45 protein-coding genes (1 of these 45 running past the window's edge) are annotated in these 57671 nt (G+C 45.3%); 14 read left to right on the top strand and 31 right to left on the bottom strand.

What is annotated here, in order from left to right; all coding sequences use genetic code 11:
- Window positions 1-751 carry the 5' portion of a hypothetical protein gene (locus QUA77_RS09995; protein WP_333038128.1) on the bottom strand. The gene continues 275 nt to the left of window position 1, outside the view, so only the first 751 of its 1026 coding nucleotides appear in the window; it begins with the start codon at window positions 749-751; the stop codon falls past the left edge of the window.
- 77 nt (window positions 752-828) lie between these two features.
- Here QUA77_RS09995 and QUA77_RS09990 point away from each other — a divergent pair, with 77 nt between their 5' ends.
- Window positions 829-2241, top strand: coding sequence for a hypothetical protein (locus QUA77_RS09990; RefSeq protein ID WP_333450019.1), 1413 nt, complete (start codon window positions 829-831; stop codon window positions 2239-2241).
- A gap of 101 nt (window positions 2242-2342) precedes the next feature.
- Here QUA77_RS09990 and QUA77_RS09985 read toward each other — a convergent pair whose 3' ends face one another.
- Together QUA77_RS09985 and QUA77_RS09980 are read right to left on the bottom strand one after the other, a co-directional pair.
- Window positions 2343-4844 (bottom strand): protein kinase domain-containing protein, encoded by a 2502-nt coding sequence (locus QUA77_RS09985; RefSeq protein ID WP_333450018.1) that lies wholly within the window; start codon window positions 4842-4844, stop codon window positions 2343-2345.
- A complete protein-coding gene (locus tag QUA77_RS09980) occupies window positions 4838-5230 on the bottom strand; it encodes a hypothetical protein (RefSeq protein ID WP_333038124.1) in 393 nt (130 codons plus the stop codon). The genes QUA77_RS09985 and QUA77_RS09980 overlap by 7 nt, the downstream gene beginning before the upstream one ends.
- 410 nt (window positions 5231-5640) lie before the next feature.
- Here QUA77_RS09980 and QUA77_RS09975 point away from each other — a divergent pair, with 410 nt between their 5' ends.
- Window positions 5641-5940, top strand: a complete 300-nt coding sequence (locus tag QUA77_RS09975; protein ID WP_333038121.1) for a glycosyltransferase — start codon at window positions 5641-5643, stop codon at window positions 5938-5940.
- A gap of 369 nt (window positions 5941-6309) precedes the next feature.
- Here the strand turns inward: QUA77_RS09975 and QUA77_RS09970 are convergent, their stop codons facing one another.
- Both QUA77_RS09970 and QUA77_RS09965 read right to left on the bottom strand, forming a co-directional pair.
- Complete coding sequence (locus QUA77_RS09970) at window positions 6310-8595, bottom strand: FdhF/YdeP family oxidoreductase (protein WP_333450017.1); 2286 nt, start codon at window positions 8593-8595, stop codon at window positions 6310-6312.
- 215 nt (window positions 8596-8810) lie between these two features.
- Window positions 8811-14018, bottom strand: a complete 5208-nt coding sequence (locus QUA77_RS09965; RefSeq protein WP_333450016.1) for a WD40 domain-containing protein — start codon at window positions 14016-14018, stop codon at window positions 8811-8813.
- Window positions 14019-14104: 86 nt separating this feature from the next.
- Here QUA77_RS09965 and QUA77_RS09960 point away from each other — a divergent pair, with 86 nt between their 5' ends.
- A complete protein-coding gene (locus QUA77_RS09960; protein ID WP_333450015.1) occupies window positions 14105-14284 on the top strand; it encodes a hypothetical protein in 180 nt (59 codons plus the stop codon).
- A 352-nt stretch (window positions 14285-14636) separates the two neighbouring features.
- Here QUA77_RS09960 and QUA77_RS09955 read toward each other — a convergent pair whose 3' ends face one another.
- The 9 genes from QUA77_RS09955 to QUA77_RS09915 all read right to left on the bottom strand — a co-directional run bounded on the left by QUA77_RS09955 (window position 14637) and on the right by QUA77_RS09915 (window position 29197).
- Window positions 14637-14996 carry a hypothetical protein gene (locus QUA77_RS09955; RefSeq protein WP_333450014.1) on the bottom strand — a complete coding sequence of 120 codons (360 nt, stop codon included), beginning with the start codon at window positions 14994-14996 and terminating at the stop codon, window positions 14637-14639.
- A gap of 373 nt (window positions 14997-15369) precedes the next feature.
- On the bottom strand, window positions 15370-15513 hold the full coding sequence (locus tag QUA77_RS09950; protein WP_333038113.1) for a hypothetical protein: 144 nt from the start codon (window positions 15511-15513) through the stop codon (window positions 15370-15372).
- Between the two features lie 106 nt (window positions 15514-15619).
- On the bottom strand, window positions 15620-16312 hold the full coding sequence (locus tag QUA77_RS09945) for a response regulator transcription factor (RefSeq protein WP_333038110.1): 693 nt from the start codon (window positions 16310-16312) through the stop codon (window positions 15620-15622).
- Between the two features lie 205 nt (window positions 16313-16517).
- Window positions 16518-17345, bottom strand: coding sequence for a type I methionyl aminopeptidase (map, locus tag QUA77_RS09940; RefSeq protein WP_333450013.1), 828 nt, complete (start codon window positions 17343-17345; stop codon window positions 16518-16520).
- 142 nt (window positions 17346-17487) lie between these two features.
- Window positions 17488-19554: a response regulator gene (locus QUA77_RS09935; RefSeq protein WP_333450012.1), complete on the bottom strand. Its 2067-nt coding sequence runs from the start codon at window positions 19552-19554 to the stop codon at window positions 17488-17490.
- A 7-nt stretch (window positions 19555-19561) separates the two neighbouring features.
- Window positions 19562-20269, bottom strand: a complete 708-nt coding sequence (locus tag QUA77_RS09930; protein ID WP_333450011.1) for a chemotaxis protein CheB — start codon at window positions 20267-20269, stop codon at window positions 19562-19564.
- Entirely contained in the window at window positions 20241-21068 is an 828-nt protein-coding gene (locus tag QUA77_RS09925) for a protein-glutamate O-methyltransferase CheR (RefSeq protein WP_333038100.1), read from the bottom strand. The genes QUA77_RS09930 and QUA77_RS09925 overlap by 29 nt, the downstream gene beginning before the upstream one ends.
- 187 nt (window positions 21069-21255) lie before the next feature.
- The gene (locus tag QUA77_RS09920; protein ID WP_333450010.1) at window positions 21256-26799 is read right to left on the bottom strand and encodes a HAMP domain-containing protein; all 5544 of its coding nucleotides are present in this window, start codon (window positions 26797-26799) and stop codon (window positions 21256-21258) included.
- Window positions 26800-27091: 292 nt separating this feature from the next.
- On the bottom strand, window positions 27092-29197 hold the full coding sequence (locus QUA77_RS09915; RefSeq protein ID WP_333450009.1) for an FAD-dependent oxidoreductase: 2106 nt from the start codon (window positions 29195-29197) through the stop codon (window positions 27092-27094).
- Window positions 29198-29358: 161 nt separating this feature from the next.
- Between QUA77_RS09915 and QUA77_RS09910 the strand changes: the two genes are divergently transcribed.
- The 3 genes from QUA77_RS09910 (at window position 29359) to QUA77_RS09900 (ending at window position 31581) form a co-directional block, all read left to right on the top strand.
- Window positions 29359-29871, top strand: coding sequence for a hypothetical protein (locus tag QUA77_RS09910; RefSeq protein WP_333038093.1), 513 nt, complete (start codon window positions 29359-29361; stop codon window positions 29869-29871).
- Between the two features lie 88 nt (window positions 29872-29959).
- Window positions 29960-30724: an aldolase/citrate lyase family protein gene (locus tag QUA77_RS09905; protein WP_333038089.1), complete on the top strand. Its 765-nt coding sequence runs from the start codon at window positions 29960-29962 to the stop codon at window positions 30722-30724.
- Between the two features lie 188 nt (window positions 30725-30912).
- Window positions 30913-31581: a 2OG-Fe dioxygenase family protein gene (locus QUA77_RS09900; RefSeq protein ID WP_333038085.1), complete on the top strand. Its 669-nt coding sequence runs from the start codon at window positions 30913-30915 to the stop codon at window positions 31579-31581.
- Between the two features lie 123 nt (window positions 31582-31704).
- Here the strand turns inward: QUA77_RS09900 and QUA77_RS09895 are convergent, their stop codons facing one another.
- The 10 genes from QUA77_RS09895 to patD all read right to left on the bottom strand — a co-directional run bounded on the left by QUA77_RS09895 (window position 31705) and on the right by patD (window position 40753).
- Window positions 31705-32193 carry a hypothetical protein gene (locus QUA77_RS09895; protein WP_333038082.1) on the bottom strand — a complete coding sequence of 163 codons (489 nt, stop codon included), beginning with the start codon at window positions 32191-32193 and terminating at the stop codon, window positions 31705-31707.
- Window positions 32194-32555: 362 nt separating this feature from the next.
- On the bottom strand, window positions 32556-32969 hold the full coding sequence (locus tag QUA77_RS09890) for a nuclear transport factor 2 family protein (protein WP_190657739.1): 414 nt from the start codon (window positions 32967-32969) through the stop codon (window positions 32556-32558).
- A gap of 76 nt (window positions 32970-33045) precedes the next feature.
- A complete protein-coding gene (locus QUA77_RS09885) occupies window positions 33046-33864 on the bottom strand; it encodes a Uma2 family endonuclease (RefSeq protein WP_333038080.1) in 819 nt (272 codons plus the stop codon).
- Window positions 33865-33938: 74 nt separating this feature from the next.
- A complete protein-coding gene (locus QUA77_RS09880) occupies window positions 33939-34934 on the bottom strand; it encodes an AEC family transporter (RefSeq protein WP_333038078.1) in 996 nt (331 codons plus the stop codon).
- A 374-nt stretch (window positions 34935-35308) separates the two neighbouring features.
- Complete coding sequence (locus QUA77_RS09875; protein ID WP_333038077.1) at window positions 35309-35515, bottom strand: glycogen debranching protein; 207 nt, start codon at window positions 35513-35515, stop codon at window positions 35309-35311.
- Between the two features lie 242 nt (window positions 35516-35757).
- Entirely contained in the window at window positions 35758-36249 is a 492-nt protein-coding gene (locus tag QUA77_RS09870) for a GNAT family N-acetyltransferase (protein ID WP_333038076.1), read from the bottom strand.
- A gap of 175 nt (window positions 36250-36424) precedes the next feature.
- A complete protein-coding gene (locus tag QUA77_RS09865) occupies window positions 36425-37498 on the bottom strand; it encodes an RNA polymerase sigma factor, RpoD/SigA family (protein WP_333038075.1) in 1074 nt (357 codons plus the stop codon).
- Window positions 37499-37624: 126 nt separating this feature from the next.
- Window positions 37625-39298, bottom strand: coding sequence for an ABC transporter ATP-binding protein (locus QUA77_RS09860; RefSeq protein WP_333038073.1), 1674 nt, complete (start codon window positions 39296-39298; stop codon window positions 37625-37627).
- A 426-nt stretch (window positions 39299-39724) separates the two neighbouring features.
- Window positions 39725-40309, bottom strand: a complete 585-nt coding sequence (locus tag QUA77_RS09855; RefSeq protein WP_333038070.1) for a zf-TFIIB domain-containing protein — start codon at window positions 40307-40309, stop codon at window positions 39725-39727.
- A gap of 45 nt (window positions 40310-40354) precedes the next feature.
- Window positions 40355-40753 carry a heterocyst frequency control protein PatD gene (gene patD / locus QUA77_RS09850; protein ID WP_333038068.1) on the bottom strand — a complete coding sequence of 133 codons (399 nt, stop codon included), beginning with the start codon at window positions 40751-40753 and terminating at the stop codon, window positions 40355-40357.
- 463 nt (window positions 40754-41216) lie between these two features.
- On the opposite strand from patD, the gene QUA77_RS09845 reads away from it, so the two are divergent.
- Complete coding sequence (locus tag QUA77_RS09845) at window positions 41217-43490, top strand: bifunctional (p)ppGpp synthetase/guanosine-3',5'-bis(diphosphate) 3'-pyrophosphohydrolase (protein WP_333038066.1); 2274 nt, start codon at window positions 41217-41219, stop codon at window positions 43488-43490.
- A gap of 256 nt (window positions 43491-43746) precedes the next feature.
- On the opposite strand, the gene QUA77_RS09840 is transcribed toward QUA77_RS09845, so the two are convergent.
- From QUA77_RS09840 to QUA77_RS09830, 3 genes are all read right to left on the bottom strand, one after another.
- Window positions 43747-44702 (bottom strand): IS630 family transposase gene (locus tag QUA77_RS09840; RefSeq protein WP_333450008.1). Its coding sequence is split into 2 segments (ribosomal slippage): window positions 43747-44360 and window positions 44360-44702, totalling 957 coding nucleotides; the frame shifts between segments, so codons are not numbered across the junction.
- 249 nt (window positions 44703-44951) lie between these two features.
- Entirely contained in the window at window positions 44952-45542 is a 591-nt protein-coding gene (locus QUA77_RS09835; protein WP_333038063.1) for a hypothetical protein, read from the bottom strand.
- Window positions 45543-45779: 237 nt separating this feature from the next.
- Window positions 45780-46169 (bottom strand): DUF1830 domain-containing protein, encoded by a 390-nt coding sequence (locus QUA77_RS09830; protein ID WP_333038060.1) that lies wholly within the window; start codon window positions 46167-46169, stop codon window positions 45780-45782.
- A 374-nt stretch (window positions 46170-46543) separates the two neighbouring features.
- On the opposite strand from QUA77_RS09830, the gene QUA77_RS09825 reads away from it, so the two are divergent.
- From QUA77_RS09825 to QUA77_RS09815, 3 genes are all read left to right on the top strand, one after another.
- Window positions 46544-48124 (top strand): photosystem II high light acclimation radical SAM protein, encoded by a 1581-nt coding sequence (locus QUA77_RS09825; RefSeq protein WP_333450007.1) that lies wholly within the window; start codon window positions 46544-46546, stop codon window positions 48122-48124.
- A 275-nt stretch (window positions 48125-48399) separates the two neighbouring features.
- Window positions 48400-49539 carry a transposase gene (locus QUA77_RS09820; RefSeq protein ID WP_333450006.1) on the top strand — a complete coding sequence of 380 codons (1140 nt, stop codon included), beginning with the start codon at window positions 48400-48402 and terminating at the stop codon, window positions 49537-49539.
- A 360-nt stretch (window positions 49540-49899) separates the two neighbouring features.
- Window positions 49900-50370, top strand: a complete 471-nt coding sequence (locus tag QUA77_RS09815) for a hypothetical protein (protein WP_333450005.1) — start codon at window positions 49900-49902, stop codon at window positions 50368-50370.
- A 133-nt stretch (window positions 50371-50503) separates the two neighbouring features.
- Here QUA77_RS09815 and QUA77_RS09810 read toward each other — a convergent pair whose 3' ends face one another.
- Window positions 50504-50899, bottom strand: coding sequence for a pre-16S rRNA-processing nuclease YqgF (locus QUA77_RS09810; RefSeq protein WP_333450004.1), 396 nt, complete (start codon window positions 50897-50899; stop codon window positions 50504-50506).
- Between the two features lie 203 nt (window positions 50900-51102).
- Between QUA77_RS09810 and QUA77_RS09805 the strand changes: the two genes are divergently transcribed.
- Both QUA77_RS09805 and QUA77_RS09800 read left to right on the top strand, forming a co-directional pair.
- Window positions 51103-52296, top strand: a complete 1194-nt coding sequence (locus QUA77_RS09805) for a hypothetical protein (protein ID WP_333450003.1) — start codon at window positions 51103-51105, stop codon at window positions 52294-52296.
- A gap of 102 nt (window positions 52297-52398) precedes the next feature.
- Complete coding sequence (locus QUA77_RS09800; protein ID WP_333450002.1) at window positions 52399-52524, top strand: hypothetical protein; 126 nt, start codon at window positions 52399-52401, stop codon at window positions 52522-52524.
- Window positions 52525-52645: 121 nt separating this feature from the next.
- On the opposite strand, the gene QUA77_RS09795 is transcribed toward QUA77_RS09800, so the two are convergent.
- Together QUA77_RS09795 and ntcA are read right to left on the bottom strand one after the other, a co-directional pair.
- Window positions 52646-54325: a DUF3084 domain-containing protein gene (locus tag QUA77_RS09795; protein ID WP_333450001.1), complete on the bottom strand. Its 1680-nt coding sequence runs from the start codon at window positions 54323-54325 to the stop codon at window positions 52646-52648.
- Window positions 54326-54402: 77 nt separating this feature from the next.
- A complete protein-coding gene (ntcA, locus tag QUA77_RS09790; RefSeq protein ID WP_006634020.1) occupies window positions 54403-55068 on the bottom strand; it encodes a global nitrogen regulator NtcA in 666 nt (221 codons plus the stop codon).
- A gap of 330 nt (window positions 55069-55398) precedes the next feature.
- Here ntcA and fabI point away from each other — a divergent pair, with 330 nt between their 5' ends.
- Complete coding sequence (gene fabI / locus QUA77_RS09785) at window positions 55399-56175, top strand: enoyl-ACP reductase FabI (protein WP_333038047.1); 777 nt, start codon at window positions 55399-55401, stop codon at window positions 56173-56175.
- Window positions 56176-56484: 309 nt separating this feature from the next.
- Window positions 56485-57123, top strand: coding sequence for an imidazoleglycerol-phosphate dehydratase HisB (gene hisB, locus QUA77_RS09780; RefSeq protein WP_333175893.1), 639 nt, complete (start codon window positions 56485-56487; stop codon window positions 57121-57123).
- Window positions 57124-57168: 45 nt separating this feature from the next.
- Here the strand turns inward: hisB and QUA77_RS09775 are convergent, their stop codons facing one another.
- Window positions 57169-57549, bottom strand: coding sequence for a hypothetical protein (locus QUA77_RS09775; protein ID WP_333450000.1), 381 nt, complete (start codon window positions 57547-57549; stop codon window positions 57169-57171).
- Window positions 57550-57671: the final 122 nt, after the last annotated feature.

The following is a 57671-nucleotide window of genomic DNA, read 5'->3' as shown; positions in this document are numbered from 1 at the left end:
TGCTTTTATGAACCAGATTTTCTACAGGTTCTTTCAGCGTTTCTTTAAAAGTCTTCATATAAGGCTCCGGCAAATATTTTAGTGGCTCCGTAAACTTCGATACAATCTCCCCGCCTATTGATTGTAGTCGCTCTCTAAATTTAGACTGATTTTTTAGGTCGAAGCATTCAATACAAAGTTCAATTTTTTCTATATCAATAGATTGTAATTCTTTAAAAATTAAACTAAGTTCATTCTCCATAATTAAAATCACTCGCTCGGCTTGGACATCAACTTCATTCCGCAACTCTTTGTGCAAAGTATCTTTTTCAAAAGAACCAATAGTATCTCTTTGAAAGACTGGAGGGTTTTTATCCCACAAAAACCACTGATTTTTTAACTTGGTCGCCTTGTCGCTCCAAGATTGGCGAACTTTAACAACAGCATCATATTTGCCCTGTTTTCCTAAACTGCGAATTCTCACATCGCATCCGCTTAGTTCGCCAATTTGCTCCCAGACATCAACAGGCGATGCTCCAGCAATTCTCGGCTTGCTATTCCAGACATCCTCAGCTTGAGATACATCTTTGAAACATACCTGAAGTAGCCCCTTGAGTCTGATGGCAGATTGCTTAATTTCGTCAATACAAGGTTCCACATCTAAACTGAGTTGGGTAGCTGACTGTTTAATCTCCACGGATTGATATTCGTCTGCCAACAATCGATCGCTAAACAGGGTAATAGCCTGGAATGCCTTGAGATACTCATTCATCTGTCTTCATCTCTCGTTTCCCTAAACAGCATACAATACACAACATCTGCCTTTTTGAATGGAAACTGAGCCAGAACATGGATTATATATTCACCCCTGCAACTCAGGCGCGACTCAATAGTGGCAACCTTGTACAGCCTGCTGCCAAAACAGGAAAATTGCTCCCGGCAGCTAGAGATCCGTTGACAGGGGAGTTTGTGGAGCTTGCAAAAATCTTTTATCAATCAAGAAGTGAAACTCTATCCTCGCGCGGAGTTATAGGATTGCTCGCACAGTTAGCCGGAGGTGGCCCCATACAGCCGCTGGTAGCTCCCGTGTACGTGACACTGGCGCCGTTGCAGGTGGCTCAAACTCATCAGGGGTTTCAAAAAACATACAGAATGCTTAACTGTCTGAAAATTAATTTGGCAGTGATGCAAGCGACTGCTGCTGTCATTGGTATTGGCACTGTATCGAGCACAGTTTTGTCAGCAGTAAACCTCAACCAAGTATTAAAAATCCGAGAAGAGGCAAAGCACCAGAAGCTAAAAATTAAAGACGGATTTATCGATCTCAGACACATCCTCAAAGATAGGGGAGTAGAGGTGATCCAGCAGATTTTTAAGGTAGCTCACGACTCTAGTTTTGAAATGCACCGCCAGAAACTGGTTAACGGTTACGAGATTTTTTCTAAAGCTATCAAACGCTGTCAGTCAGCCCTGACGGTGCCCGATCTTAAACTTCGGAATTCCGAAATTAATAGCGGGCGGGATATGCTGTTTGAGGCTTTAAAAATTTATGATAATCCTAGTTTGTTGGAGGGGCTGTCTTCTGCTGGACAGCTCAGGCAAATGGAATGTGTTTGGGCGATCGAGCAGGCGATCGGGGTCACGTTTCACTTGCAGCGGGCCTACGATATGGTGAGCGATCGCCTGCGGGAACTCCAATCAAAAATTTGTCAAAATCTTCTAACTGTTGTTAAAGGATGTCAATCCGAACCAGAACTAGATTTTTTATTTCCCGAAGTTACTAGAATTCTGGGTCATGATTTAAGTGTAATAGAATTTTGGCAAAATGAGGTTGATTGGATGCAAACTTTGTCTCCAAAAGAGCAGCACCAGTTAGCTAGTTTAGATAAACTCACCGGCGAAAGTTTAAAAAGCAGCGTGTATACTACATTCGCGGTATTAGCGACGGAACCTTCACTTTATGAAAGTTTAAAGCAAAAGTCTCACTTTCTATCCTTGCGCGACCAGCTAACCTTCGCTGTGTCGCCGGAAATCCGCCGGAGATATGAACTTTATGTCAACCAGCAGGCGATCGCTACTGGCTATCAAGGTTTAGCTGCCTCGAATTGGCAAGAAATATCCGATTTAACTGTGGCTAACCTCTACTACTTTTTTCAAATCCGAGAGAACTCAACTGAAAATTATCCAACTAAGGAGGAATTAGAAACGCCTTATTGGCACTTTCCTCCTACCTTAAAAAACGAGCTGAATTATAGCAATTAAATGACCAATGACTAATGATATCAGTTCCTCAAAAAAATGCAACTGTAGGCAAGTCCCCCACCATTATGCAGTAAGTCATTCATCTAAAATCTAAAATCGTATCACCTCAGCCACAACTTAATAGTATTGTCTTTAGAACCGCTAGCAATAGTTTTGCCGTCGGGACTAAAAGTTACCACATAAACTTCATCGGAATGTCCTGTCAAAGTATTCAGCAATTCTCCGGTAGCAAAATCCCAAATTTTAATAGTTTTATCCTTGCTCCCGCTCGCAATAAACTTCCCGTCCGGACTGATAGCAACCGAGACAATATCGTCAGAATGTCCCTGGATAGAGCGAATTAAATCTCCGGTTTCGATATTCCAGATTTTAATACTTTCATCGTAGGAACCGCTAACTATTGTCTGGCCGTCTGGGCTAACAGCAACCGACCTCACCGGGTCGCCGTGTCCCTCAATAGTTTTGAGCAACGCCCCTGTTGCGACATCCACAACTGTAATTTTTTTATCCTTAGAAGCGCTAACCAAACTTTTTCCATCTGGAGTGAAAGCAACAGAATAAACAAAATCTGTATGGTCTGGAAAACTCTGAATCAAACGACCAGTTGCTGCATCCGAAATCTTTGTGGTTTTGTCTCCGCTACCGCTAGCGACAAGCTGTCCGTCCGGGCTGAGAGCGACAGACCAAACAGAAGCAGTGTGGTCGAGACTGCGAATCACTTGCCCTGTTTTTAAATCCCACAGCATGACTCGCCAAAAACCGGTTCCAGTCGCCAGTTTCGTACCGTTTGAGTCAAAAGCAACCGACCAAATAGTGGAGGAATCTCCTGGAAAAGTGCGGATCGACTTGCCTGTAGCTAAATCCCAAATTTGGATGGTTTTGTCTTTAGAACCGCTGGCTAACATTAAGCCGTCTGGACTGAAAGCAACAGACCCAACGGCATCTGAATGCTGAGCGAAATTTTTGACTTTGGCGTTCTTCCACTGGAGAGCTGATTGGCACTGTTCCTGTAACTTCTGAGCGGACGAATAGCTGCTGGAAGTGTTGGCAATTGTTGGTATTTGGCTGATGCAGTCTTCATAATTGCTGGCTTTATAAAGAGCTTCAATTTGATTGAGCTCTTGGGATTCTTTCTGGACTCGCTGCTGCCATTCTTGCCATTTGATATATCCGTAAATTCCGCCGATCGCAGCTAAGATAGCCGCAATTGTTGCCCCTGCAAGATAAGGATTGAATTTGCGAGTTTCTTTGGGGACAAGTGCTGCTGGGCTGGCGATAAAGAAATCGGTTTTTCCGTTCAGATTTACCTGCGAGGATACCGCCGGACTTGCCGGCAATTCGAGTTGAGGGGCGCTACTCGCTGGGGGCAGATTGGGGTTACGGTGCCCCTCCAAAACTGTGGATATCGCCTTGTACAATTTAGCAAATAAAGATTTAGGAATGACTAATTCTTCGATTTTTGCGGCATCTTCGTCGGTAAGCCCTAAAACTTGCTGCAAGCGTTTTAATTCGTCGCGAGTTTCCAGAGAAAAGGGATATTCTTGCTGCATTGCTTCTTGCAGTGATTGTTCGTAGCGTTCACCTTTTTCTCTGTATTTGCGGTAAGGGTTTAATACCTCATCTTCGATCGCCTCTGCTTCTTCTGGCAGCAATTCCAAACTGACGCGCAGTTCATCTAATATCCTCCTACCGACGACTGTAATATCACCCCGGCTGCTGCTGCGCCGATCGACTTCTTCGCGATATATTGTTAGCTTGGGAATCCGCGCCCGCGAGCGATCGCCAATTTTTCTCAAATCGGCTAAAGCTTCCGCCGCCGACTGGTATCTCTCCCGAAAATCGTAGCGCACCATATTGTCTAAAACATCGGCCAGCGCTTGGGAACACGTGGCTAAATGCCGCCAAACAATTTCGCCTTTATTAGAATTTTTCAAATCCCGCAGTTTCGGCAAATCGTAAGCCGGCAAACCCGTCATTGCTTGGATGCCAATCATTCCCAAAGCGTAGATATCGCTGTTGAGTTGCGGGTTGTATTGAAATTGTTCGATCGGCATATATTCCAGAGTGCCAATCCGCACCGTTACCGGCGCTTGTCTTTGAGCGATGTGAATTTCTTTCACCGAGCCAAAGTCAATCAAAACTAACTTGTTGTCGGAATAGCGGCGGATTAAATTTGCCGGTTTAATATCTCGGTGAATTACTCCCTGGCCGTGTACAAACACTAAAATTTCTAACAGTTCCTTCAGCAAAGAAATCATTTTTTCTTCAGTTAAAGGCTTGCCCGGTACAATCTCGGTTGATAGCGAGTGACCTGCAACAAAGGATTCAACTAAGAAAAATTCTTCATTTTCTTCAAAATAAGCGAATAGCTGAGGGATTTGGTCGTGTTGACCGAGCTTTTCTAGAACTTCTGCTTCTTTTTGAAAAAGACGGCGCGTAGTATTAATTAATTTCGGTTCGGTAGTACCGGGACGCAGGTGCTTGACAAAGCACTGCGGTTCTCCGGGACGGCGAATATCTTTGGCCAGATAGGTTTGTCCAAATTCTCCTGTTTCTATGACTTCAATGATTTGATAGCGTCCATCTAAAAGTTGGCTCACCATGATAATAACGCAGCCTTTTTTTGGTTGATTTTCGCAAGAAACAGTTGCAATGTTGAGTCAGTTGTATAGCCTTTTTCAGGTAAATTCGGTGTTCCTGGGCATTGGCAAAACAGGGCATTGGGCATTGGCAAAACAGGGCATTGGGTATTCGTAATAGTTTTTTCTTTCTTTCTTCTTTCTTTCCTTATTCCGACTTCCATCGGACTTCTTCCCTCTGACTTCTTTCCTTCTGACTTCTGACTTCTGACTTCTAAGTGAGATATTGCACCCTTCTCAAATACTTGTTTAGGAACAGGCAAGATGACTGTTCCACAAGAAAAATCATTCTTTGTGGAACGGGCATCTTGCCCGTTCTTGACAATGGTGCAACATCTCATTTCTGACATACTTTATTTTTTCAACATCTGCAAAGCTTGATATCCCAAAAAGAAAAAACCCAAAGCGCCGAGTACCGCTATCGTGTTCGCAAACACATCGACTGTAAAAAATTCGCCCATTGCAATATCCTCTGAAAACTGATATCTATCCTCGGCTTTTCGGTCGCTGTATGGGTGAGGGGTCTTGCCCCTCGCTGCGGGCGAGCCGAAAGATGCTCACAAATTATAGCAAAAGAGGCGGTCAAAATAACTTTTCGGGCGATCGACTAGCTTTTTGTTTTAATATTTTTTAATATTTAGGGAGACAAATCGTGTACCGAAATTTTGAGGTCAGTTCGCTTTGATATTGTTAACCCTGCTAATTTTTTCTCTCATTGTAAGTAGAGCTTACACTAAGAATTTGCGCCGATCGGTCAAAAATGCGCCTCACTCAAACCGACATAAGTTCCGCGAAGCCCTCACCGCAACCCGCCGCGCAGTTCCCTAAAGTTTCGGTAATCGTACCAGCATACAACGAGGCAGAGAATATTCGGGATTGCGCGATCGCCATTTTGGAGAGTACACCGCTGTCTGTGGAAAACTTAGAGGTTTTAATTGTAGACGATCAAACTACAGACGACACCAAGTCGATCGGGCAAACCCTGCAACAGCATCTCAACGACCCCCGGCTTAAAATATTAGCAGGTCAGCCGCGACTAACCAACCAATTACCTTGTTAACTATCTGTTTATCCGTAAGCGTAATTTTGCAGCATTACACTTTGCGCCGTTTGGGTGCCGAGATTTCTGAATGTCCTACAAAATACTGGTGGTAGGGAGGTTTCGGAGGTGCGTTAGTGGCGGCGATTGCGATCGGTTCTGCGATTAAAACTGAAACAGATTGGGGATGGACTTGGCGCGGTAGAACTTGGCAAATTAAGAGTTAATTAAGACTTGCATATGGGCAGGCAAGATGCCCACCCCACAAAAAATTAACTCGTTGTGGAACAGGGATATTGCCTGTTCTTAAAAATCATCCACAATGTGAGTTATAGAAGAAAGAAGGAAGAAGAAATAAGGCAGAGCTAATCATAACATCCGTTACTTCCCTTACATCCGTTGCCGAGCTTCCGCGTATACAAAAGCAGGTACGCGCTTGTAAGCAGGCGTACCAGATCGCTTTTCAATCTCCGGGTGAAAAATTACATTAACTTCAGGATAAAACATCAAAGCAGCACCCTCACGAACCGCCCCATAAATCACCTCGACATTTTCCATTTTCCCGACATTTCCCTGCACCGTAACCCGCTGATGTTCTTGAAAACCCGTGCTTTCTGCATCCGCACGATTCATCAAAATGCAGTTGCGGTGCGGCATTCCCCGGTACTTGTCATCAATTTTGTAAACCACAGTATTGTGCTGAGAATAGCTGCGTCCCGTCATCAATGCCACAACAATACCCTGTGTTGATTCCGCTCCTCCAAACTCTTTCGCTTCCGGTAATCTCAGCTTAGGTAAAGGCGCGACAAACATCTTCGCTTTCCCAGAATCAGTAGGGAATTTAGGTTCCGTAAAAATGCGACCGCCGATGGTAAATTCCTCTTTTGTTTCATCGATTGTTGCCATTTTTTCAAACCCAGGAATGGTCTTAGCAATCAATTGCCGAACGTAGCGGGTGTCCTGAAGTTGGCGCCAATCTACCGGATAAGTACCGTGAATTCGGCTCGCTAATTCTGTTAAAAAAATTACTTCAGGAATCAAATCGGAAGTAGTGAGATGAGTTTCACCCTCATCATTTAAACGCACAAAGTTATTCCCCGATTCCACCGTTGTTTTGTGGGGATTTTCAAAACGATTCAGTACAGGAATCACAATTGTATTGTGCTTTGCCAATCCGTGAAAATGCCCTAAATTCGGTTTGGTTGCGAGGTAAATAACGGTTTCAACATTGCTTAAAGCGCGTTTTGCCTGCGTTGAATCTGGATTCGCCCCATACAAATTACCGCCCAGACAAATCAGTGTATCGACTTTGCCTGCATCTGCTGCTTCAATGAGCGATCGAGTTTCGTAACCCTTAACGCGGCTGAGGGGACGCCCTAACAACTTTTCGAGAGCGGCCTGGATTTCTTTTTTCAGCTTCACAGTGACGCCCATAGAGCCGAATCCTTGGACGTTTGAGTGTCCTCTGACGGGCATTAATCCCGCCCCTTCTTTGCCGACATTTCCCGTCATCAAGGCAGTGTTGGCAATGCTAAAAACATTATCTACGCCGTTATCGTGTTGGGTAATTCCCATCGCCCAACCGAATACAACTCGCTTTGAAGTGCCGATGATTTTGGCTGCTGCCTCAATTTCTGCTTGGGAAACTCCGCAGGTTTTAGTAATAGTTTCCCAATCGGTTTCGCGGGCGTGCTGGACTACTGCTTCCCAGCCTTCTGTATAGGCTTGCAAGTATTTTTCGTCCAGCAATCCTTGTTCGATTATAGACTTTTGAATGCCGACAAATAGCGCCGTATCGCTGCCCGGAATTGGTTGCAAGTATAAGGAGGAAATATCGGAACCGGGGATGAGCGACTTGACGGGAAATGCCGGAGAACCAAACTTGACTAATCCGATTTCCATCACCGGATTGATTACAATGATTTTACCGCCTTTGTCGCGAATTTTAATTAATTCGTTCATGAAGCGGGGATGGTTGTAGGCAGAATTCGCACCCGCGAGCACGACGCAATCTGCTTGCTTTAAGTTTTCTAGACTCACTATCGAGGTGCGAGTGGCAAACATTTCGCTTAAGCCAGTTGTCGAGGGAGCGTGGCAGAGATCGGAACAATCTGCTAAGTTATTGGAACCCATCGCTCTCATCATCAATTGCAGCAGAAAAGCCGCTTCGTTGGAAGAGCGGCCGGAACTGTAAGATGCTACTCGTTCCGGGGTTTTGCGAAACGCAGCTTCGGCAATCTGATAAACTTCTTCCCAAGAAATGCGATCGTAATGAGATGAACCAGCCCGCAAAATCATCGGAAAACTCAGCCTTCCCAACCTGTCGGCTTCCATTGAAGTTAATTGCTGAAGTTGTGCAATACTCTTCTTTTCAAAAAATTCAGTAGAGATAGCGGGCTTGATTTCAGCGGAGATTGCTTCAACGCTTTTCATGCAGCGCTGAAGTTTTTCGCCCTCTTCATTTGTAAAACCTCCTTTCTGCCCGCCAGTGCCCCAAGAACATGACAAACAAGCACTTTTGTGCAGCAAAGTTTTCCAAAGTTTCGGGCCTTCCGGGGACAATGTATGTTCTGCCCAATATTCTATTACGGGCAAACCGCCACCTATCTCTGGTGTTTCCTCGTTTCTCTCGTTGAATGGTGGGATTGGTTGGACATTTTGGGAGTTGACATCCATGCGGTTTACCTTTTGTTGGAATTGCGGATTAATGCGGCGGGCGAACCGCCAAAGGAGTTAAGTTTATTACGGAAATTTTAGCGCAAAGTTAAAGCCAAAAACACCAGTCAACAGATAGATACTTTAATCTAAATTAAACTCTAGGTTAGCAGTCATGAAGAGAATTCTTTCTTCATCGGCAGAGAGAGAAATGAATTCCTCACTACAAACAAGGTTTACTTCCTCTTATTTAACGCCTGCTTCCCAAACCCCAGACACAGCAGCCGATCGCCCTCAGCAACATTCGGGTCATTCTGCAAATAATCTCCCAACCACTCGCAACTGCGAGCAATGATATTATTTAGTTCCAAATTCTCCACAGGCAACAGAATTACAGTCCTATCCCTACTAGCAAAAGCCAGAGTTTTGCTGTCCGAACTAAAAGTAACGCTCAACACCCGATCGCTCGACTCCAAAGTCTTCGATAGCAGCGCCTTCTTGCCGTCAAAATCCCAAAGTTTAACAGTATTTCCCCCACTCGCCGCCGCAATCAATTTGCCGTCTGGACTAAAACTCACGCTTTCTACAGTATCGCTGTGGTCGAGTTTTTCAGTTAAATTAACTGCCTTGCCATCAAACCCCCACAAGTAAACTTTTTTGTCAGCGCAAGCAGCAGCAATAGTCTTACCGTCGGGACTGAAACTAACATTTTTAACGCTGTCCCGGTGGTCGATAGTTTTCATAATTTTCGCAGATGAACCGTTAAATTGCCACAGGTAAACTCTCTTTTCTCCGGTAATTTCAAAAGCCTTTTTCTTCCCGCTTGCCTTGTCCTCCGCAGCGGTAGCAGTAGCAATAGTTTTGCCGTCGGGACTGAAGCTAACGCTAATTACTGGATTGGTGTGATCGAGTTTTGCAAACAAAGTTGCTTTAGAACCGTTCCAGCGCCAGAGGTACAATTTGCGATCGGCATTGGCGGCGGCAATTATCTTTCCGTCTGGACTAAAACTCACGCTTCTAACAATACCGCTGTGGCTGAGAGTATCTAACAGTTTGCCGTTTAAACTCCAGACTTTCACTGTTTTGTCATCGCTCGCCGAAGCAACAGTTTTATCATCAGGCGAAATGCTCACCCAGGTAACAGAATCCTTGTGACCTTCTAAGATTTTGAATAAACTGCCGTCATCCCGCCAAAGTCTCACGGTTTTGTCCCCACTAGCAGAAGCAATTGTTTTGCTATCAGCGCTAAAACTGACTTTGTAAACCCAGTCTCCGTGTCCCGATAAAATCTTATTCAGCGGAGTGCTGTCCGGTTTCCAAATTTTCACTATTTTGTCTTTACTTGCGGAAGCAATAGTGCCGTCACCGCTGAAACTTACGGCCCTTACGTCGTCTTGATGTCCTCGAAAAGTATTGAGCAAAGTGCCGCTGCCACTCCAAACTTTCACCGTATCGTCGGCACTGCCCGTGACAATTTTTTTGCCGTCGCGACTGAAACTCGCGCTGACAACTTCATCGTTGTGTCCTTTGAGAGTTCTGATTTCCTCACCGTTTCGCTTCCAAATTTTAGCTGTGGTGTCGGCACTTGCTGAAACGAGTTCTCTGCCGTTTGGACTGAACTTAATGCTGTACACAATGTCAGAATGTTTGGTTAATGTTTTGGGATTAATTGTAAATTTCTGGGTTTTACTTTCTCGGTTCCAAAGTTTGACAGTTTTGTCTACACTTGCTGAGGCAATTGTTTGGCCGTCGGGGCTGAAACTGACGCCCAGCACCCAGTCTTTGTGTCCGGTTAAGGTTTGCAGCAATTTTTTGTTCGCCAGGTTCCAGATTTTGACGGTGTTGTCGTGACTGGCAGAAGCTAGGGTTTTGCCGTCTGGACTGAAACTGACGCTGGTGACGATATCGCGGTGGCCGGATAAAATGCCGTGAAGCGGAGCTATCCCGTAGGGAATCGCACTTTTGTCGTTATCTACTTGCCAAATTCTAATTATGCGATCGGCACAACCAGTAGCGATCGTTTTCCCATCGGGACTAAAACTAATACTCGTCACGCTATCTGGGTGATTAAAAGTTTTTAATAACTTACCTTCTTTGGTCCACAATTTAACAGTTTTGTCAGCACTTGCCGAAGCAACTGAATTGCCGTCGGGACTGACACTCACATCCAAAACAAATTTGCTGTGCTGCTCGAAACGGTTGCGTTCTTGCACCCCGGAAACTGCTTGTCTGAGTCTTTCAGCAATTTGATTTTTAGTCTCCACAGGCAGCGCTGTACTTTTCTGAGAATCACGAGCAATTTTGATACTATTTTCCAACACTCCTAATTGATTTTTTTCATTAGAAAGCACCAAAGCTTCCGACGCAGAATTTAGGGCATCAGTCCGACTTTTTTCTGCTTCTTGCCGTGCGCTTTCTGCTAATTTTGCTTGCTCGAATGCCATCCCTGAAACACCTGCGAGTACAAGCACTCCTAGAACCGCCGCCCGCAATTGCCATCTCCGAGTTTGGTAAAGTTGAGCTTCCGCTTGGTACTGTTTGTCTCTAGCTTCCGACAGCAAAGCATCTTGCTCTCTGTCTTTGCGAATTTGTTCAATTTCATCTCGGTTAATTTGGTTTTGCTTTCGCAGTTCCTCAAATTCTGCCTTTTGATCTAATTCTTGCTGCTGGCGAATGAAGCTAACTAAATAATCGTGAACGAGCTGATAAAGCTCTGCCGGTAGTTCCGTCCATCGAAAAACTAAACCTGAGTTTACTAACAGTTCTAAGACTAAATCTAATTTATCAGCTTCGGCAAACGTCGCTAAATTTGAGGCTAATTCGGCGCGGGTTTTTAGGGGACGGATCTCCTCTTCATCTGTCAGCAAATACAAAACTCGGCGCGCCGCTACTTCATTTTCCGGGCCGCAATCTTTGATGACTTCTTCGAGAAACCTTTCTACTAATTTTTGTTGCGGATTGTTGCCGAGTTCCTGATATTGACTTAAAGTTCTAATGTTCTCTTGTTGCAGTTGAGCGCCGACAAGTTGTAGTTCGATCGGGCGGACTTCTCCCAATTCTCCAGCTAGATCTTTGACTAATTCTTCGATCAGATCCGGTTCTAAGTAAAACTGCGCTCGTTCAGTTAAAGTGCGAATTACCGATCGCGCATCGACCAGCGAAAAATTTCCCAAATAAAACAGAATGTTTTTGCTGAGAATGTCCTCCAAAATATCATTGTTAACGAATCCTGTCTGGTTTTTGGGTCGGGAAAATTCCAGCAAATAGTGCAGGTAATCTTCCCGCAAACACAGGACGACTTTTAAATATTTGATTTTCAAGCATTCCCGCAAAAAATCAAAAAATATTTGTCTTTCCGCTGGCTCTTTCCACACGAAAAAAAATTCTTCAAATTGGTCAAATATCAGAACAGTCACTAAATGTTCGGAATTTATTTGCAGCTCCTTGAGAATATTTTCGTATTCGATCGCCTGTTGTCGTATGATTAATTCTACTGGCTGTGACTGCTCCCTTTGCCCCTCATTATTCCCAGTCGAGCCACTGTGAAATCCCGAAATAAGATTTCCCTTGACTGCACCTGCTTCTACTGGAAAATCTACCGGAGAAATTTCTGGTACTGCTTCGGTAATTTCCGGATCGAATATTTCAGCTTTCCCAGCAGATAACTGTCTGGTTAATTCCCGCGGCCAGTTGTTATAAACTTGCAGCACTACGGGCAAAACAGTCCGCATTTCTATTTTTTTTTGTTTGAGAGCTGGTACTAATCCTCCCGTGACTATTGAACTTTTGCCAACTCCAGACTGACCGTAAATTACTGTCAGTTTGTCTGGGGTATTGTTCATCCTATATATCAAGCGGTTGAGGTCTTGCTCTCTGCCGGAAGCTGTAATTTCGTCAGCAATAGTAGCCGCGTTTGCAATAGTTTCGGCGACGGAATTAACCGCTTCTCTGTGCGGCTGCAACTTTCCGGCTCCAATAAAAGCTCGGAACCGATACGTGTGTTCCACCGCTCGATAATCTTGCTTAATTTGAAATGCTTCGAGATATTGTCCCCGCTGAAAATAGAGAGATCGCAGCATTTCTAAAACCCGCAAATACAGTTGCGGGTTGTAGCACGCTTCGGTTTCCGAGCGAGCAAGCTCTAAATGCGCGATCGCCTCCTGTACCTCACCCAACTGACTCTGGGCCTCTGCTAAAATTAACAGATACAAGCCTAGATGCTGCGACTTTACATGGGTTCCCTGTCCCGTCGCTTCTAAATTTGAGTTGAGAACGTCTAGAGCCATTAAAGCCCATTCTTTCGCCCCTTGCCAGTTCTTTTGCTCTAAGGCTACTCTAGCCAAAAAGCCGTAATCTTGAGCCAAATTAACTGCTGAATTTTCCATATTTTCATGTAACCTCCGAGCTTTGATAGCTAAATTCCAGAGTGCATCCCAATCTTCTAAATATTGCAATACTTCGCCAAGTTGATTGATGAATATACCAACGGCATCCTGCCGTCCCGCCCGTTCTAAAACATCAATACATTCCTGAAAATAATTCTTAGCTTCCGTCCAGTAAGGACGGTTTCCGCTGCGGTGTTTTTCTGCTTGGAAGCGGTAGCAAAGACCGATGTGGAATAGCATAATTCCCTCTAACACGGGGGCAGGATGAACGGTAAATAACAAATTGCTAAATTCGGTTTTTTGTCCAATAAACGCTACTTGATGCTTCCAAAAACTGAGACTTTTTTGATACAATTCAATAGCTGCAGGGATGCGGTGACAAGCATATTCGTGCCTACCGCGAATAAATTGCAAACTCGCTTCAATAGCTGGTTCTAACCTGATGTTGCAAGTTTGCAAGTCTTGGCTAGCCGACTCTAGTTCACTCAAAGAATTGGCTCCGAGAATGGCAGAATTAGTTAAACGCCAATTGCCACTTTCCAAAATGTTGGAAAAAATGCGATCGGCACTTTTGCCCAGGAAATCCACCAAGTCGTCGGGGCCAATCACAAATTCCACACTTGTCGTCCAAGTTTCGATATCTGTTACTAACCGAATCAGTTTTTTTAAGATTTTGTCTGTCACCCACAGCACCACCGGGAATGGAAAATTATTCCGAAATTCTTCCCTCACGTAGTTGGTAGAAGTCAGCAGTCGATCGATCGCGCTTACCGATTCCAATCCAAACACCATTAAAGCTGCCGGATGGCTGCAGGAAAGTTTGGTTTCTATTGTCGTGTAAAGAGTTTTAACAGATGGCGGGAGGACAATTTCTTGAATCTCGATATCAGACTGCTCCCGCAATTGCCTTACAATTTCCTCTCTCATCGCACTGTAATTGCACCGTACCAAAATCAGCGAAAATTGCCCCTGAGACATTCTCAGAGTCCGGGTGATAGTTTGCAGCGAACTTTGGTTTTGCTGTGCTGCTGTGTCTTGCTGGCAGTGCGAATTAATCATAATTAATATTTGAAAATTTTTCTCAGGATAGGTGCTGTCAACTGCCGAAAAAAGGAAGTTCGACAACGGATTATTTAACGGATGTAATGGATGGAAGTTCGGCAACGGATTATTTAACGGATGTAACGGATGTAACGGATGGCAGTTCGGCAACGGATTATTTAACGGATGTAACGGATGGCAGTTCGGCAACGGATTATTTAACGGATGTAACGGATGTAACGGATGTAACGGATGTCAGGAATCGACGGCAGGGGAAAGTGTAATTAAGAACATCCTAACCGTTTTGGCGGTTGCTTTAAGTTTACTTTTACCCGTTTTTACGTTTGCCAATCACAGCGAAGAATCACATGATTAATTTTATTTCTGCCCTTTTGGGCGATTTCCAATCACTGGGAAATATCAATTAGTTAAGTTTCTTTCAGCCTGCATACTTATTATGTTAGCCGATCGCATTAAAGCATACCCAAAAAAATACATACTCTGTTATTCGCATATTCCCAGCAAAATCAACCGAATTTTACTTCAATCTTGATAATTGCTTAAATTCTACCCAGTAAAAGAGTCTTTCTTGGCATGGCTCCCAGCCATCGCCCAAATCGCGCAAATCCGATTCAGTTATTCGCATATCGCTGAAATCCGGCATTCCTTGCTTGACTGACCCCTTGCAGCACTGAGATAAACTATCGGCGGTGGCTCATCAATTACAGCTTGAAGATTTTTTGTCATAAATTTACTAATCTCCATATCTAAAGTAGCTGCAAAATCAGGTTCATCCCAATCCTCGCTTTCTTCAATGCTGATGGTTGTTGGTAACCCAATATCAACATCTAGCTCATCGCCAAAATCCGCAACTTTCTTAATTGGATCTATTTTGTGACCGGGCTCAGTGGCAAAAGCTTCAGTTGTATTGGCTATTAGTACGAGCGGCAGTGCTACTAGGGCACTTATTGTTTGTCGCGCCGTGATTTTCCTCATGGTATTCTCCTGGTATAAACTCAACTTTGGTGCTGCTATACATTCAACATCTGCGGCTACTTTAGAGCGCTGTCAGTCGATTTTAGATTTTAGATTTTAGATTTACTCCATAGATGAATCTGAGAGCTTGAATTAGGGTCTAAAATTGTGGGGTACTTACCTTTATGGCAGTTCACAAGTATCCGTTTTTGAGCAGAGTCATTAATTAATAGTGGCTTGTTTTTCCACAGACTCTAACCTTATCTGTGACTCTTCGCGGCAGGTTTGCTTAACTGAGCATATCCGGTCAACTGTTTGCCTTTCTATTTACTACGTGAAAACTCTTAAACAGTCAGGTTTTCCCGTTAAGTAATTCTCCAGCCTTTGCGAGTGTTCATCTCAGACTCAAAGCAAAGTGGGTGAGAAGTTCGATCGCACACCAGTTTTCGCACACCAGTTTTCGCACACCAGTTTTCGCACTCCCGCGCTGCCACCAGCAAGCTGATGTGACATACCACAGCCACCGGATATCTGTCAATACTTATATCTTAACATTTCTAAGTTGTTGCATAATTCTCGTTACCAGGAAGAGCCTGGTAACGCAGCTCGGCGAGGCAGAGCCTCCAGCCAAGTCGAGAGGAGTCCTATTTCGTCAAGCCGTGTTCGAGAGCGAAGCGAACCAACTCAGTACGGCTGTTAGTACCCGTCTTGCTAAACAAACGGCTGACGTACTTTTCCACATTACGCACGCTAGTTTCCAAGCGGCGGGCAATTTCCTTATTCATCAAACCTTGAGCAACCAAATCCAAAACACTTTGTTCTCGCGGAGTCAAATCAATTTTAATCGGCGAAGGACTTTGGGCGATCGAACTCCGCCCACTCAGCAAAGACTCAATTCTTGCCATTTGGCTTGTCAAAGCAGCAATATCGGGACTTTCAGCATTTTCGCTCGTCTCCTTAGCAGCCGCGCGACGGGCCAGCAAATTGGTTACTATTGCTACTAACTCGTCGGGATCGAAGGGCTTAGAAAGATAAGCATCGCAGCCTGCTTGATAGCCTTGAATGCGATCGCTCGTCATCCCCTTAGCCGTCAAAAATACCACCGGCAAAGCCTTATAGCGAGGATCTTCCCGCACTTGTTTGAGAAATTGATAACCGTCCACCTGGGGCATCATAATGTCTGAAATCACCAAATCGGGATTGTACTGCTGCAAGAGTTCCCAGCCATCCCGAGCATTACTGGCAACTTCAACCGCAAAATCGCTATCTTCCAAATAAGCTTGTACTGCTTCCCGCAAGCCCGGTTCATCATCTACCAATAATAATCGTGCTGACATAGTTGTTACCTTTACGCTTTACCACTATTTTTTAATTTAGCCGCATTTAAGTCTTATTGTCACTCCATCCCTCGAAGGAAGTTAAAAACTTGTTGTCCAACTCAAGAGCTTTGAGTTAGGTTTTGATTTAACGATGAAAAAGTTCTTAAATCTTTAATTCAAAACTCCAAACTCAAAACTCAAAATTATTATTGAACCCTTCCACTTAAACTTTTGAACGATCGGTCAAAATTTCATAACCAGTTTCTGTCACCAACACAGTATGCTCAAACTGAGCCGACATAGCATTGTCAACGGTTACAGCAGTCCACTTGTCAGAAAGCGTCCGAGTGTACTTAGAACCGGCATTCAGAATTGGTTCGATCGCCAATGTCATGCCCGCTCGCAATTTCACGTTCGGCATTTCCCGCGTGCGGAAATTGAAAACCGACGGTTCCTCGTGCAAATTTCGCCCGACACCGTGGCCGGTAAACTCCTCAACGATGTTAAAACCGTTGCTTTTGACATGATCTTCGATCGCACCAGCCAAATCGAGCAAATAGGCTCCAGCCTTCACTTGTTCGATACCTTTGTACAAAGCTTCTTCTGCGACTCGGATTAATTTTGCCGATTCGGGAGTCACTTCCACAACTGCGATCGTAATGCAAGAATCGCCGTGAAAACCTTGGTAATATGCCCCCGTATCTACTTTAAGAACATCTCCGGCCCGAATTACTTTTTTGGCGCTGGGGATGCCGTGAACAACTTCGTTATTAATGCTAGAGCAAATCGATCCGGGGAAACCGTGATAGCCTTTAAAACTCGGAGTTGCCCCCATTTCGCGGATGCGTTTTTCCGCATAAGCATCCAAATCAGCAGTAGTCATTCCCGGTTTCACCATTTGGGAAATTTCTTTGAGTACCGTTGCAACGATTTTCGCTGCCTGCCGCATAATTTCGATTTCGCGTTCAGACTTAATTTCAATGCCTCGACGCTGTTTTTTGACTTGGGGTGCTTGAGTTGGGCTAGAAAGCAGACTGCTAAAAATATTCATGAATTGATTGGCGGGTAATGTTGTACTTTGACGGCAGGTTGAAGCAAAAAAACGGCAAATATCCACTTTTTTGTGGAAAAACGAGTGTCTTGTTCCGAACTGTCGATCGCTTGTCCTTGTAGCTAGCTTAATATTTTTCTCACTAATCGGCACGGGATTGGCGGGTCAACAAAGCGGTTTCAACCGCCGAGCCCGTTGGAGCGGGATTTCCGAGCATTCCTGTGAGGTTAGCAATTGTGGCAATTAACTTATTTATGTCAACTGGTTTAGATAAGTGCATCTGGAAACCAGCTTCCAGCGCTTGCTGGCGCTCTTCCTCTCTGGCGTAGGCCGTCAGAGCGATCGCAGGCATCTTTCCACCCCTGAGCAATTCCATTTCTCTCACGCGCGCGATCAACTCATAGCCGTCTGCTTCCGGCATTCCAATGTCGCTCAGCAGCAGATCCGGCCAATAACTCTCCAGTGCAGCTAGAGCCCCGGCCACCGATGCCGCCGAGCGCACGATAGCTCCTTCGTCCTCGAGTAAAGCAATCAAAAACTCCCGCGTGTCATCGTCATCATCCACCACCAGCAATTGCAAATTAGCCAGAGTGGGGAGAACCTCTGTCGCGTCATTGAGCGACGACCAATCATCGTCAGCAGCGAGGGCGTTCCTCTGAGCAAGAGGTAAAGCCACCGTAAATTTCGCACCCTCGCCCGGATTATTCTCTGCATACACCTTACCGCCGTGCAGTTCCACCAAGTGACGGACGATCGCCAATCCCAGTCCCAAACCCCCGTAAGACCTAGTTGTGCTGCTATCAGCTTGGCGGAAGCGATCGAAAACATAAGGCAAAAAATCAGGAGCGATACCAATGCCGCTATCAATTATCTCAATTTGAGCCTCATCTCCAACTGACTCTAACCGCACCTGTACTTTACCCTCTTGCGGACTAAACTTAATCGCATTTGACAGCAAATTCCACACAATTTGCTGCAAGCGATCGAAATCGCCGATAACTTCACCTACATTTGGACTGCACGTTAATTCTAGGACTATTGATTTTTCCTCAGCCAGGGGCTGCAAAGAATCTATTGCCAGGTTGATCGCAGATTCCAACCGAATCGGATGCTGATTTAAATTTAGTTTCCCCCGCAGAATCCGCGAAACATCTAAAATATCTTCGATGAGTTGAGATTGAGATTTAGCATTGCGCTCAATTGTTTCTAGGGCTTTCTCTATAGTGTCTTGGTCAAATGTTTTGGTACGAAGCAGCCTAGACCAGCCGAGAATTGCATTTAAAGGAGTACGGAGCTCGTGAGAGAGAATAGCTAGAAATTCATCCTTCATCTGGTTAGCTCTTTCCGCTTCTTGCCGCGCCACTTGTTCCCGGAGTAGTCTGCCGCGTTCTTCCTCTGCTTGCTTGCGGTCTGTGACATCTCTAACCGTGCCCACGTGACCGATCAGTTTTCCCAAATCCGAAAACATTGGCGACGACTGCACGTGAATCCACCTCACAGTTTCGCTACCAGCTAATCGAAACTCGTTAGAATATTCCTGGCTTTCTTTAATCCAAGCTAACCAATCTGCTACTACGCGATCGCGATCTTCTGGATGAACTTCCCGCTGCCAAACCTCTGCCAAACTTTCCTCCAAAGTTAACCCGCAAATCGCTTGACAACGCGGGTTGATGTAAGTACAGCGGCCTTCAACGTCAGCTAAGTAAATTCCCAATGGTGAACAAGCACACAAAGTGCGAAACCGCTCTTCACTTTTCCTTAGTTCACTATTAACCGCAGCTAACTGTGTTGCTTGCTGCTTCACCTCGACTGTTTTTTGGAACAATTCCACAAATACCTGCACCTTCGAGGTCAATATTTCCGGTTCTAAGGGTTTGAACAGGTAATCCACCGCACCCAGAGAATAACCTTTAAACACGTGGGTGTCATTACTGCTGAATGCTGTGATAAAAATAATCGGAGTCGCTCGCGATCGATCTCTAGAGCGAATCAATGTAGCTGTCTCAAATCCATCCATTCCCGGCATCTGCACATCAAGCAAAATTACCGCAAAATCTTCATTAAGCAGACATCTCAGAGCCTCCGCGCCAGAATTAGCTTGTACTAGATGATAAGAGGGGCTGTTGAGGATAGCTTCTAGAGCTACCAAATTTTCTGGGCGATCGTCAACTAAAAGGACATTTACTCGATGGGGGGGCTGCAGATTCATAATTTTTTTAATCTTTAATTCTTAGCAAATTGACTAAACAGGGAGCGATTTTAGAGAGGGGTAAAATCCAGTCTACTTCAACATTTGCGATCGCCGACGCTGGCATGGCCGGGCATAGAGCTGAAGCCGGTTCCTCCACAAATGTCAATCCTCCCTCAGCTTTAATTTTTGCCAGCCCTTTAGTGCCATCCGAATTAGCTCCCGTTAAAATTATGCCGATAACTTTCTCCCCAAACGCATCCGCAGCAGACTCAAACAGCACATCGATTGAGGGCCGCGCGTAGCTGACAGGACCCTCAGTTGATAGTGCAAATTTAGGAGTTCCGCGATAGGGGATTGGGAATTTTGAATTGTGGATTGACTCCACTGCCACGCTCCCCCCTTCTGTAAAGTCGTTTTCATACAGGCTAAACTCCTCGTCAGAGGGCGATTCTATTAGCAAATGATAGTCAGCAGGAGCCAAGTAAACCCGTCCAGGTACGATCTCCTCTTTGTCTTGGGCCTCTGTGATTTGCAGAGAGCATTGCTGTTGTAAAACATCAGTAAGCCTATTCTGAGAACTCTTATGGCGGTGTTGGACAATAACTACAGGCAAAGGAAAGCTTTGTGGCAAATCTGCCAGCAGCACAGTCAGAGCCTGTAGCCCTCCCAAAGACGTGCCCACAACCACTATTTCAAAATTTTTTTTATTTAATTCTCCGGTAGAGTTTATCACTACTTTCAATGGGTTCATAGTATTTTTCATAAGGTGTAAAAGTTAGAGACTCCTGATGTCCTAGTCCTAAAACCCCAAACATTCCCAGGCTCTCATAAAAAAGCTTGTGTACCCGCTCTTGGAGGTGTGGATTGAAATAAATCATCACATTACGGCATAAAATAACATTAAATTCATTAAAAGAGTTATCCGTTGCTAAGTTGTGGTGAGCAAAGACAATATTATCTTTAAGGGAAGAGCGAAAAATCGCATTTTCATAGGCAGCAGTGTAATACTCAGAAAACGCTTTCTTGCCCCCCGCTTGGTGGTAGAGTTGCGTATATTCTTGCATTTGTTTCAGCGGAAATATCCCTGTTTTGGCTGTTTTTAAAACTAATTCATTCATGTCCGTAGCGTAAATCCGACAACGGTCGTACAGTCCTTCTTCTTGCAGCAAGATTGCCATAGAATAGACTTCTTCTCCCGTTGAACATCCAGCGTGCCAAATCCGAATAAAAGGATAAGTACGCAGCAGCGGCACCACTTTATTTCTGAAACTAATGTAAAAGCTGGGATCGCGAAACATCGCCGTTACATTGACAGAAATGTCCAGCAGTAAACGGTCTAGATAAGCAGGATTGTGCAGTACCTTTTCCTGAAGTGCCGAGACAGTGGTGAGCCGTTCCGAGCGAATAGTGTTCCAAATACGGCGCTTGAGAGAGGCAAGAGCATAATTGCGAAAATCAAATCCGTAATAGCGAAACATTCCCTCTAGTAGGAGTTGAATTTCGATGGTTTCAAGTTCATGGCTTTCGGACATTTTTAATTACTAATTGGTTATTGGGCATTGTTGACTGTTGACTGTTGACTGATGACTGTTGACTGCTGACTGTTGACTGTTGACTGCTGACTGTTGACTGCTGACTGTTGACTGTTGACTGTTGACTGTTGACTGTTGACAACTAATAACTAACAACTGCCAACAGTCAACTGACAACGGACTTCCATTATCGATAAAGCCAGACACGCAGCAGCGAGAGCAACTGTTCCGTATCAACAGGTTTGGTAATGTAGTCAGACGCACCAGCTTCGATACATTTTTCCCGATCGCCCTTCATAGCTTTCGCAGTCAGAGCAATCATTGGCAACGAAGCAAATTGAGGCATATTACGAATTGCTTGCATGGTTTCGTAACCGTCCATCTCTGGCATCATCACGTCCATCAACACAATATTTATCTCAGGCGTATTTTGCAATTTAGCAATGCCCTCTCTGCCATTCTCAGCATACACAACTTCCATTTTATGGCGCTCCAGCATACTTGTGAGAGCGAAAATATTCCGCATATCGTCGTCAACAATCAAGACTGTTTTGCCCGCCAGCGTCGAATCTGTTTGATACAATTGCTCTAGCATTTGGCGCTTTGGTTCCGGCAAATTTGCTTGGACTCGGTGCAAAAACAACGCTGTTTCATCTAACAAACGTTCCGGCGATCGCACATCTTTAACAATGATTGTTTCGGCCATGCGCTTGAGTTGACCTTCTTCGGATCTTGTCAACTCTTTGCCCGTATAAATAATAAGTGGCAGACTTTTCAAAGTAGCCTCTTGCTTGATCTGCTCTATCAGTTCAAAACCAGTCATATCTGGTAGTCCCAAATCGAGTACAACGCAGTCAAAATGCCCCGATTTCAAAATTTCTAGCGCCTCTGCACCACTCCCCACAGCCGTTGTAGAAACATCGTGATTACCGATTAAATCCACAATGCTCAGACGCTGTATTTCGTCGTCTTCGACGACTAGCAAATTCTTCACTGGCCGCTCCACAAACCCCTTAATATCAGTTAAAGCTTTGCTCAAAGCTTCGCGACTGACAGGCTTTTGTAGGTACGCGATCGCCCCTAACTGCAAACTGCGCTGCCGCCCTTCTTCAACTGATACAATGTGAACCGGAATGTGGCGCGTACTTGGGTCGTGCTTCAAGCGATCGAGCACTGTCCAGCCATCCATCACAGGCAAATTTAGATCCAGCATAATCGCAGTTGGCTTGAACTCTCGCGCCATCGCCAAACCGATATCGCTCCGCAAAGCCACCAAACCTTTAAAACCCTGTTCCTGCGCCATATCCAACAGAATTCGAGCGAAGTTTACATCATCTTCAATAATCAAAAGCACGCGATCGTCACTCTCAATATTTTCTCGGTCATCTGAGATTAAAGGTGAGGGGTAAGGCGCGATCGGCAAGTGGAAATTCGGCAAAGTAAGTGCGGCAGAATTTGCAGGGGGTAATTGAGGCGTTTGCTTGCCCGTTCCCGAGCCCGTATCAGTGATTATTATTCGCGATTCTTGGTAAGTTTGTGGCAGATAAAGCGTGAACCTACTACCCTCACCAGGGCGACTGGTCAATTTAATTTCTCCACCTAACAAATTAGCGATTTCTCTACTAATTGACAAACCCAAACCCGTTCCCCCGTATTTGCGGCTAGTGCTACCATCTGCTTGTTGGAAAGCCTCAAAAATAACCCTGTGTTTTTCAGCAGAAATCCCAATCCCGGTATCGCTAACTGAGAAAGCCAAAACAGTAGGGGAACTCCTTAAACTTTCTATCTCTAAACTCCACCCTTCCCGCGCTACTTCGGCATGCAATTTCACCTCACCTCGCTCTGTAAACTTAAACGCATTAGAGAGGAGATTCTTCAAAACTTGTTGCAGCCGTTTAGCATCAGTATAGAGACCTTTTGGCAACCCAGCCTCCAGCTCTATTTTAAAACTCAACTTCTTATCCTGGGCGATTTGGCGGAAAGTGCGATCCAAATGGTCTCGCAAGTCCGTAAACAACACTTGCTCTATTTCCACCGACATCGTGCCCGATTCAATCTTAGCGAGATCCAAGATGTCATTAATCAGCCCCAGCAAATCATTTCCCGCCGAGTAAATTGTGCGCGTGTATTCAACTTGCTTCTGAGTCAAATTGCCTTCAGTATTGTCAGAAAGCAATCGAGCCAGAATCAACAGCGAATTTAGCGGAGTTCGCAACTCGTGAGACATATTTGCCAGAAACTCCGACTTATACTTAGAAGTTAGAGCCAACTGTTCTGCTCTTTCTTCCAACAACCCCCTCGCCTGTTCGATATCTCGGTTTTTCCGCTCCACTTCCTTATTTTGCAGCGCTAGCAATTCCGCTTGTTCTTCTAGTTCTTCATTCGTTTGTTGCAACTCTTCCTGCTGACTCTTTAACAGTTCCTCAGATGCGCGGAGTGACTGCGCTTGTTGTTCGAGACGCTTATTAGTTTCCGTTAGTTCTTTTTGCTGAGTTTGTAACTCTTCTGCCAAAGACTGTGACTGTTTCAGCAACTCTTCCGTCCGCATACTCGCCGCAATTGTATTTAAGACAATGGCGATACTTTCTGTAAGTTGATCGAGGAATGTCAAGTGTATTTCGCTGAATCGGCGGAACGAAGCTAACTCGATTACTGCCGTCACTTGTCCCTCAAATAATACAGGTAAAACCACCACATTCAGCGGCGTAGATTCTCCCAGTCCCGATCCAATTTTAACGTAGTTTTCCGGTACTTCGGTCAACAGTATCCGTTCTTTTTCCAGGGCGCATTGTCCTACCAAACCTTCGCCTAAATGGAATCGATTTCCTAACTGTTTGCGTTCGCGGTATGCGTAGGTACTTAACAGTTTGAGAAACGGATCGTGCTCGACCGATTCCATCATGAAGAAGACGCCATGCTGAGCAGAAACCAACGGCGTCAATTCTGAGAGAATTAGTTTAGAAACTGTTTCTAAATCCCGCTGACCTTGTAGCATTCGAGTAAACTTAGCAAGGTTTGTTTTCAGCCAATCTTGCTCAGTATTTTTCTGCGTAGTCTCCCGGAGATTGGCGATCATCTGGTTAATGTTGTCCTTAACGATCGCAACTTCTCCTTCCGTGGCGACGGAAATTGACCTCGTTAAATCGCCTCTGGTAACAGCAATTGCCACTTCTGCGATCGCCCGCAACTGAGTAGTCAAATTCGCCGCCAATTCATTCACATTATCCGTCAAATCTCGCCACGTCCCCGCCGCGCCCGGAACCTTCGCCTGGCCGCCCAATTTCCCTTCAATTCCCACCTCCCGCGCCACGGTAGTAACTTGATCGGCAAACGTCGCCAGCGTATCAATCATCTCGTTAATCGTATCTGCCAGAGTCGCAATTTCTCCCTTAGCTTCCAGCATTAATTTGCGCTTCAAATCGCCATTCGCCACCGCCGTCACAACCTTAGCAATACCCCGCACTTGCGCTGTCAAATTCCCCGCCATCGAGTTTACGTTGTCGGTTAAATCTTTCCAAGTTCCCGCAACTCCTTTCACCTCAGCTTGACCGCCCAATTTACCCTCGGTTCCTACCTCCCGCGCCACCCGCGTTACTTCAGATGCGAAGGAATTAAGCTGATCCACCATCACGTTAATAGTGTCTTTCAACTCCAGAATTTCGCCTTTGACATCGACGGTGATTTTCTTAGACAAATCACCATTTGCCACCGCTTTCGTCACTTCCGCAATATTCCGCACCTGCGCCGTCAAATTCCCCGCCATCAAGTTTACGTTGTCGGTTAAATCTTTCCAAGTTCCCCCTACACCCCGCACGTAAGCTTGCACACCTAATTTACCTTCCGTTCCCACTTCCCTCGCCACCCGCGTTACTTCAGATGCGAAGGAACTCAACTGATCCACCATGATGTTAATCGTGTTTTTCAGTTCGAGAATTTCACCTTTTACATCTACAGTAATTTTCTTCGACAAGTCGCCATTTGCCACCGCCGTTGTCACTTCGGCAATGTTACGCACTTGTGCTGTTAAATTCCCCGCCATCGAGTTAACTGAATCCGTTAAATCTTTCCAGGTTCCAGCAACTCCTTTAACTTCAGCTTGCACCCCTAATTTCCCTTCGGTTCCCACTTCCCTCGCAACCCTGGTTACTTCTGAAGCAAAGGAATTTAATTGATCCACCATCGTGTTGACGGTGTTCTTCAGTTCAAGAATTTCACCCTTAACATCTACAGTAATTTTCTTCGATAAGTCGCCATTTGCCACAGCAGTAGTAACAGCCGCAATATTCCGTACTTGCTCCGTCAAACTACCCGCCATAAAATTAACTGAATCCGTTAAATCCTTCCAAGTTCCTGCTACGCCTCGGACATCCGCTTGACCGCCGAGTTTACCTTCGGAACCCACTTCTCTAGCCACCCGCGTTACTTCAGAGGCAAAGGAATTAAGCTGATCCACCATCACGTTAATGGTGTTTTTCAGTTCTAAAATTTCGCCTTTAACCTGTACCGTAATTTTTTTAGATAAGTCACCGTTAGCAACAGCCGTCGTCACCTCAGCAATGTTGCGGACTTGTGCTGTTAAATTCCCGGCCATCGAGTTAACTGAATCCGTTAAATCTTTCCAGGTTCCTGCTACTTCCTGCACTTCTGCTTGCACGCCTAATTTCCCTTCCGTTCCCACTTCCCTAGCAACCCTGGTTACTTCCGATGCGAAGGAATTTAACTGGTCAACCATCGTGTTGACGGTGTTTTTGAGTTCGAGAATTTCCCCTTTAACATCTACGGTAATTTTCTTAGATAAATCGCCCTTTGCCACAGCGGTTGTCACTTCAGCGATGTTCCGCACTTGTGCTGTCAAACTGCCTGCCATGAAGTTAACGCTATCCGTTAAATCCTTCCAAGTTCCGGCAACTCCTTTAACTTCTGCTTGACCGCCGAGTTTGCCTTCGGAACCTACTTCTCTCGCCACCCGCGTTACTTCAGATGCGAAGGAACTTAACTGATCCACCATGATGTTAATCGTGTTTTTCAGTTCGAGAATTTCCCCTTTTACATCTACTGTAATTTTCTTCGACAAGTCGCCATTTGCCACAGCGGTCGTCACTTCGGCAATGTTACGCACTTGTGCTGTTAAATTCCCCGCCATCGAGTTAACTGAATCCGTTAAATCTTTCCAAGTTCCAGCAACTCCTTTAACTTCAGCTTGCACGCCTAATTTCCCTTCGGTTCCCACTTCCCTAGCCACCCGCGTTACTTCCGACGCAAAGGAGCTCAATTGGTCTACCATTGTGTTAACAATTTGCGCTGTTTGGAGGAATTCTCCTTTGAGGGGTCTGTCTTCTATTTCTAAGGCGATAGTTTGCGATAAATCCCCTTTTGCTACGGCCCGAATTACTCTGGCGGTTTCAGAGGTTGGTTGCACTAAATCTGTAATTAGGGTATTGACAGAGTTGACGCTAGCTGCCCATGACCCCTCGGCGCTGCCGATGGTGGCCCGCTGGGCGATTTTGCCTTCTTTACCGACAACTGTGCCGATCCGCTCGAGTTCGGCCGCCATTCTCTCATTGAGATCGATAATGTCGTTCAGTTCGTCAGCAATTTTCCCCGCTAGACCGGTCTGGTCTATGGGCATCCGAACTGAAAAGTCCCCTTTTTTGACGGCCACTAAGGTTCTAAGTAACTGTTTGGCATAAGCATTATTGGAATTGGGGGCTGTTATCTGTGCAGTTGACATGGCCGTTACCTTTGACGAGTTTGGAGGGGAAGGGGGGAATATTTTTGAGATTATTGATATTATCTGACTAAAGCAGTGTCTGATTGCTTCTATCGAAAGATGGATGACAAATTGCTGTTTATCAGCTATTTTGTTATTGGTTATTTTATAGTGGTTCGCAGGCTCTTCTTGGTAACCAGTTAATTGTCGGGTGTCAGGAACAAGCCCGAAAGCCTGTTCCACCCTGTTCTACAAAGAGTGAATTTTATTGTAGGGCGGGCAGGATGCCCGCCCTACAGATTACCAACTGCGATTATTTCCAATTTTGCCACGAACTATTGAAAATAGAAGTACCCGGAAATGCGATGGGATTGGCATTTTGTTGCAACCGCAACTGTAACACTTCCAAGTTTGGCTCGCGGGAGGGCAATTCGTCCACTAATTCATAAGGTAGAATCCCCTTTTCTAGGGAAAAAGCAGCCGTAACTCCCGCCGCCGCACCGGCAGACCATTCAAAAGAATGCACTCGATAAGCAGCCGCCGCTGTGTGGCTAACAGCAATACTTTTACCCGCTACTAACATATTGTCAATTTTCTGGGGAATCATTGCCCGCAGCGGAATTTGGAACGGATAAGCTTGCCCTTGAGCTTTGCGAGTGCCTTCGCGTTCGGTATTTCCCGGTGCTTCCGGCGGACTGTTAGTCATGCAGGGGTGAAAGTCGATCGCGTAATGACCGATACCCACAGAATCAGGATAAATCGTAGCGCGCGATCGCGATTTTGTATCCTCAACAGATTGACTTCCCACGGCCAAAGCCGGCGCATTCAAACCACCCACAGCCAACCACAAATTGCGATACTCTTCCTCTGACAAATTCTGGCGATAAAAATCAGCCGTAAAGTCAGTGCGAGACATATCAACTTCCCACACCATAAAACCTTGAGGCTGATTGAAACTCGGCCGCCCAATAATGCGCCGGCCCTCCCGCATATAAGGATATTTAGAAAGTCCGTGCACCGTCCCCATCGGCGAATCCAACCCGCTCAAAAAACGATTGTTTGGATTAGGCTTTTTGACTCCATCTCCTAGCTGTGAGTCAGTAGTTCCTGTTACCAGCCAGTAGAAAAATCCTTTGGCATTTTCCTCTCCCTTTCGTAAAGTTTCGGTTCGCAAACCGCCCATCCATCCCCCCGGTTGCAGTTGACCTGCTTCTTCCAACTGCTCGCGAGAATAAATTAAATTATCCTGGGCAGAACCGGGACGATAGTCATTGCCCCAAGTCCAGTTTTGCATCGATATATCGCCGGGATAAATCGGGAATTGCTTCGGGTCTGAAGGTCGCTTTTCATCCGGTCTCATGCTCCTGATTTGGCGGTAGGTGAAAACTAAGGGAAAGCTCGCCAATCTCTGCAATTCGTAGCTGTAGTAAGGAGCATATTGTTGATAAAAAGACGGCACTTGATGCTGCTGCGGTTCCTTCGTTGCCTGCATCGCAAAGGTGTAGGTAAAACCTTGAGTGCAGTAAGCGTCGCCGCTTGGGCTGGGGGAGGAAGGTTCGAGAGGGGAACGCGGGTCAATTCCGAGGCGGTAGGGAACATCGGCAAGTCCGATCAATTCGCCTGTTTCGGTGGCGTCTACAACGTACCAATCAGCACCCCCCCTAGCCCCAGAACTTGTGGAATCTCCCCCCCTTTTTTTGTTAGGGGGGTTCTGAGATGCTTTAGAAATAAACCGAATAATAGTTTTGTTAAATCGCGGAGAATTTTCGTAGCGATAGGCATCTTCGATAGTTTGAGAAAGAGTTTCGGTGTTGAGTGGTGGCGTGTTGGCGGCGGGTTTGTGTTGAATGGCGATCGCACTTTTAATTTGTTGGCCCCCAACCGCATTCCCCGCCACAGCAGGAGTAATTGCTAGTTCTTTAATAACCGTATTGGGAAACCATTTCAGCGTGCCTTTGCCTTTTCTAGCTGCATCCTGCAAGATGTTAAATAGAATTTTGTGACCGTCGTAGGGCATGAAACACGAATAGCTAACCCAACAGCCTCCGGGATTTAGCCGCCCGTAATGTTCCTTGATCCGCCCCCGCAATTCGAGGTAGCCGCGGGGGTAAAATAAGAGCGATCGCTGAGTCTCTCTTTCATCGAGTGCGGAAGTTCCCTGGGAGGAAATTTGACCGCCTACCCAGTCAGTAATTTCAGTAAGGCAAACTGTGCGCCCCGCCAGCAAACCTTCGTAAGCGGTAGCAGCGCCTGCGAGCCCGCCGCCTGCTACTAGAATGTCGCAAGTTTCTGCATTGTCTGGATTGCGCGGAGGTGCGGCAAATACTGGCGAAATGCTCCCTATTGCGGAAACTATGCCGAGGGTGAGGCTAAGGATCGATCGACCTTTGAGCAAAAATAGATAGTGTCGAAGTTTCATCAGAGATTGTGGAATTAATTTTGACATAGCGCGAAAAACACTCATGCCATCTAAATGTTTATTTTGCAGTATACTGGTATTTCGCGGTGTTGTCAGGGAAAACTTTTTTAGAGAAGAGGCATTAATACCAGCAACAACTATTGAACAGCCGGCTCTACCTTATGCTCAAAATCGTCAAAATTTTTAGGTCATTGATTCCTTTTGAGAGTTTAACAATTACCACCAGTTTAACTTTTTCGGATGTTTTACGCAGGTTGGACGAAGTTGTTACTCCTCCAAAAGTTGTTAGAATAATTATACCCTTTGGCCCGCCACCTGCTAAACCCTATGAAGGAACGATTTCTGGCAAAACTTTCACAATCAATCGCATTATGATCGGTCGAAATTTATTGTTCCCAATTATACAAGGAGAAATACAGACTCAACAGTTCGGTTGTTCCATCAAAATTAGGATGACTTTACATAAAATAGTTATAGGAATTTTGATTCTTTGGCTGTGGACAACTGGCAGTATTGGAATGTTTGCTTTATTTGCTTGGTTGGTCGAACCCTCCGTGGGAGCAATATTTTTACCAATTTTAGGAATGTTTATTTTTGGCTGGCTTTTATGCTTGATTCCTTTTAAAATAGAAGCAAAAGCAGCTACAAAATTTTTGTCTATTCTCTTAACCTAAAGTAATTTGTAACGGCAATATTTTAGCTGTATTATTAAAAAAAATTTAGGTTCATCGGCCGTCAGCGGCGGTAAAAAAATCCAAATTTATGCGTCAAAATCAACTCAAACAAAAAATTAAACAAGGGGAAACCGTCCTCGGTTTATTTATGAACTGCGCTTATCCCGCATTCATGGAAATATGCGGTCACGCTGGATTCGATTTCGCCGTTATCGATATGGAACACGGCCCCCTGAACCCGCTTGCTGCTGAAGATTTGTGTCGCGCCGCCGACTGCACTGGAATTGCACCGATTATTCGCGTCCGCAAAAACGACGGGCCGCAAATTCAACGAGCTCTCGACATCGGCAGTGCAGGCGTTCAAGTACCTCAAATTGAAAGCAAAATCGATGCCGAAACCGCTGTCAAAAGCGCTAAATACAGTCCTCTGGGCGCGCGAGGCCTTTCCTTCGCTACGCGGGCGGGACTTTACACCGCCGCAGGTACAAATATCACCGATCGACTCAACGAAGAATCCTTAGTTGTGATTCATGTCGAAGGCAAAGGCGGCATCGACAACCTGGCAGAAATTGTTACTGTGCCAGAGGTGGACGTGATTTTTCTAGGGCCTTACGATCTGTCACAGTCGATCGGCATTCCCGGCCAAGTCCGCGATCCCCGGGTCATCGACATGATGCAGGAGGCAGTGCAAACCATCCGCAAAGCAGGCAAAGCGGCCGGTACTTTTGCTGACCACCCCGAAATCGCCCAGCAGTGGATTGATGCTGGCGTTCAGTACGTCACACTTGGGGTCGATGTTGCCGTTTTCCTGCGCGCCTGTCAGTCGCTGGTGAAAGCAGTCAATCGATTTTAGATTTTAGATTTTAGATTTGGGATTAAAAGAAGAACAAGCCCCCGGATTCATCTTGCAAGCTTTACGATATCTTTGCAATTTTTGTAGTGTCTTTTACGACACATACAAAAAACCTGCGCTAGAGTAGAAGCATACACCTCCTCAAGGCAAAATTATGGAGGGGAGCAAGGCTTCAGGGAGTAAAATCTATGAAAACCGTATTAGAATCCATTCATTTGGATTATGCTTTCATGTTTACTTTCAAAAAAGTAAACTCGATTAAGCTAGAAGGTTTCAAGGAATTTTTTGACGATATGCCTGTCGATCCGTATGTGAAAGGTAAGTATCGTTCTAGAAGATTATCGCGGTTTACAGTCAACGGAGATGAGTTAGTTAAGTTACCTCACGGCTATTTGTATCAAAGCAAAACATACAATCCGCTAGTGGGTGATATCAGGCGGGAATTTGCCGAATTGGACGATCGGCTAATTGCCCTGGATAATTTCAAACAGATGATTTTTGCTTTTTTCGATTCTTGCAAAATTCACCCGGAAGCTGAAATCGGCATCCATCAAATCAGGACTACTTGTTCGCCGCACAATTTCGGCAACCCCGCACCGGAAGGCATTCACCAAGACGGTACTGATTTTATCGGGATTTTCTCGGTTGACAGAACTAATATTGTAGGCGGGGAAACGCATTTGTACTTGGCTAAAAAAGAGAAGCCTGTTTTTAATAAAATTCTGCAGCCAGGAGAATTGCTGTTAGTTAACGACCACGAGTTTTTCCACTTTACTACGCCGATTAAACCGGAATCTGAAGGGGTGGGAACCAGGGATGTATTTGTGCTGACTTCTCCGAGTTTGCTTTGCGATTGAGGATACAGTCTTGGACGCATAACGTAATGATGTAGGGTGCGCGCCGCGCACCTTACTCCGATTACCCATTACTGCATCCCACAGATCACCTTTTGGTTGCGCCCCCACCCATCTCGATCGTGGTTAATGCTTGGGAAAATCGATTCCTGAAATGGATATTCCTTCCATCTTCTGCACATATCGTCCTTGAGCAGCTACACATTCTGCCATTTTTTTAGCTTGTATGGGTTGACTCCTTCGATCGGGGGAGATACCTCTATACTCCCATGTACCGCGAATGTCGCCAGAGAATGCTTTTCCATTGTTTTTTAATACTAGCTCTGTGCCAGTTGCATCAATATAGTATTTCCCATTTTCCAAAGACACGCTGCTAATTGTGATAGATTCGACGCCTTTGTAGGGACTTGCAGGGCCATCGACGATCTTGATGCAGATTCTATTGTTTTGATGTGCAATCTCTCTACGGGAGTTATTGAACATTGTTCCTTCAGCGTAGTAAGCTCCTGTGGGTAGAATTGTAGAGCCCTGTGGATTACTTTGAGCAGATGACAATGATGAGATTGACAGAAGGATAGAACTAACAATTAGTGTTTCGATCGCCGAAAATTTCATTTGCAACAAAACTCCATTAAAATTGTTTTTTCAGATTCTACACGATCGCAGATGCTCTATAAACTTCTCTAGAGTTCTGGCAAAAGTCCAATTTACCCCCCGCAAGTCCCCCCTTATTAAGGGGGGAAACAAGAATAATCTTGCCTCCTCCCCTGATTCAAGGGGAGGTTTGGGATGAGGTGCTTTGTATTTTTGCAAGAGTTATAATCATGACTCAACACCTTACTACAAACCTGTCGTTAGTAGTGATGACTTTATTAGTCTTTCGGGCCTTGAGTCAATCATGACTAAAGTCCTGACTACAAACCTGCGTATTTTCCTAAAAAACCAGGTTTATGCCTCTAACAACTCACAGATAAATCTTATCGAAACTTCCGTTCCGATTCTTGAATCGGAACATCATTAATGCTGGCTTCACGTCTTCGCATTAACCCATTTTCGGCAAATTCCCACTGTTCATTACCATAGGCGCGATACCAGTAGCCAGAATCATCGTGCCACTCATACTCGAAGCGAACAGAAATCCGATTGTCTGTAAAACTCCACAGTTCTTTCTTTAAACGGTAATCTAGTTCCTTTGCCCATTTTCGTCTTAAAAAAGCCTTGATTTCTTCCCGTCCGCTGAAGAATTCGGCACGGTTTCGCCACTGAGAATCTTCCGTATAAGCTAAGGCTACTCGTTCTGGATCGCGGGTATTCCAGGCATCTTCAGCAGCTTGAACTTTGGCTTTAGCTGTTTCCAACGTAAAGGGCGGTAGAGGTGGTTTAGTTTCCATCAGCTTTGTTTTTTGTGATTAAAAAAGATAAATTACGGGATGCTCGCGCTACAGAGAGAGTTTTGGGAATTTGATATCAATCCTCAGCATCGGGATCGATTCCCATTGCTCGCAGTCGCTCCGCTAACTGGGTAACTTTTCGCTCTGCTTGTTCGGCTCTTTCCCGTTCTTGTTCAGCTCTTTCCCGTTCTTGCTCGGTTCTAGCCCGCTCAATTTCAACTTGTTCGGAGCCAGTTAACAGCAAATTCCCCTGCGAATCCCACCACCGTAGCCAAAGAAGTTCTTGATTTTGATAGCTTCCCTGCCACATTCCCAATTCTACATCTAGTACAGGAATGGGATAGTGACCGCGTTCGTTGGGCTGCATCCTTTGATACACAAAATCTATTAGGTGATAGACTTCTAAATTGCCAGTTCTCATTTCATAAATGCCGTAGTAAGGAATGCGGATAATTCTCTCGTACACCCAAAACTTACCCGGTTTAGTGCTGGTACCGTCAGCGGCCACAGTCAAGGGAGTACGATCGCGCTCTTCATCTCCATTACCGCTAGCAAATTCTAAAGCAATGAACGGAGCCATGTGTTCCCGCCAAAGTACATAAGAACGGCGAAAACCGTCAAGTGTTGCCGGTACATTCGGCACGTAAAACCAATCCGGTGCTTCTGCGCCTCGCTCTGGCGGGTCAGTTTCTCGCCAGTAAATGCCACAATCTTGCCCGATCGCATATTGTCCGTCTGGATGCAGCCGCTCTACAACCGGCCCGATCGAATCTGTCAGAATGATACTCTGGGGATGCTCCTGAAAATTTTTCACAAATGTACCGTCTTCGTCTGGCAGTTGGGTATGATCGGGGAATGCAGGAGGCAGACCTGTAGCAGTTATTATCTCATTCATAGTCTTTTCCGTGCAGTTATGGTTGATTGTACTGCGAAATTTTAAAGCAATCCGATTTGAAACTATAGCTAATATTAACTAAACCCAGCTAACCATAGCGGAAGCATCAACAGCAACCCGACAGAAGTGATGGCGATGCTGCTAGCTAACAAATCGCGATCTAGCTCGTAAACTTCTGCTAAAATCAGCACCGAAAGAGCTGTGGGCGTTCCCGACATCAACACCAACACGAACCTCGGATCGCCACTCAATCCGAAATAACTAGCACCCAATCCGATCAACACCGGCACAATTACCACTTTTAACAGCGACGGGATTAAAGCCAGTTCAAAACTTTCCCATTTCTTAATAGACCTCAGCCGGATGCCAACCAGCAGCAAAGCACTGGCAATTACCACCCAAACAGCAGTCTGCAATCCCGATTCCACTGTCTCGGGCAGGGGGATGTTTCTAGTATAAAAACCAATTAAAAATGCCCACAGAGCGGGAACTGTCAGCACGTCCCGGATCTGAGTCCACCAGTGATTTTTTTGCTCGGAGTTCCCAAAATAGCTAGCAATAAATACACCGAAACAATAAGTTCCAATAACGTTGTTAGTGACGCTGTACAAGACCGCCCAATTGCTGTTATCGGTGCTGATGATAGACGGGGTGATTGCTAATCCAACAAAGCCCGTATTCCCTAACATCGCAGCTAGGATAAAACTCCCTTTGCTCGATCGCTTCAGGGAATTAAAATTTAATAAAAATAAATTTACCAGAGAATTTTTGCCCTGAAAATAGGGCTTTTGGATGTGGGCCGCACTCAGCCTACGCAATAATACCCAAGTCAGCCAAGCAAAACTCGTACTCAGAAATAACACGAATATGGCGATCGCCGGCGTGAATCCCACAGCACCCGAAAAATCGCTCTGACGGGCTAAAACTAGAATTTGCAGCGGTATCCCAATCCAGAAAAGAAAGTGGCTCAGCAGCTTGGGAAAATCAACTGGGATGTACCGAAACAGCAGCAGTCCTAAGCCCGTCCAGATAACTAGAGGGGTATAAGCGTGAAATAAGGTTTCAATCATAAAAATTTAACTAGACAATTGGAAATGCCTCTATCTATTAATAGTAATCCTAAAATCCGTTTAAGAAATGCGAATTGTCGTTAGCGGAGCCCTCGAAGAGGATCGCACTTGCACGCTTTTTCGTCCTAGCGTGTTCGCAGCACTCCAGGCCCAAAAATTTCCGCCCAAATCCCCGCACATTGCAGGGCACAATCCTCAGACTGTCAGCCCCCAATGTTTGCAGCTTTTTGCCTTCAGATTTACAAAATTTCTGTTAATTTGACCAATGTGCGATCGAGTTATCTTGCCTTTTCCGAACAGACGTGGAACGTTTTCCTGCCGTTTCGCTCTAACGGAAATACGGCGATACTAAAGCTACTAATGACTTGCACTCATTAATTCAATTTCAAAGCATTAACAGGCACCTCATCCCAAGAACTAACAGTCCGCAAGGTAGCAACCCAGCCCTGCTGTTTTTGCTCTGCCGTCAAATTCTTCTCAAAAGATTCGTGGCAATCCTTCGCTTGAGTCTCATCGCAACAAGCAATGCAAGAATAAAGAATGCCCGACGGATCGATTTGCTCGTTTACCCAAATAATCACGATCTACTCTCTCAATCAAAATCTACTGTTATTTAAATTTTCCTATATTTTTGCCAATTATCTACTCGGATTTACGCAACGCAAGATTTGAGGCGCTACAGATTTGTTGTAAGGTGCTTGTGGCGCACCCTACTGATTCGTTGTAAGGTGCGCGGTACACACCTTGATTTCTTAGTCTCAAGCGAAAGGGACGAAAATTTTTGTAGGATCAATTGCAATCGCCCAGTCTTATCGAGGGGTTTTTACACTTGTTTGGATGCCAAAGTTGCCAAAGACTCGCCCGCAACCCGGCAAATCCGCCAGTCGGGCATCACATCAGCACCGATACCCTTGTAAAATCCGATCGCCAATTCATTCCAATCCAAAACGCTCCATTCCAAACGCCCGCAGCCCCTTTCAACCGTCAACTGCGCTAAATAAACTATCAAAGATTTGCCAATTCCCCGCCCTCGAAACTCAGGGATCACAAACAAATCTTCCAAATAAATTCCCGGTTGAGTCAAAAAAGTAGAATAATTGTAAAAAAACAGCGCCCAGCCCACAACTCGATTTTCGCACTCCGCTAAAATCGCTTCAGCAAAAGGTCGATCGCCAAACAAATGATGCTCCAAATCAAGGGCATTGCCAGTAACGGCATGAGATAATTTTTCGTACTCAGCTAAAGCTTTAATCAAATCAAACAGCACCGGCACGTCGGCGCGGGTAGCTGGACGCAAAATTACCTCAGAAGACATAAATAAGTAAGTAGTAAGCGACAATCAACAATTAAAAATACCACATTAAGACATTTTTAATTTGTAATTTTTTATTAATTTTTTCCACCTTGAACCAGCATATTTTCGATAGCCTCGGAGTGCCACCCCACAATAATTTTAAGATTTTTCAAAATGCCAACTCAATTTTTTTTGCTTATTTCAACCAGCCCTTCAATCGTTCAGTCACTTGAGGGCGGCGCAGCTTTCGCATTGCCTTATTTTGAATTTGACGGACTCGTTCGCGGGACAAATTGAACAAACTGCTGACCTCTTCTAAAGTGTAAGGTTCGCCGGTCAGCAAACCGTAACGCATAGCAACAATCTCTTTTTCCCGCTCAGTCAAAATACTGTCCAACACCTCCAAAATATCTTGGCGCATCATCATCTCATTCATCTGAGCTTCGGGAGATTGCGTCGCGTTATCTTCGAGAACATCCAAAAGTTCCGAACTTTCTTCGGAGCCGATGCGGTGGTTGAGAGACAAAGATTGCCGGCGTACTTGCTGGAGATAGCGAAGCTGTTCGCAAGTAACTTGCATTTCTCTAGCAAGTTCAGTTTCACTTGGATTGCGTTGAAGAGAACGCTTCAAATCTCGATAAACTTTTTTGAGTTTATTTAACTGTTCGACAATGTGAACAGGCAAGCGAATCGTCCGCCCTTGATTGGCAATTGTCCGGGTAATTCCTTGGCGAATCCACCAATAGGCATAAGTAGAAAACTTGTAACCCTTCTCCGGATCGAACTTTTCGGCTGCCCGATTCAAACCCAAAGCTCCTTCCTGAATTAAATCGAGAAAAGGGACGCCCCGATTAAGATAGCGTTTGGCAATCGAAACCACCAAGCGCAAATTCGAGCTGATCATTTTCCGTTTCGCCGACTGACACTGGTGGCGAAGCTGTTGCAGTTGAGTTTCGCTTATCCCCAAAGCCGTTGCGAGTTCAGCTTTTGTCGGCACTCTGTCCAATTCCTGCTGCAAACGCTGTTCTAGTTCATCCAGGGCTACCAATTCTTGAACGCGGCGCGCCAACTCTACTTCTTCGGCTGCTGTTAGTAGAGGATACCGAGCCATTTCCTTGAACAAAGCTCCCACTGGATCGTCGGCAGACCAGTTGTTGTATGCTGACGACCGAGTTACCGTCGGACGATCAATCTCGGTGTCTTCATCTTCTGCGATCGCGAATGAGGCTTCGGGTGCCACCGCAAAACTGCCTAGGTCAGATTCTGCCATATCGTGCTTGGTGTCGGTGGAATGATTTGAAAAGTATCCCTTAACTTTAACCAATTTAACCGGAAATTTCCGAAATCCATCTAGAAGCTCGTGACAGAAATTAGATGGCCCCAATTTTATACCTTTCTATTGAGTTCGAGCCAGTAAAGGAGCTGCCTGCAATAATTGCTGAGTATAAGGGTGCTGCGGATTAGTAAAAATATCCCTAGTCTTACCGATTTCAACAATTTTTCCAGCATTCATTACCGCAATGCGATCGCAAAAAAATCTCGCCACCCACAAATCGTGCGTAATGAACAGATAAGTCAAATTAAATTCCTTCTTCAACTCCAACATCAGTTCTAATACTTGAGTCTGCACGCTGGCATCCAGCATACTCACAGGTTCGTCGCAAATTATCAGTTGCGGCCGAGTAATCAAAGCGCGGGCGATCGAAACTCGCTGCTGTTGTCCTCCTGACAATTCCCCCGGATAGCGGCGAAAGAAATCCTCCCCTGGAGTTAAACCCACCCGCTCTAACATTTGGATTACTTGTTTTTTAGCTTCGCTGCCATTAGCTAATTTGTGAATAAACAAAGGGTCAGCAATACTTTGCCCGACAGTCATCATCGGATTCAGGCAAGCGTGGGGGTCTTGAAATATCATTTGCATTTCGCGGCGGTGCTTCCTCACAGCATCGCGGTTCAGGGCTGTTATATCTATTCCTTGAAATACAACTTTGCCGCCAGTCGCGGTAATTAGCTGCAAAATCGTGCGTGACAAGGTACTTTTGCCGCAGCCGGACTCCCCCACCAGCCCTAGGATTTCTCCCCGTTGTAGCTCTAAACTAACGCCGTCTACTGCTTTAATTACCTGGCGATTCCTGGAAAACAACTGATCCAATAAATTGCTTTCTAAACTGTAGTGTTGCTGCAAATTCGTTACGGTCAAAAGAGGCGAATTTGTTAAGTTTGCAGTAACGGCTTCAGTCCTGATTTCCTCGAATGCTAACCCTTTTTCAGAATCGGCTTGAATGTGCAAAGCTGCTTTGAGGAGCGATCGAGTATATTCGTGCTGCGGCTTTTCAAAAACGTTTTGCACCGGCCCTGTTTCTACGACTTTACCGCCGTACATCACCGCAATGCGATCGCAATACTCAGCCACCATCGCCAAATCGTGAGAAATCAACAAAATAGCCGTTCCCCGTTCCTCGCAAAGTCTGGTTAATTCCTGCAAAATCTGAGCAGCTACAGTTACGTCCAAACTTGTAGTCGGTTCGTCCGCCACAATTAATTTGGGATCGAGCAAAAGAGCCAAAGCAATTGCTACTCTTTGTCGCATTCCGCCGCTAAATTCGTGGGGAAATTGCGACCAGCGAGACGCGGGAATTTTCACAGCTTCCAGAGTTTCTATTGCCCGTTTCTTAGCTTGCTTGCGATCCAAATTCGGTCTGTGAGCTTGCAAAGTCTCGATGCAATGTTCTCCTACAGTCATCAAAGGATCGAGACGAGTCATCGGATCTTGAAAAATCAATGCTACAGCTTCGCCCCGAAACCGTCTCAGCCGCGAAGCATTCATATCAAACACCGACTCTCCAGCAAAACTAACTCGCCCCTCAATCAGCGTTGAATCCGGCAGCAACCGCATCGCCGCCCTTCCCAAAGTTGACTTACCGCAGCCAGACTCCCCAACTAATCCGAGCTTTTCCCCCGGTTTCAGCGTCAGGGAAACCCCGTCAACGGCCCAACCAGATTGGCCTCGCCGCTGAGGATAAGCTACTCGCAGATTGTCAACGGAAAATAGAGAAGAGTCATTAGTCATTAGTTATTAGTCCTTAGTCTGTTGTCTGTTGTCTGTTGACGGTTAACTGTTGTCTGTTGTCTGTTGACGGTTAACTGTTGTCTGTTGTTATTTATTATTTATCAATATACTGGCGGTTAGTTGTTAGTTATTAGTATTTTTCATGGCTTATTAGTGATTGGCAAGAGACCGATATGCTGTTTGTAAATACTAATAAAAATTGCTACAAACAAAAATTTTATTAGTACATCATTAACCGACCAACCACTTACTAAAAATAGTCAACAGTCAACCGTTAACAGTCAACCGTCCACAGTTTGTAAATACCAATAGAAATTGCTACAAACAAAGATTTTATCACTACATCATTAACCGACCAACCGCTTACTAACACCAGTCAACCGTTAACAGTCAACCATCAACAGTCAACTGTCAACAGCCAACAGACTAAATTTCCTTTCGCTTCAACTCAGCTCTCCGCAGTATGTAAGTAGCGGCACAATCTGCGTGAGGATGGTCTGCTAAAACTTCCGCGAGTTCCAACACATATCCGGCGATATCCGGCCCCAGCTTCTCAGTCAGCACTTGACGTTCCCGAGAGGCGAGTTCTTGCACGCGGGCCTTAGCTTGCCAATTCGGAGAAAACATCTTGTCAATCTCGGTGTGGAATCCCAGACTTTCGAGAATGTCCCACTCGCCGTTATCGCACCAAATGCCCCCGCACAACATACAGCGCTCTATGTAAAAGGGCACTCTACTGAAAGGAACTTTCGCCCGCGACAGATAGTGACCGTCTTCAGGACACAGCGCTGCTTTGCTGTCGTAGACAGACGGGGTGAATTCTATGCCGAGAGTCCCTGTCGCATCAGGCTTCTCGGATTTGTTGTACCACTGGCTCTGTTCTTTTTGCCAAGCTTCGTATTCTCTGCCTGGAATCCAGATACCGTAACAGTTGGGACACCACTGCACCGACATACGGCCGGCTAAGGTACCGCCTTCTAAATTGGGATGTTTACATTTTGGACATTCCACCGCTTTATTTCTCCTTGCCTTATTAATTCCCTGTTAATTCAATTATTAATTCTGTATCTGGGCGGGCCCTGAAGAACCAGAATTTTTTTGTAGCAGCGCGCCACAGTAGCCAATTAGCGTGTTGAGCCGCGCGATCGCCGCAGTTTGCCTCGCCTTTGCTGTCGCTGGCTGGCGCGACGCTTGCAAAAACGTGACATCTGTCCCCAACAACCGCAGTTGCTTGTGAATTTCCGTCAAATAGGACTGCTCTGGGGGTGTTTCTGAGGCGTCTAACTCATCGCTTTCGGCTCTCATAATTTGGTTTCCGAAAAATTGTTGCACTTTTCTGTATTCGATCGCCAGCGCGGCCCCATCCAGATTATCCTGTGCAGCAGTTCTTTGTAGTTGTTCTAGTGCTTGCTGTAATTCTTGGTAGCACTGGCGGCGGTCTTCGGACAATATCATGATTTTGTAAACAAATTTGTATTTATAATCAAAGTAGATACTTACTTAAGTTTGCTCATATGGAGGGAAGCCGTGCGTTTTTGGAGCAATTCCCTGTTTTGTGAGAACTTTTTTTGATTTGTTTCCCTGGCTCTACCCTTCTGGCTGCTGCTTTTAGTTTAGCGTTGCCGGTAAATGCCGATCCCCCCGCAACCTCAACTGCTACCCCCAAAATATGCTTATTTTACCCGATTTTCCCCGAGCGACAGACTGCTGCGGCGGCAGTGATGTCACTACATTTTCCTACCTACGAGGGGGGGCGACTCGGGATTACATAGGTATAGTTTGAGAAAAATCGACTATTTTTTTGAATTGCAAATTGTGGCATTCAATTAGTTTAGTATAGCTAAACACATAATTTCGGCAATTCAACCGGAAACCGGCTTTTAACCATTTGTATTTCTAAGTTTTAAAGGTGTACCCCATGAACGCGAACACTCTGACTCCCTCTCCTTCGATCGATCCTGCTGTAGTTCCCGACTGGCTGCAAGAATGCCTGAATACTCGATCGCAGCCTGATGGGGACCCTAACCCGAATTGCTCGACTGACGACAGCTTAATTTGTCGGGCCTTTGAATTTGCCCGCGACTTGCACGAAGGACAATACCGCAAATCGGGAGAACCTTACATTTGCCATCCGGTAGCTGTGGCTGGAATACTCCGGTATATGGGCGGCAACAACGTCATGATTGCCGCGGGCTTCCTCCACGACATTGTTGAAGATACAGATATTACTCTCGAAGAAATAGAACAGCGGTTCGGCGCCGAAGTGCGACAGTTGGTTGAAGGTGTCACCAAGCTTTCTAAGTTTAATTTTTCCAGCAAAACAGAGCGCCTTGCGGAAAATTTCCGCCGAATGTTCCTAGCAATGGCTAAAGATATTCGCGTCATTGTCGTCAAACTGGCAGATCGGCTGCACAACATGAGGACTTTGGAGCATTTGTCCGAAGAAAAGCAGCGCAGTATTGCCCTAGAAACCCGAGATATTTTTGCTCCCCTAGCGAACCGTTTGGGTATTGGTCGCTTTAAGTGGGAATTGGAAGATTTAGCGTTTAAATACCTGGAACCCGAAGCTTACCGCGAAATTCAAGAATTGGTGGCAGAGAAGCGGGCCGATCGAGAAACTCAACTCGCAGAAGTCACAGATAGTTTGCGAGAAAGGCTTGACAATTTAGGCATTAAATGCTATGAAGTTAGCGGCCGTCCCAAACATTTGTACGGGATTTACGGCAAGATGCAGCGCCGCCAAAAAGGGTTTAAGCAAGTGTACGATATTGCGGCGGTGCGGATCATAGTAGAAACCAATGATGACTGTTATCGGGCTTTGGCGATCGTCCACGATTCTTTCCGCCCGATTCCCGGCCGCTTTAAAGATTATATCGGTTTACCAAAAGCCAACCGCTACCAATCTTTGCACACCGGAGTAATCGGAACCAGCGGTCGCCCCATCGAAGTGCAAATCCGCACCGTAGCAATGCACCACATTGCAGAATACGGCATTGCCGCGCACTGGAAATACAAAGAAACTGGCGGTTCTAACACAACAGTTACCGGCGACGACGAGAAATTTACTTGGCTGCGACAACTCCTAGAATGGCAAAGCGACCTGAAAGACGATCGCGAATATTTACAAAGTATTAAGGACAACTTATTCGACGAAGATATTTACGTTTTTACTCCTAACGGAGACGTGATTGCTCTCAATAGCGGCTCAACTCCCGTAGATTTTGCTTACCGCATTCACACAGAAATTGGCAATCGCTGTACCGGTGCCAGAGTAAACGGGCGAATGGTAACACTAGACAAGGTTTTAAAGAACGGCGATATTGTAGAAATCTTGACCCAAAAAAATGGTCATCCGAGTTCCGACTGGCTGAATTTTGTCAAGACAAACGGAGCCAAAAACCGAATTCGCCAGTGGTTGAAGCGATCGCACCGAGATGAAAATCTCGCTCGCGGCCGGGAATTGCTGGAAAAAGAATTAGGTAAAAATGGCTTGGAATCTTTGCTAAAATCTGAGCCCATGCAATCGGTGGCTCAGCGCTGCAACTACCACAGCGTCGAAGATTTAATCGCCGGTTTGGGCTACGGCGAAGTCACCCTAAATCTCGTAGTAAATCGACTGCGAGATTTAGTAAAAGTGCAGCAAAAAATTGAAGCTGCTCCCGCAGGAACCCACGAAGTGCCCCAGCTAATACCTGCATCGACGGCACCGAAACCAGTACCTAGTTCGTCTCCGAGCAAATCGCCGATCGCAGGTGTAGAGGGATTGCTCTACCATTTATCCGGCTGTTGCTGTCCGATTCCTGGGGAATCAATTATTGGAGTTGTGACTCGCACTCGCGGAATTTCGATTCACCGGCAAGGCTGTTCAAATGTTGAGAGCGTACCAGGCGATCGCTTGGTTCCTGTGAGTTGGAATTCCAGCAACCGCAATGAATCTCGACCCAACACTTATCCGGTTAACATTCAAATTGAAGCCCTCGATCGAGTGGGAGTTCTCAATGATGTGTTATCGCATTTGAAGGACAACCAAGTAAACGTCCGCAGCGCTCAAGTCAAAACATATCCCGGATTGCCCGCATTAATTGACTTGTGCATGGATATCCAGGATAAACAACAGTTCGAGCGGACTTGTATGCAAATTAAAAAGATGAGCGATATTTTGAATTTGCGGAGGCTGAGTGAAGTGAATTAGCCATTTAATTGAGCGGCTGCTGCGGGAAGTTGGTAAGTAGTAATTGACAATAAACTTTTTTATTTAAACTCTTAACAATTCCCCAAGTAGCCGCAGTCTGTTGTTAGCCAGCAGTAAAAATAGTTTACGCGAAATAAGTTAAAGCATGGATGACAGTCAGTTAGAAACTCTCCTCAAAAACATTGCATCTGATCGAGTAGAGCGCAAGGCCTCAACATCCGATAAAGGTAAACTTCGTCAGGTTATATAGCCTTTCTCAGGTAGATGAGGTACAATAACAGCAGTGAGTAAACCAATTCCAGAAGTCTTGCTCGTCAACTTGCTCAAAAGCTCTAGTTATTGATGAGGACAATGCTTTATAAGTTCTTGCCCCCAAAGTACGGAGAATGCCTTTAACTTTAGACCAAAAATTTTCAATTGGGGAGAAATCCGGAGAATAGGGAGGTAGAAATATTAACCTTGCCCCGGCTTTTTTAATGGCTTTTTCTATTTCTTCCCCTTTGTGGATGCCATAGTTATCCATTACTACGCAAGCACCTTTCCAGAGTTGTGGAACGAGTTTTCTGATAATAAAAGCCTCGAAAGTAATGCCATCTATTGAGCCTAATAAATTCACAGATGTCACAACTTTTTTGACGGATCTTGCTCCCAATATCGATACATTTCTGCCACGCCTATTTGGTTTTGATCCCCTGGCTCTTGAACCTTTTAACGATCGGGCATACAACCTAACCATAGCCAGATTCACCCCGGACTCATCAATAAAGATTAAGTCCTGCACGTTCAGGTTGTTCACTTGTTTCCAGAACTCATATCGGAGGTTTTGAACTCTTTCACTGCCTTTGGCTGACGGAAAGAGCGTTTTTTTTTGAAGGTCATGTTCAACCGGTGGGTCATTCTTCCCATTGTGGCTCGGCTGACAGTAACACCGATTTTTTCGTGAAGTAATTCGCAGAGTTCTTCGAGAGTAGCATCGTTATTTGTCTCAATCAATTGGGCTAAAATTACCAGTTGCTCGGAACCCAGTTTAAGTTGACCTCCACATCTATGAGTTTGAGGAGAAATATCTTGGGTTAGACGGTATTGTTTGAGTAATTTTTGCACAAAACTCAGAGCAACGCAAAACCGCTTGGCTAGTTGTCTTTGCGAAATTGGTTCAGTTTCATAAACATTAATTATTTTTTGCCGCAAGTCAACAGAGTAAAATTTCATTTTTGATTGATATCTGATATTTTTTGTAATCTTTCTCTCCGCATCAACCCGATTGACCGAAGTGGTGCGATCGAGTGCATCAGCCCGAGCGACTGCTAGTCCACCCTGGTTCGCATTATCCGCGCGGGGCGCACACTCACCGATTGAATTATAGCGAACTGATTTTTGTTATTTGATATTTTCCAGCCAATTTGGGTTACTCACATTGTACCTCATCTACCTGAGAAAGGCTATATACCGGAGATAATATTACAGATTACCTTTGAGCCCGATCGCCGTGACAATAGTCCACGCATCTACCAACAGCAACAGCAGTGTACATAAAAGTAAAATAAGATACATCCAAGGCTGCGACAAAGGACGGACATCTCTAGTATCAATACCTGTTTTTGCTTCCACCAAACCGACTAATTTAGCAAATCCAGCCACCCGCATTGGCAGCAAATAACCTTCTCCCGAATGACTCAAAAAATAGTAAACTAAACCTCCTTGACCGGTCGATCGAGGTTTGAGAGCTTTTACCTCAGTCCAAGATAGCGACCAACCCTTGCGAAACCAACGCGGAAACCAGTTGGGATATGTGACTTCAATCCCCTCATCGCTCAAAATTACCCTTTCACTGAGCACGCCGTAGAGGCCCACAGCCCCGACAAAAATTGCCGCCCAGAGTGCGGCGGGAGGAACGGGTGCTTTAGTTACTTCCGATAAAAACGGCAATGGAATTGTCAGGGCTGTGTACAAGCTCAACAGCGTGATTCTAATCAGGGGAGAAAGCCGGAATATCGCCGGCTCAAATACTGGGGCAGAAGATGGGGAAGAGGCGATAGGTTGTGCTGACATGGCTGAAATTCGAGAAGCTGTTTAATGATATTTTTGCACAGTTGTCGAACTCGCCAACCAAACTCAGGGAATTAGGAAAAACCGGACAATCTTTGCAGTTGCGAGTTTTGATCTAAAATTCATTTCACAAACTTTGATTCTTAAGTGTTGAGTTTTTACCACTTTGCTGAAGTTGGAATTTTGAGCGCGGAGTTATCAATTAAATGACAATTTATAACTCAAAACTCACAACTCCGATTAATCAACGGCGGTTAGCGCCGGTACAGTCAAAGGTTCTGAGATTTCTCGGGATTTGGGGCGGCGGGCCATCGCTGTTCGATCGCCCTGAACTGCCTCTGGGGATCTGCTAGGATTGACGTTTGAATAGGGGCCTTCGTTAATCTGCAAGCGATCGCAAGGAATTTTATCCGACAAAATTGCACTAGCCATCATCCCGGTGTGAATTTCCAATGCTGCGGCCGGCATCGCTTCAAACACTAAGCGCTGTCCGGGAAACACCACTCGTTCAAAGTACCAGTTAGGAATGTTGGCGATGCGAGCAATCTGAATCTGACTGGTGGCGTTGACGTAGCAGCACAGAATCTTGCTGTCGGTGTCTGAGGGTACGGGGTCAAGAATTTGAGCCATAACTGCTGAGGGAGCCTTGCCTAAAAGTTTTAGTTATCTTCTCAGGCTAACACTAGGTGATCCCGCCTACTGTAAAGCCGACTACCAACTCCCTAATACATGAGAGACCGATCGAACCTAACTTAAAATCTAACCGGATAAATATCGGATTTTTGACTCCCCGCTGCGATTTTAAGCCAAAATACGCTGTATTGACTTAAAAATTAGCTTTTTTCTGCTGCCGTCGCCGATCGACACCAACAAGCTCGGCATTGAGCCAAATAGAAAAATTTAAGAATATTTAATGTCAAATTGCGAAAATTAGACATATTGTAAAGTTATATTAAAAGAATATTAACATAGCTGAAAAAGTTCCACTTTAGGATATGGCAATCATGGAAAACCGAGAAAACCGAGTCCTGTACGTCCGCCTCCCTTGCAATCCTATTTTCCCGATCGGAGTTGTCTATCTTTCGGATCACGTACACAAGCTGTTTCCCGATGTCCAACAGCGCATTTTTGATTTAGGTGCCGTACCCCCCCTGGATTTCGCTAAAGCTTTAGATGCCAGCATAGACGAGTTTAAGCCGACTCTACTGGTTTTCTCTTGGCGGGACATTCAAATTTACGCGCCCGTTGGCGGCAGGGGCGGCAATCCGCTGCAAAATGCCTTCGAGTTTTACTACGCCAAAAATCCGCTGATCAAGTTCCGGGGAGCACTCGGAGGACTGCGTTTAGCCGCGTCTTACTACACCGAACTCTGGCGCAATTTGGGACTGATTAAGCGCGGATTGAAGCGGGCCCGGAAATACCGCCCCGAAGCTCGTGCAGTGGTCGGCGGCGGTGCTGTGAGCGTTTTTTACGAGCAGTTGGGACGCAGTTTGCCGACGGGCACTGTGGTTTCGGTGGGGGAAGGCGAAGCTTTGCTGGAGAAGTTAATTAAGGGCGAAGATTTGGCCGAGGAAAGATGTTATGTGGTGGGAGAAACCGTGCCGCGGGATCGGCTAATTCACGAAAAGCCAGCCAACATCGAGAAAACTGCTTGCGACTATAACTACATCGAAACCATTTGGCCGGAATTTTCCTATTATCTACAAGATATGGACTTCTACGTCGGAGTCCAAACCAAACGCGGCTGTCCTCATAATTGCTGTTACTGCATTTATACGGTGATTGAAGGCAAGCAAGTGCGGATCAATCCGGCGGATGAGGTGGTGGCGGAGATGCGGCAATTGTACGATCGAGGTATCCGCAATTTCTGGTTTACCGACGCTCAATTTATCCCAGCACGCAAATTCATCGACGATGCAGTTGAATTATTGCAAAAAATCATCGCCGCCGGTATGGATGACATACACTGGGCCGCTTACATCCGTGCGGACAATCTCACACCCGAGTTGTGCGATTTGATGGTAAAAACGGGGATGAATTACTTTGAAATCGGCATCACCAGCGGTTCCCAGGAACTGGTTCGGAAAATGCGGATGGGCTACAACTTGCGAGTAGTTTTGGAAAATTGCCGCGATTTAAAAGCAGCCGGTTACAACGACGTGGTTTCCGTGAATTACTCGTTTAACGTCATTGACGAAACCTTTGAAACCATCCGGCAAACTATTGCTTATCACCGAGAATTAGAGCGGATTTTCGGAGCGGATAAAGTAGAACCCGCTATTTTCTTTATCGGGTTGCAGCCGCACACAATTTTGGAAGAATACGCCTTTAAACAGGAGATTCTGCAACCTGGTTACGATCCCATGAGTTTGATGCCTTGGACAGCGCGCAAATTGCTGTGGAATCCAGAGCCTTTGGGTTCGTTTTTCGGGCAGATTTGTTTAGAAGCTTGGCAGCGGAATTCCAATGATTTCGGCCGCGAAGTGATGGCAATTTTGGAGGAAAAACTCGGCTGTGCGGATCTGGAAGAGGCATTAACCGCGCCTGTGGAAATCAAAGACAAACAGTTGGCAGCAGTTAATTAATTACCAGGTTCGCAGTCAGGACGACGGTTATTTAAAAAATGGGAAATAGGAGGAAAAATGTATCTTCTGTTTCCCTTTTTATTATTTACTAAATAGCTAAGCGCCAATAAAAAATTACTGTGTAACTGCTGGTTGACTGACAAAAGTCAGTCAAGAGCGGGATAAAAGCTGACCCAGACTGGATTAAAGAGAAAAAGAGGGATAAACTGTTTTTAACCAAAAAACCAGTATGAATCGAAATGCTCGATCGCCCCTCTCATCTTCATCATAAACTAATGAAATTCGCAGGTCAATACAGTCAGTGGTCAGATTTAAGACATCTAGGAGTGATGTGTTGGATGATGGTTGGTTTGATTGTAGAAGGCAAGGTAAATCTAACCAAATGGATCGACCATGTCTGCACCAAAGCACAAATAGCCCAAAGCACACAACGAAGATTGTCTCGATGGGTAAATAATCCCCGTATCAACCCAGCAAAATTGTATAGTCCAGTGGTGAAGGCCGTATTTGCCAACTGGAAAGACTCAGAAATTTATCTGAGTTTTGATACCAGTATGTTATGGGATAAATATTGCATCATTCGCATCTGTGTAGTACATTTGGGCCGAGCGATTCCGGTGGGCTGGCGAGTACTCAAACACAAAAGTAGTAGTGTCAAAATCGATACTTATCAGGATCTTCTCAAGCGTGTCTCAAGGCTCCTACCAGTCGATGTCAAAGTCATTCTCTTGGCTGACAGGGGGTTTGCCAATGCCGAATTAGTCCGTTATGTCAGAAAATTAGGCTGGCACTGTCGAATCCGGATTAAAGGCAATTTTTGGCTGCGTCATCCACGGCAGGGGTGGCAGCGAGTGAGTCAATTTCCGGTAGCCATCGGCGAGGCAAAACTGATCCACAACGTTCAAATTCACAAATGTAACTCGCTCACAGATGTCCATCTAGCAATTGCATGGGAATCTACTTCTGGCGAACACTGGTACATTATTAGTACTGAGCCTACTAATCTCCAAACCTTTCGGGAATATGGCTTCCGCTTTACCATTGAGGAAAATTTTCTGGATGATAAATCCTCTGGATTCAATCTCGCAGACTCTAAACTCCGTTCCGCTCCAGCTCTTTCTCGACTGTGCTTGGTGTTAGCGATGACTACTTTGTTCTTGACTGCTCAAGGTGTTAAAGTTGTCATTTTAGGTCAGCGTCGCTGGGTAGATCCACATTGGTATCGGGGTGCTAGCTACTTGAAAATTGGCTGGAGTTGGGTCAAACAAGCTCTGAACAAGGGCTGGAATTTAATTTCTGTTATCTCTTTTTCTACTAATATTGACCCCGAACCAGTCCAGGCTTCTCGTCTACAACATCAGCAAAGAACTTACCGAATTGAGTTTCAAGCTACCACTGTAGTTTGGGCTAATTAAACTTTTGTCAGTCAATCAGGTGTAACTGAGTCAGTTCGCGATCGCCTGGGAGGCGAGAAACCCGGTTTCTAGGAAAATCAAAGGTTTAGTAACGAGAAATATATCAAGAAACCCCGTTTCTCAGATCAGCGTGAACAAGTCATAAAACCTTAAAAATGTTATCAATGCAAGAGATTGCTTTCCTGCGATCGCATTGACATACTTATGTATTTTCACTGGTGTAGGGTACAAAGGTCGCACCTTACTTAAACGGACAGTGTACCGTATTCCTGCACCTTTCACCTCTGATATTAAATATTATTAATATCCAGCAAATATCGCTTAAGATGTAATTATATAGTTAAAACCAGGAGTGACAAGATGTTTTATAAAGATAGAGTTAAGGGCATTAAAGGAGTAGGTCTAGTTATGGCAGGCATTAGTGCGATTCCCTTCGGGATAGCTTCGCTTCACGGCTTTTTGACTGCCTCAGCAGAAGCAACTGCACTAAATCAACCGATTGGCAAAGTTCGGGCGATCGCACCCAACACTTTGGGCAATAATCAACCGCTGCAAATAGCTCAATTTGAGGGATGTCCGAGGGCCGAAATGGTGCAATTTTTCGCAACGCCCAACTTTTCTATATACATTTGCAAAACCCAGGAAGGCGATATTTTTTACCGCGGCCTCAGCAAAATAAATGGCACCCAAATCAATGTAATGCAAGTAACTACAGGTGATGACGGAAGTTATGAAGCGACTAACGGCAATATTATCTATTCGATTAACCCCCAACGCCTGCAAGTCCGCCAGAATGGTAAGGTAATCTTGACCGAAGCTGTCATCAAGTAACACTAACTGTTATTTAATGATTAATTCACTAAATTTAGGGTGTATTTTATTTAAGTTAAAAATTCCATATCCGCAAAAACATATTGCTTCCTTAATAATCAAAGAGAATCAGTGGTAACACTTATAAAATTGACTAACTTTTGTTTAAATACCTCTGAATTAGAACGATCGCCACTATATCATCTACCGGCCGCGGCGGAGTCCGCATCCCCTGGGGAATCAAACGAGAAAGTCCCGTCGGAGGGTACATTTCCCAGTAGCGTTCCCTCGCTTCTAAACTGCTGTACCTCTCGTCAACCCGAACAATTTCGATCTCCGGCGACAAACTCTGCGTCAGTTTTTGTTTCCAACTCTTAGAAGTCGTTTGATCTCCCATCACTAATAACTCAATGGGAAACTGTTCGCACAAAGATTGAATAGTAGATATCGCTGCTTCCGACAGCACAACTTGATGGTAGCAGACCTTCTTATCTCTACCCATTACAGCTATGCCGCATTTGTCTTTACCGGGATCGAAACCTAAAATCATATTTATGAGTCCTGTGTTAATAAGTTTGTAGTTGCGCTGTTGTAGTCGAGGAAACCCATCGCCAACCTATATCTAATCTGATACTTGCATTTCTGAATGTCTCAAAATCTTTGCGGGCGATCGTACTTATTTGGCTTGATTTTTTTGTGGGATTGACATATTATATCATCATGGGAATCCCTATTTAACTGGGAGTTGTAATAATGGAAGTCGAATTTGGTCAGGTTCAGGAATACAATACAGAAAGAGGTTTCGGCTTTGTAAGCCGCACATTTAGTAATGCTAATCAAAGACATAAAAAAAATGTTTGGTTTCACATCAAAAAAATTAAGTGTGATTACCCAAGTTTGGCAAAAGAATTAGATGCTGGCTCCTTCGCAAATATTAACTTTTGGTACGAAGTTGATAATAGCGATCGCGAAAAGGTCGGTAAAGTCTGGCTAGACCCAAAAGATATTCCTCAGCAGCAACGAGATAGTTTATCTTCTCATATTGAAGAACTATGGTGCAATCCTATTAATGCTTTTCCTGAATGGCTAGATTCGAGTACAATTGCTGTGGTTGGAGAAGTTCGCAAAGATGAGTTGAAGAAACTTTATGATGAACGAATTCGTAAGCGAAATGAAGTAAAAGAGCAAGAAAAAATACAGAGACAACTTCGAGGTGAACAGGCGATGGGGAGTAACAATCAAACTCAATCGTCTAAAGATCCAGTGGGAGGAGATCGAGATGATGCAAAGAATATTCAAATTCCATCAGGTACAGAGCGTTTTCGTACTGAGAGAGGAATAATGGTGGCAATTTTCTCTAGTGAGATGCACGGCTTACCCCCTGAATTAAGGAAAATTGTTAGACCATGCCCAAGGGGAAGTAGGATAAACCCGCTTTCTTATGACCCAGGGGGCAGTGACGTAGTAGTCGCTTATAGTCTCGGTCATGCTATTTTGTATGACTGGATTAAGGATGTTGAGCGGTACATTAGCTCATTCGAGAAATCCAACCCGGAGTTCCATTTACACATTCAATCAATATATGGGCGTTTTTGTGAATATACGAGCGAGCGCGGGTTTGGTGTGTTTTCGCCAATATGGTATCGTGACAGGGATGGAGCCTGCAAGGATGCTATTAAAGCTTGCTTGAAAAGATATCAAACACAGATAAAGATTGGCCACAAAACCTTGCATGAAGAAGCCAAGAACTATTGGAAAACTACTTATGGTCTTTCAGATCAAGAAGTTGAAAATTTGCCGACGCTTTACAATCAGTACAAGCAGTATATGGAGGAAAATAGAAAGGAGGCCATGAAAGCTCGCTGGGAAAGATATCAAAGAAAGATGGATATGCGCCAAACATTGCATGAAAAAGTAAGCCAAGAATCATGGGAAGACGACTTATGATCTTTCCGATCAAGCGCCAAGTTGTACGATAGACAAACTCAACAATATACTCTTACAATAATTATTACAAATGCTATGAATTGATCAAAACTTTATTCTGTGATGTCAATATCTCAGGGTTCGATTCTTAGTTTATTTCTTTGCCTTCTTAGCGGTGCGGTGCGGTGCGTCGCTGTGAGATTGTTGGTACTGCTTCCAGATTTTTGGTGGCGGCGCACCTACGAATGATGTTATATGACGGCACGAATTCCCATGATTTAATGATATGTCAAGGGCGCGAAAAAGTCAAGCAAAATAGCGGTTCGATCGCCAAAAATTTTTGCTCAAATTCGATATGTAGATCCAGAGTTTATTTAATTTTCAAGTCTCCTGGGCCTTGTGTTTGTTGTCCGGTGCGGAAAACAACGGCTCCGTTTTCAAGAGCAACTAAATCTATTTTAAGCGGGCCGGCGATGTAAGTGACATCTGCGGCGATCGCCTGAACGTCCAGCGGTTTCTCGTACTGCTGCAATCGCTCGATAAAACCAGCCAAAGTTTCAATCTGATTGTCGGCCACTTGAACTCTACCGCCGACAACACCGATCAGGCGAGCGCGAAATTGACAAGCTTCTATCAATTGCAGCAACTGCTGCCGCACCTGTTCGTCGGTCAAAGTCACCGGATCGACAGCAACCCCTGCAATCACATCTCCAGCGCGGAAAACCACTCGATTGATTTCTGCTTCTGCAAATACCTTAATTACCTTTTCTTCCCGCAGGTAATTAGCGCCGGCGACAATCCGCACCACGTAGTCTTGACCGTCTTTAATTTGACTAATGAGTTGATCGATTTCTGCTTTAGTAATTTGAATAACCTGCTCCCTAACCTTTCTATTTTCCGGCTGCATGAGTCCGACAGTGGTTTTATTTGCTTCTTGCAAAAGCCGATCGATCGCGCCACTCGCCATACCGGGTTCAATAATACGAACTACGCCTGCTGCTAAAATTTGACCGCGCCTGATGGCAACTGTACCCTCGCGGATTGCCTGAAAATCGCGTTCCAAAACTTGCACTTGCTGCTGCAATAAAGTTTGTTGCTGTTCGAGTTGAGTTTGTTGCTGTGCCAAGGTTTCTAAGAGTGCTTCCCTCTCGGCAATTACTTTGTCGCGCTCGACAATAGTTCGATCGCGCTCGGCGAGATTTTGCACCCGCTGGGCAATTTCCTTGTCCCGCTGGGCAATTAGTTCGTTGCGATCGACAATTTCCTTGTCCCGCTGGGCAATTTCTGCGTCTCGCTTGGCAATTTCTCGATCGCGCTGGGCAATTTGAGTTTTTACCTGGTCGATTAACTCTTGGCGCTCTTCTTGCAGTTGGGCGATTTCCGAGCCTAAAGTCGTTTTTTGAGCAGAAACTGTTTTCAATTGGTTCTCGGTGCGATCGAGCTGAGCTTTTGTACTTGATCGGGCCGTTTCAACCAGTTTCAATTGTTCTTCGGTGCGGGATTTAGCTGCTTCCACGCTGCTGAGCTGTTCTTCTGTCTTAGATTTAGCCGCTTCTACCTGACTTAACTGCTGTTCAGTTTTAGACTTGGCTGCTTGCACGCTGTTGAGCTGGGCCCGCAGCGAGTTTAATTTTGTTTGCGTCCGAGCTTGCTCAGCATTAGCTGCTTGGAGCGATTGATTAATTTGCTCTAAATTGGCTCTAGCTTGCGCTTGAGCGGCTCTGGCTTGAGCTAATTCACTTTCAACTCGATTTTTTTCTTGAGTGGCTTGGTTGATTTCTCTGCGGGCGTTGTTGAGCCTTTTTTGAATCTCGTCTATTCTAAAAACTCCCGTTCGCAGCGGCTTGCTAGTAGCAAACAAAATGCCCAGAGTCAGTGCTGACAGGATGCTGCCAGCCATCACTGTCACAACAACAGCAGTATCGCGGGGGCGAAGTTTGAACAAGCTCAACCTTGCCTTGCCGACTTTCGTCCCAAGGCGATCGCTGACAGTGGCGATCACACCCCCTAACACTAAAATTACAAATACCAGGATGTATCCAGCAGTCATTCCGATTTTAGATTTTGGATTTTGGATTTTGGATTGAATCTAAAATCCAAAATCCAAAATCGCATACTTTCTCGGCATCAAGTGAATTGCTGGCTTAAAGCCACCGGGTTGTGGACTGTGATCTTTTTCTTGTGGATCGAGATCATGGTTTCTTGTCTGAGATCCCCGAGCAAACGAGTCACAGTTACCCGTGTCGAGCCGATCGCTTCGGCGATCGCCTGGTGGGACAGCTTCAAATCTATCGTAATCCCCTCTGTACCGGGCACGCCAAAATCCCGGCACAGAATCAGCAAAAAGCTGACGAGTCTCGAACCCATATCTCGGTGCGCCAGCGTTTCAATCATCATCTCGGTTTGCAAAATCCGAGACGACAGTCCCCGCAGCATCACCATCGAGAGTTCCGGGTCTTCCTTGAGCGCTTTCTCGACTTGTTCGATCGGCAGCGAGATCAATTCCACCGGCGTAAAGGCTACCGCGTGGTAAAACCTGTCCGATCGGTGTCCCGTAATCAGAGACAGCACCCCAAATACGCTATTTTCGCGCAGGAGGGCGACTGTAATTTCTTCCCCTGCTTCGTACACCCTGGAGAGCTTCACAGCACCTCTAATGAGAACGTAGACGCGCTCAGCCGGGTCTCCAGGGAAAAAAATTGTCTTGCCCCGTTCAAAGGTTTCCACAATGGGTGGAAACGCCCCGCCGCTGATTTGGCGGAACACGGCTGCTAGCGGTCTATCATGCGTCACGACTAGATCCTTTGTACTAATCAATACTTTATAACTTGCCGATTAACCTTATTGAGTAAAATATACTGCCCAACCTCCAATATCCAAGGATTCGGTTACTTCCATCTAATGTTAAGGTAAACACGCACTGTATGATTAAATCTAGCCCTTCTCTTAACTTTTTCAATTCCGCCCCCATGTAGCTCCACAGCAAAATTAATATCAATTGTGTCTCAATTGTGTCTCAATTGTGTCTCAATCAGTTAAAGCTGAATCAGTTGTGTCTAAACTGCCGGGGTTGTCGCAGAGAGCCAATGAGAACGGTGCTAGTTGCTTCTAGAAGAAATACAGATGATAGATTTGACCGGAAAAAATGCTCTTGTTACGGGCATTGCCAACAATCGCTCGATCGCCTGGGGCATCGCTCAGCAGCTCCACAAAGCTGGGGCCAACCTCGGCATAACTTATTTGAAGGACGAGAAAGGCAAGCACGAGCGCAAAGTCGCTGAACTGGTGGAACCGCTCAATCCCAGTCTGTATTTGCCCTGCAATGTCCAAGACGAGAGCGAAATTGAGTCTACTTTTCAAACCATCGCCGACAAGTGGGGCAAGTTAGATATCTTGATCCACTGTCTGGCTTTTGCCGGCAAGGACGAACTTTCGGGAGATTTCACCAACACATCGCGCCAAGGTTTCTCCAATGCTTTGGATATTAGCGCTTACTCGCTGGTGCGGCTTTGTGCTGCTGCTAAACCGCTGATGGCCGAGGGCGGCAGTATTGTGACCCTGACTTATTTGGGCGGCGTCCGGGTAGTTCCTAACTATAATGTGATGGGAATTGCTAAGGCGGCTTTGGAAATGAATGTTCGCTATCTGGCTGCTGAACTGGGCCCGTTAAATATTCGGGTAAATGCGATTTCTTCTGGCCCGATTCGGACTCTGGCTTCGTCAGCAGTTGGCGGTATTCTGGACATGATCCACCACGTTGAGGAAGTGGCCCCGCTGCGGCGGACGGTGACTCAGCAGGAAGTGGGAAATGCTGCGGCTTTTCTGTGCAGCAATCTCGCTAGCGGAATTACGGGCCAAGTTTTGTATGTCGATGCCGGTTACGAAATCATGGGAATGTAACAGTTGTCGAAAATTTTGAGTTAAGCTATCGCGCATTTAAATTGTATGTTAGAGGCGGGTGGGACGCCCACCCCACAAAAGTTTGATTGTTTTTTGACATACAATTTAAATGCCGCAACAGCTTATGTAGGGGCGGGTAGAGACAATAAACTTTAACTTGAACAAGTAAGTTTTATGCAAAAGCCGCCCCTTTCGAGAGTTTTGAGTTTTGCATAATTCTCTTAACTAAATACTTGAGAATCAGCGCCGATCAAGCTGTAATCTTCAATTACTAATTATCAATAACTAATGAATGACCAATTGCGAATTATGGAGATAATCGATCGCCCTTCTCTACCTCCTACAAGTTCAGTTCAACCAGCTAGGGCCGCCTTGGTGAAACGCACGACACTGGAAACAGATGTCACCGCCAGCCTCAATCTCGACGGTGTGGGAACTTGCAAGGCGTCTACGGGGATTCCGTTTTTAGACCATATGTTGCACCAGATTGCTTCTCACGGATTGATCGATTTGGACGTGCAGGCGATCGGGGATTTGGAGATTGATGACCACCACACGAACGAAGATGTGGGAATTACCTTGGGCCAAGCGCTAGCAAAAGCTGTCGGGGATCGATCGGGCATTTCTCGCTTCGGGCATTTCATCGCACCTTTGGATGAAGCTTTAATTGAGGTAGTGCTAGATTTTTCGGGACGCCCTCACTTAAGTTACAGCTTGGAAATTCCCAACCAGCGGATCGGCACTTACGATACCGAATTAGTGAAAGAGTTTTTTTCGGCGGTGGTGAACCACACTCAAATGACACTGCACATTCGACAGTTGCAGGGCGGAAATTCTCATCACATTGTAGAAGCGGCGTTCAAAGCATTTGCGCGAGCTCTGCGGATGGCGGTAGAAATCGATCCGCGCCGCGCCAGCCGGATTCCGAGTTCTAAAGGAGTTTTGTAGTTTGGGGTTTGCAGTAGCGCTTCTGGGCTACTGCAAAGCTGTAAATCAAAATATATCTGCTATATAGTTAAAAACACCTTGACTTCCCTCACCGTACTTTCCGATAAATTCAGCGATTAGTCGATCGCTACACCTTTCTATAGCTTCAGCAATAGAACTTTGTGCTAAAACTTGACTGGCGGATAGACGCAAAACTTCAAACAAATTGACAGTGAAATCAGTATCTTCACTGACAAAATCCCACAGTTCTCGACCTATTAAAGTTATCATTTCCGAATTAGGCAAAATTTGCTTCAGCAAACCAAGTGTTACAGTTTTATTAGTTCTTTTGCCGTAAGCTATACCAATATAAGCGCGATCGCCCTCGTTAATTTTTTCCTCAATTTTCGCAGCCCAATATACTATTAAACTCAACGAGACTGTCACCAGCCCCGTTGGTCTTCAATTAGAGTCGATGCCTGTGTTACCACAGGACACCTCTCCTTCAGAACGCGGACGTGCAGCTTTCACTGCATCCGGCTCCTAGTCTGACACCTAATAAGTCGGGT

Source organism: Microcoleus sp. K5-D4 (assembly GCF_036704575.1).
Classification (GTDB): Bacteria; Cyanobacteriota; Cyanobacteriia; order Cyanobacteriales; family Microcoleaceae; genus Microcoleus.
Note: the sequence above shows the minus strand (reverse complement) of the source record. Positions and strands in the feature narration are given on the sequence as shown.

Bases quoted from the DNA above. Each gene is read 5' to 3' on its own strand.
- QUA77_RS09990 (WP_333450019.1), top strand. From the start codon at position 829: ATGGATTATATATTCACCCCTGCAACTCAGGCGCGACTCAATAGTGGC.
- QUA77_RS09985 (WP_333450018.1), bottom strand. From the start codon at position 4,844: ATGGTGAGCCAACTTTTAGATGGACGCTATCAAATCATTGAAGTCATA.
- QUA77_RS09980 (WP_333038124.1), bottom strand. From the start codon at position 5,230: ATGTCAGAAATGAGATGTTGCACCATTGTCAAGAACGGGCAAGATGCC.
- QUA77_RS09975 (WP_333038121.1), top strand. From the start codon at position 5,641: ATGCGCCTCACTCAAACCGACATAAGTTCCGCGAAGCCCTCACCGCAA.
- QUA77_RS09970 (WP_333450017.1), bottom strand. From the start codon at position 8,595: ATGGATGTCAACTCCCAAAATGTCCAACCAATCCCACCATTCAACGAG.
- QUA77_RS09965 (WP_333450016.1), bottom strand. From the start codon at position 14,018: ATGATTAATTCGCACTGCCAGCAAGACACAGCAGCACAGCAAAACCAA.
- QUA77_RS09960 (WP_333450015.1), top strand. From the start codon at position 14,105: ATGGATGGAAGTTCGGCAACGGATTATTTAACGGATGTAACGGATGTA.
- QUA77_RS09955 (WP_333450014.1), bottom strand. From the start codon at position 14,996: ATGAGGAAAATCACGGCGCGACAAACAATAAGTGCCCTAGTAGCACTG.
- QUA77_RS09945 (WP_333038110.1), bottom strand. From the start codon at position 16,312: ATGTCAGCACGATTATTATTGGTAGATGATGAACCGGGCTTGCGGGAA.
- map (WP_333450013.1), bottom strand. From the start codon at position 17,345: ATGAATATTTTTAGCAGTCTGCTTTCTAGCCCAACTCAAGCACCCCAA.
- QUA77_RS09935 (WP_333450012.1), bottom strand. From the start codon at position 19,554: ATGAATCTGCAGCCCCCCCATCGAGTAAATGTCCTTTTAGTTGACGAT.
- QUA77_RS09925 (WP_333038100.1), bottom strand. From the start codon at position 21,068: ATGTCCGAAAGCCATGAACTTGAAACCATCGAAATTCAACTCCTACTA.
- QUA77_RS09920 (WP_333450010.1), bottom strand. From the start codon at position 26,799: ATGTCAACTGCACAGATAACAGCCCCCAATTCCAATAATGCTTATGCC.
- QUA77_RS09915 (WP_333450009.1), bottom strand. From the start codon at position 29,197: ATGAAACTTCGACACTATCTATTTTTGCTCAAAGGTCGATCGATCCTT.
- QUA77_RS09910 (WP_333038093.1), top strand. From the start codon at position 29,359: ATGCTCAAAATCGTCAAAATTTTTAGGTCATTGATTCCTTTTGAGAGT.
- QUA77_RS09905 (WP_333038089.1), top strand. From the start codon at position 29,960: ATGCGTCAAAATCAACTCAAACAAAAAATTAAACAAGGGGAAACCGTC.
- QUA77_RS09900 (WP_333038085.1), top strand. From the start codon at position 30,913: ATGAAAACCGTATTAGAATCCATTCATTTGGATTATGCTTTCATGTTT.
- QUA77_RS09895 (WP_333038082.1), bottom strand. From the start codon at position 32,193: ATGAAATTTTCGGCGATCGAAACACTAATTGTTAGTTCTATCCTTCTG.
- QUA77_RS09890 (WP_190657739.1), bottom strand. From the start codon at position 32,969: ATGGAAACTAAACCACCTCTACCGCCCTTTACGTTGGAAACAGCTAAA.
- QUA77_RS09885 (WP_333038080.1), bottom strand. From the start codon at position 33,864: ATGAATGAGATAATAACTGCTACAGGTCTGCCTCCTGCATTCCCCGAT.
- QUA77_RS09880 (WP_333038078.1), bottom strand. From the start codon at position 34,934: ATGATTGAAACCTTATTTCACGCTTATACCCCTCTAGTTATCTGGACG.
- QUA77_RS09870 (WP_333038076.1), bottom strand. From the start codon at position 36,249: ATGTCTTCTGAGGTAATTTTGCGTCCAGCTACCCGCGCCGACGTGCCG.
- QUA77_RS09865 (WP_333038075.1), bottom strand. From the start codon at position 37,498: ATGGCAGAATCTGACCTAGGCAGTTTTGCGGTGGCACCCGAAGCCTCA.
- QUA77_RS09860 (WP_333038073.1), bottom strand. From the start codon at position 39,298: ATGACTAATGACTCTTCTCTATTTTCCGTTGACAATCTGCGAGTAGCT.
- patD (WP_333038068.1), bottom strand. From the start codon at position 40,753: ATGATATTGTCCGAAGACCGCCGCCAGTGCTACCAAGAATTACAGCAA.
- QUA77_RS09845 (WP_333038066.1), top strand. From the start codon at position 41,217: ATGAACGCGAACACTCTGACTCCCTCTCCTTCGATCGATCCTGCTGTA.
- QUA77_RS09835 (WP_333038063.1), bottom strand. From the start codon at position 45,542: ATGTCAGCACAACCTATCGCCTCTTCCCCATCTTCTGCCCCAGTATTT.
- QUA77_RS09830 (WP_333038060.1), bottom strand. From the start codon at position 46,169: ATGGCTCAAATTCTTGACCCCGTACCCTCAGACACCGACAGCAAGATT.
- QUA77_RS09825 (WP_333450007.1), top strand. From the start codon at position 46,544: ATGGAAAACCGAGAAAACCGAGTCCTGTACGTCCGCCTCCCTTGCAAT.
- QUA77_RS09820 (WP_333450006.1), top strand. From the start codon at position 48,400: ATGAAATTCGCAGGTCAATACAGTCAGTGGTCAGATTTAAGACATCTA.
- QUA77_RS09815 (WP_333450005.1), top strand. From the start codon at position 49,900: ATGTTTTATAAAGATAGAGTTAAGGGCATTAAAGGAGTAGGTCTAGTT.
- QUA77_RS09810 (WP_333450004.1), bottom strand. From the start codon at position 50,899: ATGATTTTAGGTTTCGATCCCGGTAAAGACAAATGCGGCATAGCTGTA.
- QUA77_RS09805 (WP_333450003.1), top strand. From the start codon at position 51,103: ATGGAAGTCGAATTTGGTCAGGTTCAGGAATACAATACAGAAAGAGGT.
- QUA77_RS09800 (WP_333450002.1), top strand. From the start codon at position 52,399: ATGTCAATATCTCAGGGTTCGATTCTTAGTTTATTTCTTTGCCTTCTT.
- QUA77_RS09795 (WP_333450001.1), bottom strand. From the start codon at position 54,325: ATGACTGCTGGATACATCCTGGTATTTGTAATTTTAGTGTTAGGGGGT.
- fabI (WP_333038047.1), top strand. From the start codon at position 55,399: ATGATAGATTTGACCGGAAAAAATGCTCTTGTTACGGGCATTGCCAAC.
- hisB (WP_333175893.1), top strand. From the start codon at position 56,485: ATGGAGATAATCGATCGCCCTTCTCTACCTCCTACAAGTTCAGTTCAA.